Here is a 57,671-nt window from a genome sequence, read left to right on the forward strand (position 1 = left end):
GAACGGCCGCGGCAGGTCCACCTCCGGCAGGCTTTCCAGCCAGCCCATGCGCGGTGCCGCGTCGCGGGTCAACGCCGGCAGCAGGCCCACGCTGAGCGCACGCAGGCGCCCGCGCGCGGCCTGGTCCTGCCACGCGGCGCGCGAACACAGCAACGGCACATCGGGGAAATCGAGCACGCCACCCACATGGTCACCGTGCAGGTGCGAGAGCACCACCAGGCCGATGTCGGCCGCGCCGATGCCACGCTGCTGCAGCTGCGCGCGCACGCTCTGGCCCGGGCCCAGGTGCACCGGCGTGACCCAGCGGTACAGGCGCTCGGGGAAGCGCGCGGTGGCCTGCAGGAAGGCGTCCGAATAACCAGTGTCGAACAGGATGAGGCCGCGCTCCGGATGCCGCAGCAACGCCACCAGCGCCGGGAATTCGCAGCGATGCCAGCTGGCCCCTTGGCGCACGGCACGCTGCGGGTGCACGCAGTGGCCGGCCTCGATCAGGTCCCACTCAAGCCGTGCCATCGTTGCCTCCGTGCTGCTTCCAGTGGGTGGCGAAGGCCTGCAATGCGGCCTGCACGCCGGTGCGCGGGTCATAGCCGAGGTCGCGCCGCGCGGCGCTGATGTCCAGGGTCTGCGAGTACCCCAGCACGCCCACGCCATAGCGGGTGAGGCGCGGCTCGGGGCGGCCCGGGCGCAGGTTGGCCATGGCCTCGGCCACACCGGCCACAGCCAACGCCAACGTTCGCGGCACCGGCCGCAGGCGCACCTGCAGGTCCATCGCTTCGAACAGACCGTTGACCAATGCATGCACGTGCAGCGGGGTGCCAGCGCTGATGTTGTAGGCGCGCCCGCTGCAGCGCCCATCGGCCTGCAGCGCCAGGCTCACCGCCTGCACCGCATCGTCGATGGGGGTGACATCGATCAGCGCGCGGCCGCCATGGATCAGCGGGAAACGGCCGCTGGCCGCCACCGCCAGCAGGCGCGGCAGGATGGCACGGTCGCCCGGCCCGAACACCGCACGCGGGCGCAGCACCACGGTGTGCAGCCCCTGGCGCGCGGCTTCGGCCACGGCCAGTTCCGATTCCCATTTGCTGCGGGCGTAGTCGGTGATCCAGCGCCGTGGCGGCTGGAAGCGTTCATCCAGACCGTACTGGTCGGCGAAGCGGAAGTAGATGCTGGGCGAGCCCAGGTGGACCAGGCGGGCAACGCCAGCCGCCTGCGCGGCCTGCAGCAGGCGCGTGGTGGCCAGCACGTTGGCCCGCTGGAACGCCGCCGCCGTTCCCCAGGGCTGTGACATCGCCGCGCAGTGCACCACCGCGTCGCAGCCCTGCAGCAGCGGCGCCAGGGCATCCTCGGCAAGGTCTGCAGCAACCGTTTCGATGCCCTGCGCAGCCAGCATCTGCAGCCGGAGCGCATCGCGCCCGCTGCCACGCACCTGCCAGCCCTGCGCCGCCAGCGCGCGCGCGGCATGCTGGCCGATGAAGCCGCTGGCGCCGGTGACCAGGACCCTGCGCATCAGTAGCGCAGTACCGCGCCGCCCAGCGCCAGGCCGGCGCCGGTGCCGATCAGCAGGGCCTGGCCGCCACGCGGCAGGCGGCCGTCGACCAGCGCCTGGTGCAGGGCCATCGGCAACGAGGCCGCCAGCTGGTTGCCATGCTCGCGCAGGATGCGCACCAGCCGCTGCGGCGGCAGGCCCAGCACGCGTTGCAGGTGGTCCAGGGCCTGCCCGCTGGCCTGGTGGGGCACGATCACATCGCAGCCGGCCAGGGTGGTGCCGGCGCTGTCCAGCAGATCCTGCAGGAAACCGGGCAGGCGCCGCGCGGCTTCGCGGTACAGGGCCTTGCCCTGCATCTGGAAATGATGGGCGGCCCGGTAGGCATCGATATCGTCGAACAGGCGCATGCCGGTGCCACAGGTCGGCACCTGGCACAGTTCAGCACCGTCGCCATAGGTGCGCAGGCGGGTGGCCAGCAGCGCCGAAGCCTGGCCTGCGGCAGCGCGCTCGACCAGCATTGCCACTGCGCCATCGCCAAACAGCGGTGCGGTGAGCGGGTCATCCGGGTCGAGCCCGGCACTGGGAATGTCGCTGCAGACGATCAGCACGTGCCGGTAGCGGCCCAGCGCCAGCAGGCTGCCGGCCACTTCCAGTGCCACCACGAAGCCCAAGCAGGTGGCGTTGACGTCGAAGGACGGGATGCCGCTGTCGCCCAGCCCCAGGGCGCGCTGCACCAGCACGCCCTGGCAGGGAATGGCCTGCTCCATCACCCCGCAGGCAGAGATGATGCAGTCGATGTCGGCAGGTGCCAGGCCAGCGTGGTGCAGGGCCTGGCGCGCGGCCTGTGCGCCCATCCACGAGGCCCGCTCATCGGCCGAGGCATGGCCGCGGCTGGCCACGCCGCTGTGCCGTTCGACCCAACCGTCCGGTTTGTTCCAGCGCTGGTCGAACTGCTGCGAAGGCACGCGCAGGCGTGGCAAGTAGGCGCCGCTGGCGATGATCCGCAGGGGCAGCGCAGCGGGGGCAGGAAGGCCGGACATCGGCCTCAGCCGTGGCCTGCTGCCACCACCGCCAGGGTCAGCCGCGAGATGCATACCAGCCGGCCCTGCTCGTCTTCGATGCGGATCTCCCACAGCTGGGTGCTGCGGCCCACATGCACGGCGCGGGCGGTGCCGGTGACGGTGCCGCTGCGCACGGCGCGTACGTGGTTGGCGTTGATCTCCAGGCCCACGCAGACCTGCTTGCCGGTATCCACGCAGAGGTTGCCGGCGCTGCTGCCGAGGGTTTCGGCCAGTACCACCGAGGCGCCACCATGCAGGATGCCGTACGGCTGGCGGGTGCGTTCGTCCACCGGCATGGTCGCCTGCAGCCAGTCATCACCGGCGGCGGTGAAGACGATGCCCAGGGTATCGATGGCCGTGCCACGGCTGAGCGTGTTGAGCTGTTCGATGGAAACGGCTTCGCGGAACACCTGGGTCATGCAAGTACCTTCAGAGGATGGGGACGAGGCCGGCGCCGAATGCGGTCAGCATGCGCACCAGCAGCCATTTCGGGCCGACGTTCACTTCGGGGAAGTCACCGACGGGCACATAGCAGCGGTGGAAATCCGGGCTCTGCCGCGGCAGTGGCTGCGGGCAGTCCACGCCGGGCTGGAACTCGTAATCGGTGGCATAGCGCCACGGCCAGAAATCAAGGATGGGCAGGGCTTCAGAGGCCTTGCCCACGCTGTAGTTCAGCCCCGACAGCACCGGCGGCTTGGCGCGCGGCGCCACCGTCCAGGAATTCTGCGGGTGGGTGTCGCGCAGGATGCTCTGCGCCAGCTGCTCGGCGAACACCGGATCGTCGATGATCACCGCGCCTTCGGTGTTGTAGTTCTCGCTGCGCGGATCGAAGTTGTGGGTACCGACCACGCCGATGCGTCGATCGACCACCAGCGACTTGGCATGCAGGCCCATGCGCGCGCCCTTGCGGGTGACCGGCAGCGGCTTGTTGACCGCCTTGCTGCCCAGGAACGAGGGCCGCGTCTCGGTGCGCAGCAGGCGCGTTTCCACTTCGCTGCCGGCGGCACGCCGCCGGGCACGGCTGTTCTCGTAGGCACTGCCCAGGCGCGGATGCTGTACGGCCGGGCGCGTGTCCTGCGCTTCGGCATCGGCAGCTGCCTGCGTTGCCGGCGCATCGTCGCTGCCGCCACCGGCATTGCTGCCCGCCGCGCTGCCGCCGATCAACGGATTGCGCACGCCCGGATCGCCCCCGGCGCTGCCACCGCTGCCCAGCGGGTCGGGCAGCAGGTTGCGGTAATCCACTGGCGCATCCAGCGGGAACGGCTTGTATTCGAAGATGTTGAAGCCCAGTTCGCGCATGTTGCGCCGCTTGTACTTGTAGGACAGCGCATACACGATCGGGTTGTCGGTGGCCGCCAGGCTGTTGCTGGACACCACCACGCGCGGCGGCTCGGGCCGCTTGCGTAGTTCGCGGAAGAGCTTCTGCGCTGGCTTGGACAGCACCAGGTACGGCGTCTGCAGGATTACTTCCTTCTGCGCACCGGAAATGAGCGCATCCAGTTGCGGCTCGGTGACGTGCTGGCCGGCCAGCGGTGCATCGGCACGTTCGCGGCGGTGCTTGCGCGGCAGGTCAGCCACGTAGCGCACCGAATGCACCGGCAGCGCGGTGTCGACGAACGAGCGGGTGACGAAATCGCTGTCGTTGGCTTCCCCGCTGACCCGCTCTACCCGCTCGGGGCGGCGGAACTGCGCCGGCGGCAGGGCCGGCACGCCCTGCTTGAGCAGGGTGCGGCCAACATCATTGAGGCGTTCGGCGGGCACGCTGCGCGGCGCACGCCAGAACGCATCGAAGTTGGCGGCCATCGCCCGCGCTTCCGGGCCGGCGATCAGCACATCGCGGTCGCGGAAGTTGTACTCGCGGTCCCAGTCGTAATAGTCATCCTGGTAATTGCGGCCACCGACCACGCCGATCGCGTCATCAATGACCAGCAGCTTGTTGTGCATGCGCTGGTTGAAGCGGCGGAAGCAGCACAGCACGCTGCCGGCATAGTCGAAGTAGTTCAGCCGCGCCTTGCCGAAGGTGGGGTTGTAGACCCGCAGTTCGAAGTTCTGGTGGGCGCCGGACAGCGCCCCCAGGATCTCCAGGTCGGAAATCGCCGAGAGCTGGTCGATCAGCACCCGCACCTTCACCCCGCGGCGGGAAGCCGCCAGCAGTTCGTCGATGATGAGCCGGGCGCTGTCATCCTTGTCGAAGATGTAGGTCTGCAGGTCGATGCTGCGGGTGGCGCTGCGCAGCAGGTTCAGGCGGGCGACCAGCGCACCCTCGCCCTCGTCGAGCAGGGTGGCGTAGTGCTGCGGCTGCGCCTCGGTGGATTCGCTGAATGCACGCCCCGCCAGGGCCCGCAGCGGCGAATCCTGCGCGCAGCGGTCGGCGCGCTGGCAGTCCACCTCGGCCGAGCGGGCCTGCACGGCGATGGCCTGGGCACGGTCGCGCTCGGCGTTGGACAGCGACGCACAGCCGCTGCCCAGCAACACGGTTGCCAGCGCCAGTACACGCAGCAGGAGGTTCACGGTTTCGGCGCCTCGCTCATGCGGGCTCGTAGTACGAAGGTCACTCGGTCACTCAGGGCAAGCTGCCAGCTGTCCATGCCATACCGGCCTCGCTGCACGGTACCGCGGCTGACGACATCGCAATCATAGCCGGGTCGGGCGCATTCCGCCTTCTCCACCCGCAGGGTCTCCGGGTGGCTGACCCCGCGCAGGGTCAGCCGGCCCTGGATGTCGCCGCCCTGGCTGATGGTGTCGGGCCAGTACGGCAGCGAGTCGAATTCCACCGAGGGGTATCGGCCGGCATCGAAGAATTCCGGCCCGCGCATCCAGCCGGTGTAGCGCTCCTTGCCCGGGATCTCCACCGAACGGGTGAACATCTTCAGATGAACCTGGTGGCGGCCGTCGGACAGGATTTCCACGCGGCCCTCGAAGTGCGGGAACAGGCCTTCGATGCGCTGGCCGAAGCGGGTACGGACCTCGAAGCCGATCTGCGACCGGTGCACGTCCAGGTACAGCACGCGCGGCGACTCGGCCGACGCCAGCGCCACCACCGGTGGCAGCGGCGTGGGGGATGGAGGGGCAGCCCACGCCGGGCTGCAGGCCAGCAGCACCGGCAGCAGGCAGCGGCCGGGCCGTGCCAGGTTCATCGGTTCACGGCCACCAGAAGGCGTTCAGGCTGGCCACGCCGGGCTCGATCACCGCCTCGCGCGGGAACCCGAGCACGGCCACGGCCGCCGGCGGCATGCCGCGGTAGTCGCTGCTGGTGCCCTCGGTCATCAGCGCCACCAGCCGTTCCAGGCCGGGGTTGTGGCCAACGATCAATACCCGGTCCAGGTCGCGGCGCTCGTCCACCAGCGCGGCCAGGGTGCCCGGGGTGGCCTCGTAGATGCGGTCTTCCAGGCGCTTCTCGACGTAGCCGATGGTCGCCAGCACCGCTTCCAGGGTCTCGCGGGTGCGCCGCGACGGCGAGCACAGCACGCAGTCCGGCAGCAGGTTGTTTTCCTTCAGCCACTTGCCGGCCGCCTCGGCTTCGGCAAGACCCACCGGCGACAACGGCCGATCAAGGTCGGCCTGGCCGGGGGTGGCCGGTTCGGCATGGGCATGACGCAGCAGGATCAGTTCACGCATCGCGGGTTTCCATGAAGAGAGGATGCAGCACAGAGAGTGACGCAGGCGTCACAGCTTCAACCAGGCCAGCAGCGGTTCCCAGTCGGCCTGGTGCTCGCGCACCTGGGCCGAGCGGTAGTCGAACAGACTGCGGCCGAGGCCGGTCATGACCACATAGCTCTGGCTGTCACGCAGCTGGGCCACCACCGGGTAAGGCCACTCGCCCAGCATGTGCAGCGCCTGCTGCGATGTCTGGGTCCACGGCTTGGTGCGGTTGAGGACCAGGCCTACCGGTAGCTTGCGGCTGTGCACGCGCGGGTTCTGCGCCAGGCTGTTGAGGAAGCCGACGATGGCTTCGATGTCCAGCGCCGAGGGCAGCACCGGCACCACCACCGCATCGGCGGCGTCGAGGAAATGGGGGATATCGTCGGCCAGTGCGCCGGCCGGTGCATCGATGATGACGGTTTCGGTACCGTCGGGCAGTTTCTGCGCCCACTGCTTCTTCCGGTACACATCGATGGGCAGGACCGCGCTTTCCAGCCCGGCCCGGCGCTGGGCCCAGCGGGTGCTGGAGCCCTGCGGGTCGGCATCGGCGATCACCGTGGCCTTGCCCTGCAACGCCGCGTATGCGGCCAGGTGGGTGGCGACGGTGGTCTTGCCCACCCCGCCCTTGGAACCGGCCACCAGGATCGTCTTCATGCCAGCCTCGCTTCCGGGTACGTGCCCCGAGCGTACACCGCCGATGGTGACGGAAGGTAGAGACGGCCTGAATCAATCGGCATCGGCTTTGCTATCGTGGCGCTCCCGAAGGACCGAACCGGCATGAGCGAACTGCAGGACCTGAGCGCGTTGATCCGCGCCAATACCCCCCTGATCGTGATCGAGACCCAGGACGAGGCTCGCATCGTCGAACTGTTCCGGCAGACGCTGATGCATGTCTGGCGCGCCCTGCACCGCTGGTCGATCACCGAGGGCCTGCGCCGCATCGACCTGGAACGCGAGGACGATGCGATCGGCCCGCCCGATGCCAGCGCCGCCCTGCAGATGATCCGCCAGGCCGAACAGCGCGGCATCTACCTGCTGCTCGATTTCCATCCCTACCTGGGCTACGCCAGCCACCAGCGTGCGCTGCGCGACCTGATCCAGCGCCGCCACAGCCAGCCGCACGTGCTGGTGCTGATCGGCGCCAAGGTCGAGCTGCCGGCCGAACTGGAAGCCCTGGCGGTGCGCTTCAACCCGCGCCTGCCCGATGCCAACGCCCTGCTGAAGATGCTGCGCGAGGAGGCCGACGCCTATGCCCGCGAGCACGGCGGCCGCCGCGTGGAAGTGGACAGCGAGGCGGTCAAGAAGATCCTGAAGAACCTGCAGGGCCTGAGCCTGGTGGACGCCCGGCGCATTGCCCGGCAGCTGATCTACGCCGATGGCGCGCTGCGCGACGACGACCTGCCGCAGCTGGCGCGGCTGAAGTTCGAGCTGCTCAACCGCAGCGGCCACCTGTTCTTCGAACATGACAGCGCGCGCTTCGGCGACGTGGCCGGTGCCAACCGGCTCAAGCGCTGGATCAACCAGCGCCGGGTCGCCTTCATCGCCGGCTCGGCCCCGGCCGGCCTGGACCCGCCGCGCGGCATGCTGCTGCTGGGCGTGCAGGGCTGCGGCAAATCCATGCTGGCCAAGGCCACCGCCGCCGGCTTCGGCGTGCCGCTGCTGCGCCTGGACGTGGGCGCGCTGTACAACAAATACCACGGCGAGACCGAAGCCAACCTGCGCCAGGCCCTGGCGTCGGCCGAGCAGCTGGCACCGTGCGTGCTGTGGATGGACGAGATCGAGAAGGGACTGGCCAGCGGTGGCGAGGACGGCGGCGTCTCACGCCGCGTGCTGGGCTACCTGCTGACCTGGATGGCCGAGCGCAAGGCGCCGGTGTTCATCGTGGCCACCGCCAACCAGGTGCACGAGCTGCCGGCCGAGCTGCTGCGCAAGGGCCGCTTCGATGAGATCTTCTTCGTCGACCTGCCTTCGCCGGATGCACGGGTGGAACTGCTGCGGCTGCACCTGGGCCGCCGCCAGCTCAACGCCGATGATTTCGCGCTGCCGGCGCTGGCAGCGGCGGCGAACGGGTTTTCCGGCGCGGAGATCGAGCAGGCGATCGTGGCGGGGCTGTATTCGGCCCATGCCGAGGGGCGCCCGCTGGATACCGAACTGCTGATGACCGAGATACGCGCGACGCGGCCGTTGTCGGTGCTGATGGCCGAGCAGGTGGCGGCGTTGCGCGAGTGGGCGTCGGGACGGACGGTTTCCGCGGACGACTGAGGGGGTTGTTTTCGGCCAACGGCGAAGCCCCTCGTGGCTGGTGGTTGGTCGCCGAATGCGGGTCATGTGCTTGGCCGGGCGGGTAGGCCGCGCGGGGGACGCCGTGAATCCATCCCTGGAGGCTTGTGAGCGCCATCCATGGCGCTCGCACCCCCGCGCAACCTACCCGCCCGACCCCTGACAGTTTCCGTGTGCGGTCAGCCACGGAGAAGAAAAAAGAAGAGCAAGAGCAACAGCCGATCGCTTCGCTCTGTGTCGACCAAGGTCGACACCTACCAAGAGCAGAGCCGGGATCCGACCCCCTGCCGTTCCGACAGATCGCGGGAACCTGTCGAAGGCGGGGTGGGTCCGGTTGCGGGGGTGTGAGCGGCATGGATGCCGCGACCAAGCCCCCATGGATGGGTTTACGGCGTCCCCCTCAACCGGACCCACCCCGCCATCCCACGGAAAGCCAGCTTTTGAATTTGACGTTGATCTGCAGCGGGTGCAGGGCTGCAAGCCCTGCCGACAACGCTCACCCCAGCACCCACATCCACGCCGGCAGCGTGACCAGCGACAGCACGATGCCATACCCCACCAGCGCCGCCGCCAACCGTGGCGCCAGCCGGTGCGAGATCGCCAGTGCGGCGGCGGTGATCATCGTCGGCATCGCAGACTCAAGAACGTTGGCCTTCAACATCAGCCCCTGCATGCCCAATGCCCACGACAGCGGCAACGCCAGCGCAGGCAGCACCAGCAGCTTCAGCAGCAGGCCCACCGCCAGCGGACGCAGCTCCTCGCGGCGCAGGCGCAGCTGGATCGACAACCCTACCGCCAGCATCACCAGCGGCAGCATCGCGTCGGCCAGCTGCTTCAAGGCCGTGCCGATCCACGCCGGCGGCTGCGCCGGCATCAGCAGCAGCGCGAACAGCAATGCCCACAGCGGTGGAAAGCGGCCTATGCGCCCCAGCACCTGCAGCGCCGTCGGCGGCCGGTCGCCACTGTAGCGGGCCAGCACCAGCAGGCCGAAGGTGGACAGCAGCAGGAAGGTGCCGAACTGGTCGTAGACCACGGCGTAGGGCAGCGCGGCATCGCCCAGCAGTGCGCGCACCATCGGGTAGCCGATGAAGCTGGAATTGGCCAGGGCCACGCAGATCAGCAGCACTGCGTGTACGTCGCGTGCAAAACCGAACACGCGCGTGGCCAGGCTGACCAGCGCCCAGGTGGCCAGCATCAGCAGCCACGGCGTGGCCATCAGCCCCAGCAGGCTGGCGTCCAGCTGCAGGCGGGGTACGTAGGTCAGCACCGCCGCCGGCAGGCAGACGTACAGCACCACCTTGTTGAGTGTTTCGGCGGGATTGTCCGGCAGCGCGCGCAGGCGGGCGAACAGCATGCCCAGCCCGAGCATGGCCAGGATCAGGGCGAAGGCATCAAAGGCCATGGGCGGCTCCCCTTCAGGCAGACGCCTGCGACGCGTTCGATTGTGCGTTGCAGCACCGCAGGCGGCAAGCGCCTGCGGTCATGCCTCACGGCCAGGCCGGTGGCGACGCGGCCCAGGCCTGCTGCACTTCGGCCAGGCTGGCCCGCTCGTCATCGCGCCAGGTCGGCAGCAGCTGTGCATAGCGGCTGCTGTCGTTCCACTGCTCCGGCTCGGTGCGCACGGCGGCGGCATACCACTTCACCGCTTCCTGCTGCTGGCCGGCCCGCCACAGCGCCAGCGCGTAGGTCGGCGGGATCCACGCGGCGTTGCTGCGCAGGTTGTTGGCCACCGACTGCCATTGTTCCAGCGCGGCCAGTGCCTGGCCCTGCCGCAGCAGGTCCCAGCCGTAGTTCCAGCGCACGCTGCGGCCCAGGCTGCTCTGGATGGGCGCTTCGGCCAGTGCCTCGCGGTAGAGCTGGTCGCCCAGTTCCGCACGGCCCTGTGCGATGGCCACGGAGGCCAGCTGCACGGTGGCCTCCAGGCTCTTGCGGCCACGCTCACGCTGCTTCAGCAGCTGCGCCACCAGGTCATCGCCGGTGCCGGGCACCACGATGATCGGCGCGGCGGCTGCATCATTGTCGAAATAGAATTCCTGCGGCGCTGGCAACGCCGGTGCGGCCCACGCGGAGGCCGCGCCCGAGACCAGCAGTACGCCGGCCACGAGCTTTCCTGCAACTGACATCAAAAATCCCCCAGGTTGAAACACCAACCTCCCCTCTCTCACCCCGATCCTAACCCCAGCAAGGCCGCCGATGCGAGTCCCGGGCCTTCCGGGCCCCGCTGTTACAATTTGCGCCTTTCCCGCCGCGTGCCTCACGCGGCCGGTGCCAGCCGATCCTACCGGGCCAGCCATGACCAGTACCGCGCAACTCACTTCGCCCTCCTCCGCCGACCTGATCGACCGTGATTACACGCTCGACCACAAGTACACCCGCAACGAGGGGCGGATCTACCTGAGTGGCGTGCAGGCACTGGTCCGGCTGCCGTTGATGCAGCGCCTGCGCGATGCGCATGAAGGCATTGACAGCGCGGGCTTTGTCAGTGGCTACCGCGGCAGCCCGCTGGGTGGCTTCGACCTGGAACTGTGGCGCGCGCGCAAGCACCTGGAAGCGGCCAAGGTGAAATTCACCCCCGGCCTCAATGAGGACCTGGGCGCCACCATGGTCTGGGGCACGCAGCAGACCAACCTGTTCCCCGGCGCCAACGTGCAGGGCGTGTTCGGCATGTGGTACGGCAAGGGCCCGGGCGTGGACCGCTGCGGCGACGTGTTCAAGCATGCCAACGCCGCCGGCACCTCGCGCCATGGCGGCGTGCTGGCCCTGGCCGCCGATGACCACGCCTGCCGCAGCTCGACCCTGCCGCATGGCAGCGAAGACGAATTCGTCAGCGCGATGATGCCGGTGCTGAACCCGGCCGGCGTGCAGGACATCCTCGACATGGGCCTGCTCGGCTGGGCGATGAGCCGTTACACCGGGCGCTGGGTCGGCTTCAAGACCATCGCCGAGACGGTGGAATCGTCGGCGTCGGTGGAAGTGGACCCGCTGGCCCGCCGCATCGTGCTGCCCGAAGACTTCGACATGCCCAGCGGCGGCCTCAACATCCGCTGGCCGGACCCGCCGCTGGACCAGGAAATGCGCCTGCACCGCTATGCGGTGAAGGCCGCACAGGCGTTTGCCCGCGCCAACGGCATCGACAAGGTGGTGATGGATGCACCGCGTGCACGGCTGGGCATCGTCACCACCGGCAAGAGCTATCTGGACGTGCTGCAGGCGCTGGAATACCTGGGCCTGGATGAAGCCGCCTGCGCCGACATCGGCATCCGCGTGTACAAGGTCGGCATGACCTGGCCGCTGGAGCCGGGAGGCATCGCCCGCTTCGCGCAGGGCCTGGAAGACATCATCGTGGTGGAGGAGAAGCGTGCCTTCATCGAGCGCCAGATGAAGGAGCAGTTCTTCAACTGGCCGGTCAGCTGGGGCCAGCGCCCGTCCATCGTCGGCAAGTACGACGAGAGCGGCGAATGGATCCTGCCGTCCACCGGCGAACTGACCCCGGCCACCATCGCCGGCGTGATCGGCCGCCGCATCCAGAAGTTCTTCAACAACGAATCCATCGAACAGCGCCTGCAGTGGATGCAGGAAAAGGAAGCCGAGCTTGCGCTGCCGCGCGCCAGCTTCCCGCGCGTGCCGCACTACTGCTCCGGCTGCCCGCATAACACCTCCACCCAGGTGCCGGAAGGCTCGCGTGCACTGGCCGGCATCGGTTGCCATTACATGGTGACCTGGATGGACCGCAGCACCGACACCTTCACCCACATGGGCGGCGAAGGCGTGACCTGGGCCGGGCAGGCACCGTTCACCGACACGCCGCACGTGTTCCAGAACCTGGGCGACGGCACCTACTTCCACAGCGGCTCGCTGGCGATCCGCCAGGCGGTCGCGGCCGGCGTCAACATCACCTACAAGATCCTCTACAACGATGCGGTGGCGATGACCGGCGGCCAGCCGGTGGACGGCCCGCTGAGCGTGCCCGACATCGCCAGGCAGATGCGCGCCGAAGGCATCCACACCATCGTGGTGCTGTCGGACAACATCGGCAAGTGGACCGGCCAGCGCGAACATTTCCCCAGCGACGTCGAGTTCCACGACCGCAGTGAACTGGACGCCGTGCAGAAGCGCCTGCGCGAAGTGAAGGGCGTTTCGATCCTGATCTACGAACAGACCTGCGCCACCGAGAAGCGTCGCCGCCGCAAGCGCGGCAAGCTGGAGGACCCGCAGAAGCGCGTGCTGATCAATTCGCTGGTCTGCGAAGGCTGCGGCGACTGCGGCAAGAAGAGCTTCTGCGTATCGGTGCTGCCGAAGGAAACCGAGTTCGGGCGCAAGCGCGAGATCGACCAGTCCAACTGCAACAAGGACTATTCCTGCGTGAATGGTTTCTGCCCGAGCTTCGTCACCGTGCACGGTGGCCAGCCACGCAAGGGCAGCAAGCGCGATGCCTCCACCCTGCTGGACAACCTGCCGGCGCCGGTGGTGCGCGGCACGCTGGAGCAGCCCTGGAACATCCTGATCACCGGCGTTGGCGGTACCGGCGTGGTGACCATCGGCGCGCTGCTGGGCATGGCCGGGCATCTGGAAGGCAAGGGCGCGACCGTGCTCGACCAGACCGGACTGGCGCAGAAGGGTGGCGCGGTGACCACCCACATCCGCATTGCCCGTCGCCCGGATGACATCCACGCCGTGCGCATCGCCGCCGGCGAGGCCGACCTGGTGCTGGGTTGCGACATGGTGGTGGTGAACGATTACTGGGCGCTGTCGAAGGTCCGCGCCGGCCGTTCGCAGGTGGTGCTCAACACCTATGAAGCGATGCCGGGCACCTTCACCACCCGCCCGGACATGCAGTTCCCGGCCGCCGACATCGTGGCCGGCGTGCGCGTGGCGCTGGGCGGCCAGGAGCCGCTGCAGCTCGACGCCACCCAGCTGGCCACCGCGCTGCTGGGCGATGCCATCGCCGCCAACCTGTTCATCCTCGGCTACGCCTGGCAGCACGGCCTGGTGCCGCTGTCGTTCGATTCGCTGATGCGTGCCATTGAACTGAACGGCGCCGCCGTGGCCATGAACCAGCAGGCCTTCGCCTGGGGCCGCCTGGCCGTGGTCGACCCGCAGGCCGTGCAGCAGGCCGCCGGCCTGGTGCGCAACCGCCACACCGATACCGAATCGACCCCGGGCCCGCTGCACCCGCTGCCGCCGGGCGAGTGGGAAGGCAACGAATGGGGCGCCACCGCCGCACCGCGCAATACCGGCGACGAGCGCGAGCTGCGCGGTCTGCCCTCGCACGGCGCCGAGGTAGCCTTCCTGCCGCTGGACGACGCGCGCCTGTCGCGTTCACTGGATGAAATGATCGCGCGCCGCGCTGCGTTCCTGGTCGAGTACCAGGACGCCGCCTACGCCAACCGCTACCGCAGCCTGGTCGAACGCGTGCGCGCGGCCGAGGCCGAGCGCATCGGTGGTTCCACTGCACTGACCGAGACCGTGGCCCGCTACTTGTTCAAGCTGATGGCCTACAAGGACGAGTACGAAGTGGCCCGCCTGTATACCAGCGGCGACTTCCAGCGCCGCCTGCAACAGCAGTTCGAGGGTGACTACCAGCTGCGCTTCCATCTGGCACCGCCGCTGTTCGCGAAGAAGGACGAACAGGGCCGCCTGCTGAAGAAGGAATACGGCCCGTGGATGTTCAAGGCCTTCGGCCTGCTGGCCAGGCTGAAATTCCTGCGCGGCGGCCGCTTCGATGTGTTCGGGCGCACCGAAGAGCGGCGCATGGAGCGCCAGCTGATCGCCGACTACGAAGCCACCGTGCAGCAGCTGCTGGATGGGCTGGAGGATGATCGGCTGTCGCTGGCCGTGGAGATTGCCAGCGTACCCGAGCACATCCGCGGCTTCGGCCACGTCAAGGAAGCGCACTTCGCACAGGCCAAGGCGCGCGAGGCTGCCCTGCTGGCGCAGTGGCGCAACCCGAAGGCGCTGCACATCGTGCAGGTGGTTTGAAGGGAGTGCCGGCCGCTGGCCGGCATCCTTCCAGGCAATCGGTTGCCGGCCAGCGGCCGGCACTACCGGTGGTTCAGCCCAACCGCCACAGCAGCAGGCGGTTGTTGGCCGGCATCGCCACGTCGCGCAGGCGGGTGAAGCCGTTGTCTTCGGCCAGCGCCTGCACGGCTTCCACATCGCGGATGCCGCTGCGCGGGTCACGCGCCTTCAGCCAGCCATCGAACTGCGCGTTGCTGTCGCTGGTGTAGCGGCCGCCGTAGTTGAACGGGCCGTACACCGCCAGCAGCGCACCATGGCGCAGCAGCGGCGGCAGCGCGGCAAACAGCGCCTGCACGTGCTCCCAGCCCATGATGTGCAGGGTATTGGCGGTGAACGCCGCATCGAACGAGCTGCCCTCGGGCAGGGTCAGTCCCGGTGCCGGCGGCAGTTCCACCTGCAGCGCCACGGGCGGCAGCAGGTTGAGCAATGCCGCTTCGGCGCGCCAGGCCTCGATGCCAGGCAGATGGTCTGGATGATCGCTGGGCTGCCAGCGCAGCCACGGCCAGCGCTCGGCGAAGAAGGCCGCATGCTGGCCGGTGCCACTGCCGATCTCCAGCACCCGGTGGCGATCGCCCATCCACGGGTCGAGCGCGGCCGCGATGGGTTCGCGGTTGCGTTCGTAGGCTTCTGAATACGGCTTGCTCGACATCAGGGCGGGATCCAGGCGGAGTCGGCCCATTGTGCACGAGGGGGGATTGTTGGGCAGGGCTTGCAGCCCTGCACCTGCTCAATGCAACAGCAACAGCAACAGCAACAGCAACAGCCTGCATTCCTTGGGTTGGCGGGGTGGGTCCGGTTGAGGGGGACGCTGCAAGTACGTCCATGTAAGCTCGGTCGCCGCTTGCTCGTGCGCGCGGTCCTGCGCACACGGCAAGACCGGGGTTGGGCGTCCTGCCCAACCCGCCCGAGGCATGCCTCGGGCCCATGCGGCTCACGCCCCCTCAACCGGACCCACCCCGCCTTCGACAGTTGAACGCGATCTGTCGGAACGGCACGGGGTCAGATCCCGTTGCTACGCAACGGGATCTGACCCCAGATTTATTTCGATATCTGGCAGAAAAATCGTGCCGACCAAGGTCGACACCTACCAACAGCCGCGCGGACAACCATCTCAGTTCCCAACAGCTGCAGGAATCTGTCAGAGGTGGGGCGGTGTCGGATTGCGGGGTGTCAGCCGCATGGATGCGGCTGCCAAGCCTCCATGGACGGATTCACGGCGTCCCCGCAATCCGACACCGCCCCGCCCACCCACGCAATGCCGCTCTGGCTCTGGCTCTGGCTTTGGCCGTTGCATTGAGCAGGTGCAGGGCTGCAAGCCCCGCCCAAACCCTCCCCACCCATGACTGCAGTCACTTGCCGCCATGCCCCGCGCTGGCGAAAGTCAGGGAGTTGAAGTGATCGGCCTGGCCCGTTGCCAGCCGCACGGAAGTGAGAGAGAGACGCTGTGCAACGACGTGAGTTCCTGGCTTTTTCCGGTCTGGGTCTGGCGGGCCTGGTGCTGCCGCATTCGCGGCTGATCGCGGCCGAGCAGCTGCTGGCGCCGGTTGATACCGCCCAGCGCAGGCGCCTGGCCGAGGTGGCCCTGTCCGCCGCCCGCACCGCCAAGGCCAGCTACTGCGATGTGCGCATCGGCCGCTACCTCAACCAGTCGGTCATCACCCGCGAGCACCAGGTCGGCAACGTGACCAACCGGGAGTCGTCCGGCGTGGGCGTGCGGGTGATCGTCAATGGCGCCTGGGGCTTCGCCGCCACCCACCAGCAGACCGAGGCCGCCGTGCGCGGGGCCGTCGAGCAGGCGGCCGCCATCGCCCGCGCCAACGCGACCATCCAGACCCGCCCCGTGCAACTGGCCCCCACCCCGGCCGTGGGCGACGTGCGCTGGCAGACGCCGGTGCGCAGGAACGCCATGGAGGTGCCGATCCAGGACAAGATCGAACTGCTGCTGGCGCTCAACGGCGCCGCGCTCGATGCCGGCGCGGACTTCATCAATTCCACCCTGTTCCTGGTCAACGAGCAGAAGTACTTCGCCTCCAGCGATGGCTCCTTCATCGACCAGGACATCCACCGCATCTGGCTGCCGTTCACCGCCACCGCCATCGACAAGGCCAGCGGCAGGTTCCGCACCCGTGCCGGGCTGTCCTCGCCGATGGGCATGGGCTATGAATTCCTTGATGGCGATGCGCGCGGCAAGGTGCAGCTGCCCGGCGGCATCACCGCCTACCGCGATTCCTACGACCCGGTCGAGGACGCCATCGCCGCCGCCCGCCATGCGCGCGAGAAGCTGAAGGCGCCCTCGGTGAAGCCCGGCAAATACGACCTGGTGCTGGACCCGTCCAACCTGTTCCTGACCATCCACGAGAACGTCGGCCACCCGCTGGAACTGGACCGCGTGCTGGGCTACGAGGCCAACTACGCCGGCACCAGCTTCGCCACCCTGGACAAGCGCGATGCCGGTTTCCGCTGGGGCAGCGACCTCGTCACCTTCTTCGCCGACAAGACCCAGCCGGGCAGCCTCGGTGCGGTCGGCTACGACGACGAAGGGGTGAAGACCCAGCGCTGGGACCTGGTGCGCGATGGCGTGCTGGTCGATTACCAGGCCACCCGCGATGAGGCCCATATCCTTGGTCGCAAGGCCTCGCATGGCTGCAGCTACGCTGATTCCTGGTCCAGTGTGCAGTTCCAGCGCATGGCCAATGTCTCGCTGGCGCCGGGCAAGGCGCCGCTGAGCGTGGACGACATGATCAAGGACGTCGAGAACGGCATCTGGATCCACGGCCGCGGCTCCTATTCCATCGACCAGCAGCGCTACAACGCGCAGTTTGGTGGCCAGCTGTACTACCAGATCAAGAACGGAAAGATCACCGGCATGGTCGAGGACACGGCCTACCAGATCCGCACGCCGGAGTTCTGGAATGCCTGCACCGCCATCTGCGATGAACGCGATTTCCGCCTGGGCGGTTCGTTCTTCGATGGCAAGGGCCAGCCCGGCCAGGTCTCGGCGGTCTCGCACGGATCGTCCACCACCCGCTTCAACGGCATCAACATCATCAACACCGCGCGCAGTCTCGGCGCCTGAGTCTTCCCATCCTTCGACGTGGAGAGCAGCCTTGCAAAGACGTGACTTCCTGGCCCTGACCGGGCTTACCGCGGGCGGCCTGATCGTGCCCTCGTTCTTCGGCAAGGCCCTTGCCGCCGAGCAGCTGCAGTCCAGCCTCGACCTGGGGCTGAAGAAGCGCCTGGCCGATGCCGCGCTGCAGGCCGCGCGCAGTGCCGGCGCCACCTACTGCGACGTGCGCATCGGCCGCTACCTGCGGCAGTTCGTGATCACCCGCGAAGACAAGGTGCAGAACGTGGTGAACACCGAGTCCACCGGCGTGGGCATCCGCGTGATCGTCAACGGTGCCTGGGGCTTTGCCGCCACCAATGCGCTGGGCACCGCCGACGTGGCCCGCGCCGCGCAGCAGGCCGCCGCGATTGCCAAAGCCAACGCCGGCGTGCAGACCGCACCGGTGCAGCTGGCCAAGGCCCCGGGCGTGGGTGAAGTGAGCTGGCGCACGCCGATCCGCAAGAACGCGATGGACGTGCCGATCAAGGAAAAGGTCGACCTGCTGCTGGACGTCAACGCGGCCGCGATGGGCGCCGGTGCCAGCTTCGTCAACTCGATGCTGTTCCTGGTCAACGAGCAGAAGTACTTTGCCTCCACCGATGGTTCCTACATCGACCAGGACGTGCACCGCATCTGGGCACCGATGACGGTCACCGCCATCGACAAGGCCAGCGGCAAGTTCCGCACCCGCGAAGGCCTGTCCGCGCCGATGGGCCTGGGCTACGAGTACCTGGACGGCGCCGCCGCCGGCAAGGTGCTCACCCCCAATGGCGTGGTGAACTACGGCTCCTCCTACGACATGAAGGAAGACGCCATCGCGGCGGCGAAGCAGGCGCAGGAAAAGCTGAAGGCACCGTCGGTGAAGCCGGGCAAGTACGACCTGATCCTCGATCCGTCGCATACCTGGCTGACCATCCACGAATCGATCGGCCACCCGCTCGAACTGGACCGTGTGCTCGGTTACGAAGCCAACTACGCCGGCACCAGCTTCGCCACCCTGGACAAGCGCGAGCAGCATTTCCAGTACGGCAGCGAGCACGTCAACATCTTCGCCGACAAAACCCAGCCGGGCAGCCTCGGCGCGGTCGCGTACGACGATGAAGGCGTGAAGTGCAAGCGCTGGGACCTGATCAGCAACGGCAAGCTGGTGGACTACCAGACCATCCGCGACCAGGCCCACATCCTCGGCAAAACCGAATCGGACGGCTGCTGCTACGCCGATTCCTGGTCCAGCGTGCAGTTCCAGCGCATGGCCAACGTGTCGATGGCACCGGGCAAAACCCCGCTCAGCGTGGCCGACATGATCAAGGACGTGGAAAACGGCATCTACATCATCGGCGACGGCTCGTTCTCCATCGACCAGCAGCGCTACAACGCGCAGTTCGGTGGCCAGCTGTTCTACGAGATCAAGAACGGAAAGATCACCCGCATGCTGGAAGACGTGGCCTATCAGATCCGCACGCCGGAGTTCTGGAACGCCTGCACCGCCGTGGCCGACGAGCGCGACTACCGCCTGGGCGGTTCGTTCTTCGACGGCAAGGGCCAGCCGGGCCAGGTTTCGGCGGTCTCGCACGGTTCGTCCACCGCGCGCTTCAACGGCATCAACGTCATCAACACCGCACGCAGCCTCGGCTGACCGGTCAGGAGCCCTTACACCATGAGTATCTTCACCGAAACCCAGGCCAAGGCCATCCTCGACAAGGTCATCGCCCTGTCCAAGGCCGATGAGTGCACCGCCGTGCTGGCCGGTTCGATCAACGGCAACATCCGTTTCGCCCTGAACAACGTGTCCACCAGTGGCATCGTGGACAACACCGAACTGGCCGTCACCGTGGCCTTCGGCAAACGCGTGGGCACCGCGTCCATCAACGAGTTCGACGATGCCGCGTTGGAACGCGTGGTCCGCCGCGCCGAGGACCTGGCCCGCCTGGCCCCGGAAAACCCGGAGTTCATGCCGGCCATCGGCAAGCAGACCTACCGCGCCAGCCCCACCTTCAGCGAATCCACCGCCGCCATCGATCCGGCGTTCCGGGCCAAGGTGGCAGCCGATTCCATCGCGCCGTGCCGTGGCAACGGCCTGATCGCCGCCGGCTTCCTGGAAGATGGCCAGGGCTTCTATGCCACCGCCAACAGCAACGGCAACTTCGGCTACCAGCGCAGCACCAGCTTCGATTACACCTGCACCGTGCGCACCGAAGACGGCCGCGGGTCGGGCTGGGTCGGCCGCAGCCTGAAGGATGCAGCGGACTTCAAGGCCGACCAGGACATCCGCATCGCCATGCGCAAGGCCACCGAATCGTCGGAAGCCAAAGCGCTGGAACCGGGCAAGTACACGGTCATCCTCGAACCGGCCGCCGCTGCAGGCCTGATCAGCTTCATGATGAACTTCTTCAGCGCACGCTCGGCCGATGAAGGTCGCAGCTTCCTGTCCAAGAAGGGCGGCGGCAACAAGCTGGGCGAGCAGGTCTACGACCCGCGCGTGAGCATGTACGCCGACCCGTGGCATGCCGATGCACCGGTGCTGCCGTGGGACGGCGAGGGCATGCCGCGCGAGCGCATGGCCATCATCGAGAACGGCAAGGTGGCCAACCTGGACTACTCGCGCTTCTGGGCACAGAAGCAGGGCAAGACCGCCAAGGCCACGCCGGGCAACCTGCTGATGAGCGGTGGCGACAAGAGCACCGCCGATCTGGTGCGCGGCACCCAGAAGGGCATCCTGGTCACCCGCACCTGGTACATCCGCATGGTCGATCCGCAGACCGTGCTGCTGACCGGCCTGACCCGCGATGGCACCTTCTACATCGAGAACGGCCAGATCAAGCATCCGGTGAAGAATTTCCGCTTCAACGAATCGCCGGTGATCATGCTCAACAACATCGAAGAGCTGGGCAAGCCGGTGCGCGTGGCCGGAGATGAATCCAGCTACGTGATGATGATCCCGCCGATGAAGCTGCGCGATTTCACCTTCACCTCGCTGTCCGACGCGGTCTGATGGATCGGCGGGCCTGCCTGCGCTGGTTGGCCGCTGCCGCTTCGGCGGCGGCGCTGCCGGCCTTCGCGCAGGCAGGCCCGCGCAGTTCGCGTTACGACTTCTGGTTCACCCGCCTGCAGTACGACTCCGGCGACTGGGACGTGGACGCGCGCATGCCGTCCAACCTGATCACCTCGCTGATCGACTACACCTCGTTGCGCGTGGACCCGCAGGAACACGTGGTGGCCCTGGCCGACCCGCGCATGCTCGAAGCGCCGTTCTGCTACCTGGCCGGGCACACGCTGGTGGAGTTCAACGCCGCCGAGCAGCAGAACTTCGTGCGCTACGTGCGCAACGGCGGCTTCGTCTTCGTCGACGACTGCAACCATGACATCGACGGCCTGTTCGCCACCTCGTTCGAGGCGCAGATGGGCCGGCTGTTCGGGCCCAGGGCCCTGCAGAAGCTGCCCAACAGCCATGCGCTGTACCGCAGCTTCTTCCGCTTCCCCGACGGCCCGCCCGCCACCGGCTTCGAACTCAATGGCTGGGGCGATGACCTGGTGCACGATTACCTGAAGGGCATCGAGGTCGATGGCCGCCTGGGCCTGCTCTACAGCAACAAGGATTACGGTTGCGAGTGGGACTACGACTGGCGCAACAAGCGCTTCCTGGCCGAAGACAACACCCGTTTCGGCGTCAACATCGTGATGTACGCGTTGAACAATTGAACGGACCACCGCCATGACCTCCCTCGATCTCGATTCCCTGCTGCCGCGCCTGGATGGGCTGCGCAGCGCCCTGGCCCGCGCCGTGGTCGGCCAGCACACGGTGGTCGAGCAGCTGCTGATCGGCCTGCTGGCCGGCGGCCACTGCCTGCTGGAAGGTGCGCCCGGCCTGGGCAAGACCCTGCTGGTGCGTTCGCTGGGGCAGGCACTGGAGCTGCAGTTCCGGCGCGTGCAGTTCACCCCCGACCTGATGCCCAGCGACATCCTCGGCACCGAACTGCTGGAAGAAGACCACGGCACCGGCCATCGTCATTTCCGCTTCCAGCAGGGACCGATCTTCACGAATCTGCTGCTGGCCGACGAACTCAACCGCACCCCGCCCAAGACCCAGGCGGCGCTGCTGGAAGCCATGCAGGAACGCACGGTCAGCTACGCGGGAACGACCTATGCACTGCCCGCGCCGTTCTTCGTGCTGGCCACGCAGAACCCGATCGAGCAGGCCGGCACCTACCCGCTGCCGGAAGCACAGCTGGACCGCTTCCTGCTGCACGTGCTGGTGGACTACCCCAGCGAGGACGAAGAGCGCCGCATCATCGAACAGACCACCGGCGGTGCCACCGAAGCGGTGCCGAAGGTGATGGACGCCGAGGCGGTGATCGCGCTGCAGGCCGCCGTGCGCCAGGTGCATGTCAGCCCCGATGTGCTGGCCTGGATCACCCGTCTGGTACGCGCCAGCCGCCCCGGCGACGGCGCACCGGCCGCGATCAACCAGTGGGTGAAGTGGGGCGCTGGCCCGCGTGCCGGGCAGTCGCTGGTACTGGCCGCCAAGGCCCGTGCGCTGCTGCAGGGCCGCTTCGCCGCGACCCGCGAGGATGTGCAGGCGCTGGCTGCACCGGTGATGCGCCATCGCCTGCTGCTGTCCTTCGCCGCCGAAGCCGAACAGAAGCGCGCCGACGACGTGGTCGCGGCGCTGCTGCAGGCCGTGCCCTTCCCGGGTTGAAGCAGGCGTGAGCACCGGCACACCGCTGACCCTGCCACCGGAACTGCGTGCGCGCCTGCGCACGTTGCGGCTGCGGCCGCGCCTGGCCAGTGGTAACAACGGCATCGGCCAGCACGCCAGCCGCAGCCGCGGCGCCGGCCTGGAGTTCGCCCAGTACCGCGCCTACGAACCCGGCGACGAACTGCGCCAGATCGACTGGAAGTTGTACGCGCGCTCGGATCGCTTCTTCGTGCGCGAATCCGAACGCGAAAGCCCGATCACCGTCTGGCTGCTGCTCGATGCCACTGCTTCGGCCAGCCAGGCCGACCGCGCAGCGCCGCAGCGCACGCGCCTGGACCACATGCGCGGGCTGGCAGCCTGCCTGGTCGAGCTGGCCCTGCAGCAGGACGATCGTTTCGGCCTGCTGGCGATCAACGGCGATGGCCTGCAGCTGGTACCGGCCGGCAACGGCGCGCGCCAGCGCGACCGCGTGCACCTGCAGCTGCACACGCTGCAGGCGCATGGCAGCTGGCCAACCGCCGACCGCCTGCGCCCGCTGTGGGAGCGCGTGCGCCCCGGCGATCTGCTGCTGGCCATCGGCGATGGCTTCGATGAAGCCAGCATCGTGCTGCTGGAACACCTGGCCAGCGCGCGCCGCGAGGTGATGCTGCTGCAGGTGCTGACCGCCGACGAGCGCGATTTCCCCTTCGATGCCGGCCATCGCTTCCGCGATCCGGAGACCGGCGAGGAACTGCTGGGCGATGGCGCGGCCATCCGTACCGACTACCTGCAGCGCTTCGCTGCCGCACGCAGCGCCCTGCAGGCACGCCTGCAGGCCAGCGCCATCGCTAGCGCCACCGGCTGGCTCGACCAGCCGCTGGACCAGCCGCTGCAGGCGCTGTTCGGCCGCAGGGGCGGCGCATGAACCTGCTGTTCCCGCTGGGCCTGGGCGCACTGGCCGCGTGGCTGCTGCCCCTGCTTATCCACCTGGCGCGGCGCCATCCGTACACGCCGCTGGATTTCGCCGCACTGCGCTGGCTGCGCGCACAGATGCGCCCGCGCCAGCGCATCCGCTTCGATGATTGGCCGCTGCTGCTCGTACGCCTGCTGTTGCTGGCCGCACTGGCGCTGCTGCTGGCGCGCCCGGCCCTGACCGGCAGCGCAGCACCGCCCAGCGCCTGGACCGTGGTCGCGCCCGGGCTGGATGCTGGCGCACTGCGTGGCACCGGCGAAGAGGGTAACTGGCATTGGCTGGCGCCCGGCTTTCCGTCCGTCGAGCAGCCGGCGCCGGCGACACCTGCACCGCTACCGAGCCTGCTGCGCGAACTCGACGCGCAGCTGCCCGCTGGCACCGCGCTGACCGTGCATGTGCCCGACCCGCTGCCTGGTCTCGATGGCGCACGCCTGCAGCTGTCGCGTCCCGTGCAGTGGCAGGCGCATGCCGTGCCCGTTGCCAGCACGCAGGCAACATGGCCCCCGCCACGCCTGCGCGTGCATGCCGAGGCACCGGCCAGCGCGCGGCACTGGATCGGCGCCCTGCAGCGTGCGTGGAGCACCCCGCCTGCCGCCGCCGAGCTGCCTGCCGATACGCTCCCCGCACGCGGCGAGATCGCGGTGTGGGGCCGTTCCGATGCACTGCCGGCAGCCTGGCAGGCCTGGCTGCGCGACGGTGGCAGCGTGATGACCGGGGCCAGGCCTGATGCTGCCGCCAGTGTGGTGCTGCGAAGTGCCGAGGGCGAACCGCTGCTGTGGCAGCAGCGCGTCGGCCAGGGCCGCCTGCTGTCGCTGCCCGGCGAATGGGATGCCGCCCACAACGGTGCGCTGCGTGATGCCCGCTTGCCGCAGGCCCTGCTGCTGGCCCTGCAACCGCCAGCGCCACCGCGCGTGGGCGATGCGCACGATCAGGCACCGCAGCAGGCGGTACTGCCTGCAACCGCCGCCGCACCACGCGAGCCGACACCGTGGCTGCTGCTGGCCATCGTGCTGCTGTTCGCGCTGGAGCGCGGGATGGCCAGCCGCGCAGCGCGGAGGCCGGCATGAACGTATTGCAGCGCCACTGGCAGCGCGCACGTCGCCGCCGCGTCGGCATCACCGTGCTGCTTGGCCTGCCGTGGGCGCTGGCCGCCACCGCGCTGGCCCTGCGCCTGGCCGGCTTCGATGCCGCCTGCGTGGTCGGCACGCTGGCCCTGCTTGCCTGCGCCGGTGTGGCCGTCGCGCGGGCGCGGCAGTTGGACCGGCGCTGGCTGCAGCGGCAGCTCGATGGCAGCGGCCGCAGCGAGGACAGCGCCGACCTGCTGTTTGCCGACGTCGCCCGCCTCAACCCGTTGCAGCAGCGCCAGCGCGCGCATGTGCTGGCCACGCTGGAACGCACGATGCCGGACCTGCGCCCGCGCTGGCCGCGCGCCGCACTGGCGCTGTGCTGGGCCGGAGGGCTGGCCATCGCCCTGCTCGCGCTGGGCTGGCCACGCAGCGCGGGCGTCTCCGCAGGCATCGGTGCTGCGACAACGGCGCCCATGCCAGTGGCCGGTCCGCTGCAGCTGCAGTCCACCCGCCTGCAGATCGATGCACCGGCGTACACCGGCCAGGCCACGCTCACCCAGAACGCACTGGACGCCAAGGTGGCCGCGGACAGCCGGCTGTCGTGGTCGCTGCGTTTCGACCGCGCGCCCAGCAAGGCATGGCTGCAGTTCCACGACGGGCGACAGCTGCCGCTGCGCGAGCACGATGGCCAATGGCAGGCGCAGGACGTGGCCCGCGCGCCGGTGCTGTACCGCGTGGTCAGCGAGCCCGCCCTGGCCAGCACCCGCCTGTACCGGCTGGACGTGGTGGCCGACCGCGCGCCCAGCGTGCGCGTGCTGGAACCGGCTGCCAGCCTGGTGCTGGGCACGCCAGGGCAGCGGCAGTGGGCGCTGCGCTTCGAAGCCAGCGATGACTACGGCGTGGCCGCGCAGGCAACGCTGTCGATCACCACCACCCAGGGCAGTGGCGAAAACATCACCTTCGTGCAGCGCAGCGTCACCCTTGCCGGCAGCGGCGAACCCACCGCGCGGCGCTTCGCCCACACCCTCGATCTGGCAGCACTCGGCGCGCAGCCCGGCAACGATGTCATCGCCCAGCTGGAAGTACGCGACAACCATGCACCCACCGCGCAGACCGGGCGCAGCAGCAGCGTGATCCTGCGCCTGCCGACCACCGAAGTCGCGCTCGGTGCCGAACTGGAAGGCCGCATCAAGAAGACCCTGCCCGCCTACTTCCGCAGCCAGCGGCAGATCATCATCGATGCCGAGGCGCTGATCCGCCAACGCCGCAGCCTGGCCGCCGATGACTTCATCAAGCGCAGCGATGCCATCGGCGTCGACCAGCGCATCCTGCGCCTGCGCTATGGCCAGTTCCTCGGCGAGGAAAGCGAAGGCGGCGCGAAGCCGCCGCCGACCAGCGACCTGCCCACCAGCGATGCACCCACGGCGGACGCGCACGATCACGACGACGACCACGGACATGCGCAGGCCGGCGCGCATGACGACCACGATCATGACCACGGCGGTACCGCCGGCAACGCCGACACGCCACCGGTGTTCGGCAGCGCCACCGACGTGCTGTCCGAGTATGGCCACACCCACGACCACGCCGAGGCCGCCACCCTGCTCGACCCGCAGACCCGCGCCACGCTGAAGGCCGCGCTGGACCAGATGTGGTCGTCCGAGGGCGAGCTGCGTCAGGGCCGCCCGGAGCAGGCGCTGCCGTTCGCCTACAAGGCGCTGGCCTTCATCAAGCAGGTGCAGCAGGCCGAGCGCATCTACCTGGCCCGCGTCGGCCCGGAACTGCCGCCGATCGACGAAGGCCGACGGCTGGGCGGCGACCGCGCAGGACTGGCCAGCCGCGAGCTGCCGCTGGCCGCGCGCACGCCGCCGGACCCGGCCATCGTCGAGGCCTGGCAGCGGCTGGGCGACGGTGATGGCACGCCTGACCTGGACGCTTTGGCCACGTGGCAGCAGCGCAACGCCGCCTTCCTGCCCGATGCTCTCGACCTTGCCGCCGCCATTGAACAGCTGCGCATCGAACCAGACTGCAGCGACTGCCGCCAGCGCCTGCGCGCACAGCTGTGGCGCGCCCTGCAGCGGCCGCTGCCGCAGGTGATGCGGCGCACGGCCACCGATGCAATGGGCCAGCGTTACCTCGATGCGCTGGAGGTACAGCCATGAATGCCACTGCCTTGAACCTGTGGCTGGCCGTGGCCCTGGCGCTCATCGTCATCCTCGCCAGCGTCCTGCAGCTGCGTGCGCCCACCGCCCATCGCGGCCGGCGCGCGGCACGGCTGGTGCTGCAGGCCATCGCCGCCGTGCTGCTGTACTTCTGCCTGCTGCCGCCCAGCCAGCAGCTGCCGGCGGACGGCCTGGTGGTGCTCACTGCCGATGCGGCTGCTGCCGGCGCGTTGCCGGCCAGCGACGGCCCCCCGCTGCTGTTGCCGGAGGCGGCAGATGTGCCGGGCGGCCGGCGCGTGCCTGATCTGGCCACGGCGCTGCGCCAGTACCCGGCCTCCACGTTGACCCTGGTCGGCGCCGGCCTGGCCGCGCGTGACCGCGACGCTGTGCTGCCGGCGAACCTGCGCTGGCAGGCCTCGCCTGCGCCGCGTGGCTGGATCGCGCTGCAACCACCGGCCGACGCCGCACCCGGTGCGCGCTTCGAGGTGCACGCGCAGGCACACGGTGTCACCGCTGGCCGGGCCGAGCTGCTGGACCCGGCCGACACCGTGGTTGATCGCGTGGACGTGGCCGCCGATGGCCGCGTGCAGCTCAGCGGCATTGCCCGCGCGCCCGGCCGCAGCGTGTTCCATCTGCGCCTGCTGGATGCGCAGGCCCATGTGCTGGACAGCGTGCCGGTGCCGCAGCAGACACTGGCGGCCGCACCGCTGCGCCTGCTGGTGCGTGCCAGCGCACCCGGCCCGGAACTGAAGTACCTGCGCCGCTGGGCCACCGATGCCGGCCTGCGCGTGCAGGTGCAGGCCGATACCGGTGCCGGGCTCAGCGTGGGCGATGGCACGGTGGCGGTGGATGCGGCCGCACTGGCGCGCAGCGATCTTCTGCTGCTGGACGAGCGCAGCCTGGCGGCGTTGAGCGCGGGGCAAGTGGCGGCGGTGCACCAGGCGCTACGTGATGGTCTTGGCGTACTGGTCCGCAGTGGCGGTGCACCCTCGGCCAGCGCGCGCCAGCGCCTGCGCGATCTCGGTCTGCCGCTGCAGGGCGATGGCAGCAGCCACGCCGTCGAGCTGCCGGGTGATGGCGAGAGCGCGATGCTCGCCGCACGTCGCGGCCCCATGGACTCGGCCACCCTGCCCACCGCCGACGGCGAAGCGGCCGACCGCAGTTCGCACAGTGCGGCGCTGCCTTCGCTGGAAGCCTTGGATCTGCAGGCGACCGATAGCGCCGCCCTGCTGCACGACCGCGCAGGACAGGCACTCGGTGGCTGGCGCAGCGTCGGCAAAGGCCGCATCGGCCTGCTGCCGATCACCGACAGCTGGCGTTGGGTGCTGGCCGGTCGCGATGATCGCCACGGCGAACTGTGGAGCGGTGTGATGGCGACGATGGTCCGCGCGCAGCCCGGCACGGACGCGCTGTGGTCACCGCAGGCGCAGGCGTGGGCCGGCGAGCGTGTCGCCCTGTGCGCCGTGCTGGCACCGCTGCAGGCGTTCGACGCGAAGGGCGCGGGCGTGCCACTGGTGGTCGATGGCACTACCTCGTCGATGCGCTGCGCCGGCTGGTGGCCGCGCACGGCAGGCTGGCATCGCCTGCAGCACGGTGACGCGACCCTCTGGCGCTATGTGTTCGACCCGAAGGCTGCGACCGTCCTGCACCGGCAGTCGATGATGGACGCAACGACGCAGGCACTGGCAACGGCCGCACCCGCCAGCAGCGCAGCGATGCAGCCGATGCCCGGCTCACGCTGGCCGTGGTGGCTGGCCTTCGTGCTGTGCGCATCGCTGCTGTGGTGGTTGGAGCGGCGCAGATGAAAACCGGGGTCAGATCCCGTTCGCCCGCGAAAGGGCTCTGACCCTGCCGCATGCATCGCCGACAGCATCCACGCATGGCGTGGATCTACTTGCGCCGGTACACGCCGTTGAAGCGGACATTCATGCCGCCACATTCGCTGTTGTCCGACACCACCAGCACATCGCCCAGCAACTGCGCGTGCACGGTGCAGCTGTCCTCGACGAAGTCCACCTGGCTGCCACGCGGCGTCGCCTGCGCTTCCACCTGGCCCAGGTTCGGACCATACGGGCGCTGTTCCGGGGTGGGGTTGGCCGAGGGCCAGTAGGCATCGCCTTCGACATGAAGCTGACCGCCGCCCACGGAGATGCTCAGGCCGTTGTCGCCATCCTTCCAGTCGCCGGCCCAGTCTTTCAGCGATGGCGTCGCCACCGGCAGCGGCTGCAGCTTGCTGCGGTCCACCCAGCCGGCACTGCCGCCCACCTTGTTCGGAAAGAACGCGCAGCGATAGGGGCCGAGGTCGCGGCCGGTCACCAGCGTATCGCCGCTGACCACATAGCTGCGCTGGCGGCAGGCGGGCTCGCCCTTGGCCGGGCAGCCGTCCATGTCGCCCAGCAGGTACAGGCGCGACGTGCCCACCACCTTGGCAACGGCGAAATCCGATTGTGCGGACGGAAAGGCGCCGTTACGGCATGAGCCGTCGTCAGCCAGGTCGCTGGCTGCAGCGGCCAGCGGGCTCAGCGTGGCAAGCAGAAAGAAGGAGCGCAGCAGCATCCAGGCAGCCTCGGGGCGAAAGACAGCAGGATACCGCCTACTTTCCCGCCGACGCACCGCAGCCATCCTGCTGCTCGCAGAACTGCAGCGCACGCCGCTGCTGCTCGGCACTCAGCTCCGGCGGCGGCCGGGCGATGGCGGCCTGGATCTGGTCCGGTCCACCGGTAAGTTTGTTCAGGCCCTTGCCAGCGGCGGTCAGGCCTTTCACCACGCCCATCATGATGTAGCCGCCACTCAAGCTCACCTGCTCGGGCGAGGGCGGCTCGCTCCAGTCACGGCTGAAGCGGTTGTCGCCGAACTTCACCGGATTCTTGAAGCGGTACAGGTCCAGCGGCTCGTCATCGTCAGGCTTGATGGCACGCACTTCGCCCAGGGTGGTCACCGCCCCCTGTGACGGCGCGGCGGCATCGGCGGCCGGTACTTCGATTGCCGGCGCCGGCTCGGGCGGCGGTGCGGCCTGCTGCGCGTGCGCGGTGACAGCCAGCATCATGCCGGCCAGAAGTGCTCCCTGCAGTTCCCGTCGTGCCACAGCCATTGCCCTGTCTGTTGCGTCCAATACACGAGGATACGCACCGCGGCTTCAGATTTCGTTTGCCCGGGTTCGGCCGTTCAGCCCGCGATGGCCACTACCGTGCAGTGCGCCAGCAGGCCAGCGTACTGAATGGTTTACTGCATCCCGGCACGTTGTCTCACACCCTGAGACCCATCTGTGGTGCCATGTGACCCCTCGCAATCCGTCCTGGCTCCCTCTTCCATGGCCTACGAACTCGCCAAGCGCACCGCCGACGCCGAGCAGAAGCTCGCCACCCGCGATGGTCTGCCCGCGCGCGACGGTGCCCTGCTCAGTGCGCGCCTGCAGCGCCGCTACCACGACCGCATCACCGGCAGCTTCGCCATTCCGGGCCGCGAAGGCCGCTACGCGCCCATTCCCGAGTCGGTGCCGCCGGCGCTGGCCGCCGCACTGAAGGCACGCGGCATCGAGCAGCTGTACAGCCACCAGGCCGAGGCATGGGACGCCAGCCAGCGCGGCGAACACGTGGCCATCGTCACCCCCACCGCCAGCGGCAAGTCGCTGTGCTACACCCTGCCAGTGGTCAGTGCAGCCATGCAGGACAAGGCCAAGGCGCTGTACCTGTTCCCGACCAAGGCGCTGGCCCAGGACCAGGTGGCCGAACTGCTGGAACTCAACCGTGCCGGCGACCTCGGCGTGAAGGCCTTCACCTTCGACGGCGACACCCCCGGCGATGCGCGCCAGGCCATCCGCCTGCACGGTGACATCGTGGTGTCCAACCCGGACATGCTGCACCAGGCCATCCTGCCGCACCACACCAAGTGGGCGCAGTTCTTCGAGAACCTGCGCTACATCGTCATCGACGAAGTGCACACCTACCGCGGCGTGTTCGGCAGCCACGTCACCAACGTGCTGCGCCGCCTCAAACGCATCTGCGCGTTCTATGGCGTGCAACCGCAGTTCATCCTGTGCTCGGCCACCATCGGCAACCCGCAGGCGCACGCCGAAGCGCTGATCGAAGCCCCGGTCACCGCCATCACCGAATCCGGCGCGCCCAGCGGGCCCAAGCAGGTGCTGCTGTGGAATCCGCCGGTGATCAACCCGGACCTGGGCCTGCGTGCCTCGGCACGTTCGCAGAGCAACCGCATCGCGCGCATCGCGATCAAATCCGGGCTGAAGACCCTGGTGTTCGCGCAGACACGCCTGATGGTGGAAGTGCTGACCAAGTACCTGAAGGACATCTTCGACCACGACCCGCGCAAGCCAGCGCGCATCCGCGCCTACCGCGGTGGCTACCTGCCCACCGAACGCCGCGAGACCGAGCGTGCGATGCGCGCGGGCAACATCGACGGCATCGTCAGCACCTCGGCGCTGGAGCTGGGCGTGGATATCGGCAGCCTCGACGTGGTCATCCTCAACGGCTATCCGGGCAGCGTTGCCGCCACTTGGCAGCGCTTCGGCCGTGCCGGTCGCCGCCAGCAACCCGCGCTGGGGGTGATGGTGGCCAGCTCGCAGCCGCTGGACCAGTACGTGGTGCGGCATCCGGATTTCTTCGCCGAGGCTTCGCCCGAACACGCGCGCATCGCCCCGGACCAGCCGCTGATCCTGTTCGACCACATCCGCTGTGCCGCCTTCGAACTGCCGTTCCGGGTCGGCGATGGCTTCGGCCCGATCGATCCGGACGTGTTCCTGGAAGCGCTGGCCGAAACCGAAGTCATCCACCGCGAAGGCGAGCGCTGGGAATGGATCGCCGACAGTTATCCGGCCAACGCGGTCAGCCTGCGCGCGGTGGCCGATGGCAACTTCGTGGTGGTCGACCGCAGCGATGGCCGCCAGCAGATCATCGCCGAAGTGGATTACTCCGCCGCCGCGCTCACGCTCTACGAAGGTGCCATCCACATGGTGCAGTCCACCCCGTACCAGGTGGAAACGCTGGACTGGGAAGGCCGCAAGGCCTACGTCACGCGCACGCATGTGGACTACTACACAGACAGCATCGACTTCACCAAGCTCAAGGTGCTGGACCGCTTCGATGGTGGCGTGGCCGGGCGGGGCGATTCGCACCACGGCGAAGTGCACGTGGTGCGCCGCGTGGCCGGCTACAAGAAGATCCGCTACTACACGCACGAGAACATCGGCTACGGCCCGGTCAACCTGCCCGACCAGGAGCTGCACACCACCGCCGTGTGGTGGCAGCTGCCGCAGACGCTGCTGCTGCGCGCGTTTGCCAGCAAGCAGGATGCGCTGGATGGCTTCCTCGGTGCCGCGTACGCGCTGCACATCGTCGCCACCGTGGCGGTGATGGCCGATGCGCGTGACCTGCAGAAGTCGGTCGGCAACGGCGATGGTTCCTGGTTCGCGGTCGCCGACCAGACCGGTCGTGGCCAGCTGCGCGGCGGCGAAGGTGATCCCGGCATCGTCGAGCTGCTGCAGGAATTCGTGCCGACGGTGTACCTGTACGACAACTTCCCCGGTGGCGTCGGCCTCAGCGAACCGCTGTGGCAGCGTCAGGCCGAACTGGTGCAGCGCGCGCGCGAGCTGGTGCAGCGCTGCGACTGCAAGGCCGGCTGCCCCGCCTGCGTCGGCCCGGTGCTGGCCGCGCAGGAAGAGGATGACACCTCGCCGCGCGCGTTGGCGCTGCGCGTGCTCGACCTATTTGACGCCGAAGCCTGCCAGCACGTGCACGACGTGGTGGTGACCCCGCGCGACCCGATGGAGCTGCTGGCACCGTGAGCCTGAGCCTGGACAAGCTGCGCCTGCTGCGGAAGCAGGCCGGCGACCCGAAGGCGAGCACGCCGTCCGTGCCCGAGCCGCTACCCGCAGCGCCGGCCCCGGTGGCCGCCAACGATGCGCGGCAGCCTGCGGCCGAGCGTTCGGTGTTTGCCTGGGTGGAGCAGGAGATCCGCCACAAGCCGACCGGTGCGGCGGCACCTGCCTCGGCGCCGGCCGCGCTGCGCCGGCCTGAAGTGGGCGGCCTGCACCGCCTGCTCGGCCTGCGCACACGCGGTGGTGCTGCGCCAGCACGGGCCAGCGCGCAGGACCGGCAACTGCCCGGCGAGGAAATCGCGCCCGGCCTGTTCCTGATCGAATCGCTGCAGCCCCAGGCGATTCCCCCGCAGCCGTTGTCGTTGGATTTCGCCCGCCGCGACGGCGAGCACGTGGCCGCACGCGACCTGCTGTTCTTCGATACCGAAACCACGGGCCTGGCCGGTGGCACCGGTACCCGCGCCTTCATGATCGGTGCCGCCGACTGGCATGCCTGCCCACAGCGCGGCGAAGGCCTGCGCATCCGTCAGCTGCTGATGTCCACCATGGCTGCCGAGGACGCGATGCTGGCCACCTTTGCCAGCTGGCTGCGGCCGTCCACCGTGTTCTGCAGCTACAACGGCCGCAGCTACGATGCGCCGCTGCTGAAGGCCCGCTACCGGCTGGCCCGGCAGCGCGATCCGATCACCGCACTGGACCATGTGGACCTGCTCTACCCCACGCGCCGCCGTTATCGCGGCAGCTGGGAGAACTGCAAGCTGTCCACCATCGAACGGCAGCTGCTGCGTGTGGTGCGCGAGGATGACCTGCCCGGTTCGGAAGCCCCCGCTGCGTGGCTGCGTTACCTGCGCGGCGGCGATGCAGTGAACCTGCGCCGCGTGGCCGACCACAACCACCAGGACGTGGTGACCCTGGCCCTGCTGCTGCAGCGGCTGATCCGCGAGGAACAGCGCGAGCGCGAAACGCTGGCGCTGGTGCAGCGCTAGCCAGGCGCGGGTTCAGGCGGCGTTGACACCACTGACACGCGCAGCGGCGACACTGCCCGCTGTCCCCTCACCGGAGCCGTGCCCATGCGCCCTACAACCCTGTTGCTGCTGGCCAGCATCCTGCCGCTGGCGGCCTGCAGCCATGCCGGTACCAACAGCACCGCCGACACAGCCCCCCTGCCGCCCAAGGGCGCCGAGGGCACGCATGAGTGCCGTCCCGAGGCGCTGGAAGCCTTCACCGGCAAGCCCGCTGATGAGGCCACGATCAAGAAGCTGGTGGCTGACAGCGGCGCCCGCAACGCGCGGATGGTGAAGCCCGGCATGGCGGTGACGATGGATTTCCGCCAGGACCGGGTGACCGTGCACGTGGACGAACAGAATAGGATCGAACGCGCCAGCTGCGGTTGATGGTGCCGGCCAGCGGCTGGCACTACCCCATCTACTGGTAGTGCCGGCCGCTGGCCGGCAAGCCGTATCAGAGCTGCTGGGCCTTGCCACTGGCCATCGCGCGGGCGATCACCTGCTTCACCTGTGCAGAGGCCTGCGCCTGCACACGGGCCTGCTGTTCGCCCAACGCCGCCTGCTGGTTGCCCAGCGCCGCCTGGCGCAGGCCCAGCTGGGCCTGCTGGTCGGCCAGCTCGCTGATGTCCTTGCTGTGCGCGTCCTGCACGGCCTGCGCTTCGCGCATGGCCAGGCGCGCTTCGGCAGCCGCCTGGCGGGCAATCGCGGCGTCATCCATCGAGCCGCTTACCGCCCTGGCCGCTTCGGCCGCGGCCTGGCGGTTGATGTCGGTTTCGCGCAGGGCCTTGCTGGCGGCCTGCGTTGCTGCGCGGCTGATTTCCCGGGCGTGCACGGCCTGCCTGCGGCCCAGTTCACCCTGCTGGCGACCCAGTGCACCCTGCTCACGGCCAAGCTGGCCCTGCTGGCGACCCAGTTCGGCCGACTGCGCATAGACGCGCTGCAGCGGTTCGATCAGCGCGAGGTCACGTACGGCGTAGCGCTTGTTGCCTTCGCGGAACCACAGCACCGGGCCATCGCGGCCGACATCATGGCGAGCCTGCTTGATGTCATCGATGGTGGCGTTGGCATAGCTGCGGCCGTGGTCGATGAGGACGTGGCCACGCTCCAGATCGTTGCTGAGGTGGAGCTGGCCCACGGTGGTATAGCTGTCGTCGCCCTCATCGTCGTCGAGGTCGGGAGCCGGGGGAGCCGGAGGTGCTGGCGGCGCAGCAGGGGCGGCCGGCGGCGTTGGCATCACCACGTGGGTGGCGGTAGCAGGCACGGCGGGTGCCGCCGGTGCGGCCGGAGGCGGCGGTGGTGTGGGTGGCGTCGGCGGAATCGGAGCAGCGACCAGACGCATCGGCGCCACACCCACCGCCAGCACCAGGGCGGTCAGTCCCATGGCCAACAGGCGCGGGCAGGCACGACGCGGCTGCAGGCTCAGCAGGCGACGCTTCAGGCTGGTGGTGCTCGGCGCGGCACTGGCCACGCCCAGGTGCGGCTGCGGCGCCACACCCAGCTGCAGCAGCAGGCGGCCATAGGCATGGCGGCTGGCACCGTGCTGACCAACCACTGCCGCATCCACCGCTTCCTCGCGGGCCTGTGCATATTCGCGCACGGCCAGGCGCAGCAGCGGGTGGAAGAAGAACAGGTGCTGGGCCAGCGCAGGCAGCAGGCCCCACTGCAGGTCACGGCGCTGCATGTGCTGCAGCTCGTGGGTCAGTGCCAGATCCAGCGCATCGCCCTGCAGGGCATTGGCACCGGCCGGCAGCAGCAGCACCGGGCGCAGCGGACCCACCAGCTGCGGCGCGTCCACCTGTTCGCTCATCCACAGGCGCGGGGCGCGGCGCAGGCCGTGGGCATCCGCGGCCAGCTGCAGCGCCTGCACCAGTGCGGCATCTTCGCAGGGATGGGAGGCCGCCAGCAGCGCGCGGCACTGGCGCCACTCGCCGAAGGTACGCCAGGCCATCAGCAGCACGCCGGACAGCCACAGCGCGGCCAGCGCCATCGCCCACCAGGCCATCGGCGATACGCCGCTGCCCATCGACGCGGCAATGTCAGGGGCCTGGTTGATCGGCGCGGTGGCCAGCAGATTCGCCGAGAGTTCCGGCGCCACCGGATGGATCGCATCGGCGGCCAGATCGGTGGCGCTCATCGCCACGGCCTGCGGCGCCGGCAGCCAGGCGAGCTGCAGCGGCTGGCTCCAGAACAGGCCCAGCACCGCCTGCAGCGACACCAGCCACCACAGGCGGCAGCGGGTGCTGGCCGACAGCGAGGGCAAGGCGCGGCAGAGGCCGTACACCAGAGCCACCAGCAGCACGGTCTGCAGGCTGGTCCAACCCAGGCGTTCCAACAGCGGAATCAGCATCGTGGTGTCCATGGCTCAGCCCTCGTGGCGACGCGATTGAAGTTGGGCGACCAGTGCTTCCAGTTCGGCCAACTCGTTGTCACTGACTTCCTGACGCTGCGACAGGTAGGCCACGAACGGCGACACCGAGCCCTGCAGGGTGTTGTCGACGAACTGGGCCACAGCACCCTGCAGCACGCTTTCCGGGCCGCGCGTGGCCTGGTAGCGGTAGACGCCGTCCTGCTGCTCGCGCTGAAGATACCCCTTGGCACGCAGCCGCTCCATCATCGTCAGCACGGTGGAACGGGCCAGCCCGCGGGCCTCGCCGTAGCCACTGGCGACCTCGCCGACACTGGCCGGCGCATGTTCATCGATGTACTGCAGCAGGGCCAGTTCCTGGTCCCCGATGGTCTTGCCACGCATGACACCACTCCATTGACTACACGTGTAGCTACTGTCGATGTGACGACACGTGTAGTCAACCCCCCGGAAGTCATGGGCCGACGAACGGTAGGGGCCCAGGCGCCCCAGAAATCTGCGACGGGCGAACTTTGGACGGTGGAAACATCAACCAGACGCCGTTCACGGCCGCTCGGCGTTGGCACTGTCAAGCATCGCCTGATAGGGGCCCAGTGCCATCTGCAGGCGACGCTTGTCCAAGCCTTCAATATCGGACGTTGGCAGCAGCACGTACTTGCCGTTCTGGAGGGTCATCTGTGTGCCGTAGCGTTGCGGCTCGCCGGCAGCCAATGACACACGATCAGCCAACATGGCGTACTGACGACGCGACATCCCGCGTGACGTCATCAAGGGCGTGGCCAGTTCCAGCGCCCGCTTCTGGAACGCTGGATCCTCATCCGCGTGCTGGACCAGGAGGAAGGCCGTGGAGACACCATCAATGCCCACCATGTCCCGCGTCGGAAAGCCTACGTCTTCGAATACCTGCTTGATCCTTCGCAGGCCTTCTCGATCGGAGGCAGCGATCGCTTCCTTGAGCAGCTCGACCTGTGCTGAATCACCTTTGCTGCGCGCAGCGCTAAGGGCTGTGCGCAAGGACTGATCGGGCTGGATCAGCTCACCGAGCAGCGTCCGGATGTCGGGCCGGGTGTACGTCGCCGGTGGCTGTGACAAAGTCGCTTCGTAGTCGATGCCGCCCGAGGCCAGTTCCTCCTCCAGGCTGGGAAGACCATAGAAGTCACGGAAGAACAGCAGAGCGCCCAACGAGGCTACTGGCGGATCAACCGTAGACACATCATCGATCCGCTGCTGCAGGGTTCCGTACAGTTGGCTGGAATCGTGGGAAGCGTAGATGCGATCCGCAAGTCGTGCATAGATTGCAGGACGGATGTCGTCGCCGACCTGTTGATCCAGAACGCGGAGCATGTACTTCTGGAACTCAAAATCCAGGCCAGAGCGCTCCAGCAGCTTGCCGGCCGCATCAATCAGGGCCGGGCCCGAGGTGGGATAGGTGGGCCAGCCCTGCTCGACCAGCACCGCCTTGAATGCATCCAGTTCATCGCGATGCAGCATTCGGCCATCAGAGTTTCTCTCGAGCTCCAGTACCTGGTCGCGTGAATGCTCCGGGTAAGAGCTTTTTCCATCAAGGCCGATGTCAAACGTGCCTGCTGCCGTGCAGAAGGGTGCGAAAGCCAGCAGCAGCGCGAGGAGGCTGGTCAAACGGCTGGAGGGTCTGCCGAGGTTGATCATCGTGCAGCGCCTGCAATGGGAGCCACCGCTTCCAGCCTGACTGGACCTTGGGAGAACTTTCTCTTTCCGTTCAATTCCATTGAATGCGAGCTCCGTTGTGATCTTCCATGTAGCGTTTCCGTCAGGTGGGCCGAGTATGCAGCTCCTGCGTGCCAACCCGCAGCGGTTCGTTCCGCGCATCGCCGATCTTTATGCGCCTGCTGCAACAGCGCCCTAAACATCTGCAAGCACGCGCGCCCGGTCGGCCACCCCAGCAACATGCAACACCAGAGTGTGCGGCAGCTCCAGCGCAGGGTGCTGGGCAATGGCGCAGAACGCGAACACCTCCGCCAGGGTGTCATGATCATGCCAAGTGGTCATCACGAAGTCGGCGCCCTCGCCCTCCAGCGATGCCATGTCCACCGCATCATCCCAACCGCTGCAGTTGATGCCCCAGGCCATCATGTAGCGGCATCCGCTGCGCACCAGCCAGTCGCTCACCCGCGCCTGCCAGTCCGCCTCCACGGCGACTTCGGCAGCAACAATGGCGCGGTAAGGGATGCAGGCCCGCTCGGGCGGTATCGCGCCCGGCGGCAACCACAGGTATTCAACGGTGCCGTCCATGCCCCCACCCTCTGTTCGCGTGCGCCGAGGATAGCTGCCGGGCAGCGGCCGGCACCACCGCCGCGTCAGCCGCGCGGCCCGCCCATCACCGGCAGGATCGCGCCGCTGATGTAGCTGGCGCACGCGGGCGAGGCCAGAAACACATAGGCCGGCGACAATTCTTCCGGCTGTGCGGGCCGGCCCATGTCGCTGTCCTTGCCGAATTCGGCCACGTCCTGCGCCTGCTTGTCGGCGGGGTTCAGCGGCGTCCATACCGGGCCCGGCGCCACGCAGTTCACCCGGATACCGCGTGGCAGCAGTTGGCTGGCCAACGCCTTGGTGAAGGCATGGATCGCGCCCTTGGTGGCCGAATAGTCGATCAAGGCCTTGCTGCCGAAGATGCCCGTTTCCGAGCCGGTGTTGATGATGCTGGCGCCTTCGCCCAGGTGCGGCAGCACCGCGCGCGCCATCTGGATGTAACCGCCGATGTTGGTCTGCAGGGTTTCCTGCAGGTGGGCGTCTTCCAGGTCTTCCAGACGCTGGCAATGCAGCTGGAACGCGGCGTTGTTGACCAGGATGTCGATGCCACCAAAGGCCTTGGCCACCTGCTTCACCGCCTTGTTGCAGAAACGCGGGTCGCGCACGTCGCCGGCGATCACCACGCAGCGACCGCCTTCGCGTTCCACATGCTGGCGGGTGATGTCCGCATCCTCGGCCTCGTCTAGATGCAACACCGCCACATCGGCGCCCTCGCGGGCGAACAGCACCGCCACCGCGCGACCGATGCCGGAATCACCACCGGTGATGATCGCGCGCATGCCCTGCAGTTTGCCGCTGCCCACGTAGTCCGGGGCGAGGAAGCGCGGCGCGAGTTCGAGTGCATGTTCGTGACCGGGCTTGGCCAGGTGCTGGGCCGGCATCGTTTCCGGTTGCTTGCGCGGACCCGCCTGGGTCGCAGTCTTCTTCGTCGCCTTCCTGGTGGCGCGCGCATCCTTGGCTTTTTCCTGGTCCTGCAGTCGCCGCTGCCGGGACGCCACGCGCGACGCGCGCGGGTCGCTGGCGGCAGCCTTGCGGGTGGCGGTCTTCACCACACGGGGGCGGTCGGCTTCGGCGACGGTCTTTGCCGTGGTGCTGCCTTTGCGCACCTTGGGTGAGGCCTTGCGGCGGGCGGGGGTCTTCTTGGTGGTGGCCATGCGGGTCTCCTCGGGAGGGAAAGGGGCTGCCGGCCAGCGGCCGGCACTACCGGGGGCGGCGTGCGCCGCTCGTGCAGTCTCTCCATCTCGCCTGTCAGCGGCAGTGAGCGCACCGTGTCCATGGCGTGCACGGCTTCATTCCGCCACCACGTGTGTCGTCGCACTCTTCAGGCCACGACACGAGGAACGCCCAGATGAAACATGCCATTGCCACCGCCGCCGTCTGCTTCGCCCTGGCCGCCTGCAGCAGCAGCCCGGTCGCCCAGATCCAGCCCATCGACGGCGTGATTTCCGGCCAGTGCCACACCGACATGGTGCGCGGCGCGGTCGGGCTGGCTGCCTCTGACATGACCGTCGAACGCGCCCGTGTGGACAGCGACAGCCTGAACGTGCAGGTCACCCGTGGCAGCCGCGAGCACAGCGGCAACACCGCCAGCGGCACGGCCGATCCTGCGGCGGGTGCGGCGCAGGAAGGCGGAGATCGCCTGACGATTGAAACCGGTCGCACCAATAACATCACTGCCATTTATTGCGGGTAACAGCCGTCGAGCAAGCTCGACGCTACGGGGCCGTTGCCCCACGGCGCTTTGCCAATCGCCGCGCCCGGCGCAGCACCTTCAGCGTGGCCTGCTCCCACTGGCGCGGGCCGCGCAGGCCCGCCAACGCCGCCAGCTCGCCGCGCTCCCAGCCGGCAAACACGCACGGGTCGATGTAGGCCTTGCGGCACACGGCCGGCGTGTTGCCCAGCCGGGCCGCCACCTGGCACACCACCTCGCGCTGCGCCTTGGCCAGCGCCCGCTGGCTGGCTGGTTCCGGCAGCTCGGTGGCAGCAAAGGTCTGCACCGCCGCCAGGGTGCCACCCCAGGTGCGGAAATCCTTGGCGGTGAAGTCTTCGCCCATCACCTCACGCAGGTAGTCATTCACCGCGCCGGAATCCACCGGCTGCACGACACCGTCGTCGTCACGGTACTGGAACAGCGCCTGCCCCGGCAGCTGCTGCACGCCGCGCACCAGCGTGCCCAAGCGGCGGTCGCCTACGGTCACCTCGTGCAGCTGCCCGGATTTGCCACGGAAGCGCATGCGCACGCGGCCACCGCGCAGCAGGTCCAGGTGGCGGTTGCGCAGCGTGGTCAGGCCATAGGACTTGTTCTCTTTGGCATAGGTTTCATTGCCCACCCGCACCAGGGTGTCGGCCAACAGCGCGACCACCACCGCCAGTACTTTGTCCCGCGGAAAGCCGCGTTGCTTGAGATCGCGGCTGAGCCTGCGCCGCAGCCCTGGCAGCGCTTCGCCGAAGGAGATGGTGCGGTCGAACTTGCCCGAATCGCGCACCGCCGCCCAGTCGGCGTGGTAGCGGTACTGCTTGCGCCCGCGCGCATCGCGGCCGGTTGCCTGCAGGTGGCCGTTGCTGTGGGCGCAGATCCACACGGCGGTATAGGCCGGGGGGATGGCCAGCGCGCGGATGCGCTGCAGGGTGGCGGCATCGCGCACGGCATGGCCATCGGCATCGCGGTAGGCAAAGCCTTTGCCTGCGCGACGCCGGCTGATGCCGGGCTGGGTGTCATCGACATAGCGCAGGCCCGCCGCGCGTGCGGCCTGTCGTTCGGGGGTGGGGGCAGAGGGCATGCCGCCAGTGTGGCGCTCGCCACGGCGTGGCCACGTCAATAACGCAAGACAAACACGTGAGGGGCCACGGGCGGCTATGCTGAGGCCTTCACAGTCCCTTCCGTTCCGGAGTCATGATGCCGTTCCAGATTCGCGCCCGTTCCCTCTCCGCCCTGCTGCTGCCGGCCGTGCTGGCGTTGTCCGCCTGCCAGGCGCCAGCGCTGGATGAGCAGGATGCGGCCACCGCCCACGCCCAGCAGGCCGCCGAAGCCGCCAAGGCCCCGGCCGATGAAGCCGGCAAGGCCACCGAAGCGCCGCCGGCCGGCAACTGCGATGCCAGCCAGGTGCAGAGCCTGGTCGGCCAGACCTACACCGATGCGCTGGGCAAGCAGGCCCAGGAAGATGCCGCCGCCAGCCAGGTGCGTGTGCTCAAGCCCAACGACGTGACCACGATGGAGTTCCTCGGCGATCGCCTGAACATCGAAGTGGATGAAAAGGGCCTGGTCAGCGGGGCTCGCTGCGGCTGACGGAAAGCCAACGCCGGCAAGGGTTTGCCGGCGTTTTGGTTGCACGCGCAACCGTGTATTGCGGCGTTGCAACAACTGTGATCTAGTCGAGGCATCCGGTGGCCTCATGATGCGCTCCAGGGAATGAGCGGGCACGAGTGTCCCTGCTCATTTCATTTCGCATCGAGGTAGAGATGGCCCCCCGCAACCGCCAAGGGCTTTACGACCCGCGCTCAGAGCGCGATGCCTGTGGCTTCGGCATGGTCGCCCAGCTTGACGACCAGCCCTCACGCCTGCTGGTCGACACCGCCATTGCCGCGCTTTCGCGCATGACCCACCGCGGTGGCGTTGCCGCCGACGGGCTGACCGGCGATGGCTGCGGCCTGCTGCTGCGCCGCCCCGATGCCTTCCTGAAACTGCTGGCAAGCGAAGCCGGCATCACGGTCTCGGCGCGCTTTGCCGCCGGTCTGGTGTTCCTGCCGCATGACGCCGACGCGGCCCAGGCCTGCCGCACGCAGTTGCAGGCCCAGGTGGAAGCGGTGGGTTGCAGGGTGGCCGGCTGGCGCGAGGTGCCGACCGATGACAGCGTCTGCGGCCAACTGGCCCGCGATACGCTGCCACGCATCGAGCAGGTGTTCGTCGATGCCGGTGTCGGCCAGGATGACGGCGGCTTCGCGCTGGCACTGTTCCTGGCCCGCCGCCGCAGCGAACAGCAGCTGCGCGAACACGCCGATTTCTACGTCACCACCCTCAGCCCCAACGCGATCAGCTACAAGGGCATGGTGCTGCCGGACAAGCTGAGCCGCTTCTTCCTGGACCTGCAGCGCCGCGAACTGGCCTCCAGTGCCATCGTGTTCCACCAGCGCTTCTCCACCAACACGCTGCCGCGCTGGCCGCTGGCGCACCCGTTCCGCATGCTCGCCCACAACGGCGAGATCAACACCATCGAAGGCAACCGCCGCTGGGCGCAGGCGCGCAGCAAGGTGTGGAAGACCCCGCGCTTCGACATCGCCGAATTCGATCCGGTCATCTCCATGCACGGCTCCGATTCGCAGAGCCTGGACAACATGCTGGAACTGATGGTGTCCGGTGGCATGGAACTGATCCAGGCGCTGCGCATCCTGGTGCCGCCGGCCACCCAGTCGCTGGAGTTCAAGGATCCCGACCTGGCGGCGTTCTACGAATTCCATGGCCTGAACAGCGAGCCGTGGGACGGCCCGGCCGGCATCGTCGCCTGCGACAGCCGCTACGCGGTGTGTACCCTGGACCGCAACGGCCTGCGTCCGGCGCGCTGGATGCTGACCGCCGATCGCCACTTCCTGGTTGCCTCCGAAGCCGGCGTGTGGGAAGTGCCGACCGAGCGCGTGGTGCGCAAGGGCAAGCTCGGCCCGGGCGAGATGATCGCCATCGACCTCAAGCGCGGCGACCTGCTCGATTCGGAAGCCATCGACCGCATCAACCGTGGCCGCGCGCCGTACAAGCAGTGGCTGCAGCAGGGCGTCACCTACCTGCAGACCGAACTGATCGACCCCTCGCTGGTGGAAGAGCCCTTCGACGAAGGCACACTGCGCAGCTACCACAAGCTGTACCAGCTCAGCAGCGAGGAAGTGGAGCAGGTGCTGCGGCCGCTGGCCGAGACCGAACAGGAAGCCACCGGTTCGATGGGCGATGACACGCCGATGGCGGTGCTGAGCCAGCGCAGCCGTCCGCTGTACGACTACTTCCGCCAGGCGTTCGCGCAGGTCACCAACCCGCCCATCGATCCGCTGCGCGAAGACTGCGCGATGTCCCTGTCCACCCAGCTCGGCAAGGAGACCAACATCTTCCATGCCGGCCCGGAGACGGTGAACCACGTCATCCTCAACTCGCCGGTGCTGAGCCAGCGCAAGCTGCGCCAGCTGCTGAAGATGGACCAGTACGTGCAGGCCAACCGCCTGCTCGACCTGTCCTACAGTGAGGACGAAGGCCTGCGCGCCGGCATCGAGCGCATCTGTGCCGAGGCCGAACAGGCCGCCCGCGAGGGCATGGTGATGCTGCTGCTGTCCGACCGCTACCCGGTGGCCGGGCGGCCGATGGTGCACGCCCTGCTGGCCACCAGCGCCATCCACCACCACCTCTCGCACCTGGGCCTGCGCTGCGACGTCAATCTCATCGTCGAAACCGGCACCGCACGCGATCCGCACCACATGGCCTGCCTGCTCGGCTTTGGCGCCACCGCGGTGTACCCGTACCTGGCCTACCAGACCCTGTTCGATCTGGGCCGCCGCGGCATCCTCAAGCTCAGCAAGGGTGGTGAGCAGTCGCAGATCGGCCGCCGCTACCGCAAGGGCGTCTACAAGGGCCTGTCGAAGATCATCTCGAAGATGGGCATCTGTACCGTGGCCAGCTACCGCGGCGCGCAGCTGTTCGAGATCATCGGCCTGGAACCGGAAGTGGTCGACCTGTGCTTCCCCGATACCGCCTCGCGCATCGGTGGCGCCGGCTTCGCCCGCCTGGATGCCGATGCACGCGAACTGTGCGCGCAGGCCTGGGATGCCCAGCAGGGCGTGGATGTCGGCGGCCTGCTGAAGTACGTGCACGGCGGCGAGTACCACATGTACAACCCGGACGTCGTGACCACCCTGCAGCGCGCGGCGCGCAGCGGTGACCCGCGTGCCTGGCAGCAGTACTGCGATGCCGTGCATGCACGGCCGCCGTCGGCGCTGCGCGACCTGCTGGAACTGGTGCCGGCCGCTGCGCCGACGCCGCTGGAAGAAGTCGCCCCGGCCAGTGAACTGTTCCCGCGCTTCGACACCGCGGCCATCAGCCTCGGCGCCCTGTCGCCGGAAGCGCATGAAGCACTGGCCATCGCGATGAACCGCCTCGGCGGCCGCAGCAATTCCGGCGAAGGTGGCGAAGACCCGGCACGCTACGGCACGCAGCGCCGCAGCAAGATCAAGCAGGTGGCCTCGGGCCGTTTCGGCGTCACCGCCGAATATCTGGTCAATGCCGAAGTGCTGCAGATCAAGGTCGCGCAGGGCGCCAAGCCCGGCGAAGGCGGCCAGCTGCCCGGCCACAAGGTCAACGAACTGATCGCACGGCTGCGCTATGCCAAGCCAGGTATCGGCCTGATCTCGCCGCCGCCGCACCATGACATCTATTCCATCGAAGACCTTGCCCAGCTGATCTACGACCTCAAGCAGGTCAACCCGACCGCGCTGGTGTCGGTGAAGCTGGTCAGCCATGCCGGCGTCGGCACGATTGCGGCGGGCGTGGTCAAGGCCGGTGCGGACCTGATCACCATTTCCGGCCATGACGGCGGTACTGGCGCTTCGCCGGTCAGCTCGATCCGCTATGCCGGCGTGCCGTGGGAACTGGGCGTGGCCGAAGCGCACCAGGCATTGCTGGCCAACGACCTGCGCGGGCGCACCCTGCTGCAGACCGACGGCGGCCTGAAGACCGGCCTGGACGTGGTCAAGGCCGCACTGCTGGGTGCGGACAGCTTCGGCTTCGGCACCGCGCCGATGATCGTGCTGGGCTGCAAGTACCTGCGCATCTGTCACCTCAACAACTGCGCCACCGGCGTGGCCACCCAGGATGACCGCCTGCGCGAGAACCACTTCACCGGCCAGCCCGAGCGCGTGGAAAACTTCTTCCGCCTGCTGGCCGAGGAAGTGCGTGGCTGGTTGTCCTACCTGGGCGCGCGTTCGCTGGAAGAGATTGTCGGCCGTACCGACCTGCTGCGGCAGATCGAGGCCGCGCCGCGCGAGGGTGTGCGCGTGGACCTGTCGCGCCTGCTGGCCGATGCCCGTTACGAAGGCAGCCACTGCGCCGCACAGCGCCTGTACGAATCGCCGGACAGCCTGGCCACGCAGATGGACGGCCTGCTGGCCCAGGCCATCGAGGAGAAGCGCGGCGGCGAACACCGCTTCCTGATCCACAACACCGACCGCAGCATCGGCACCCGCCTGGCCGGTGCCGTGGCCCGCGCGCACGGCAACCAGGGCATGGCCGAGGCACCGCTGGAACTGCGCTTCCGCGGCAGTGCCGGGCAGAGCTTCGGTGCGTTCAATGTGGGTGGCCTGCACCTGGAAGTGGAAGGCGAAGCCAACGACTACGTCGGCAAGGGCATGGCCGGCGGCCGCCTGGTGGTGCGTCCGCCGCGTGGCGCGCGCTTCGAGGCGCGCAGCACCGCCATCATCGGCAACACCTGCCTGTACGGCGCCACCGGTGGCGAGCTGTTTGCCGCTGGCCGCGCGGGCGAACGCTTCGCGGTGCGCAATTCCGGCGCGCTGGCAGTGGTGGAAGGCGCCGGTGACCACTGCTGCGAATACATGACCGACGGCGTGGTGCTGGTGCTGGGCAAGGTCGGCCTGAACTTCGGTGCCGGCTTCACCGGTGGCCTGGCCTACGTGCTGGACGTCGACCGCGATTTCGTCGACCGCTACAACCACGAGCTGATCGACATCCACCGCGTATCGGCCGAAGGTTTCGAGAACTACCGCCAGCACCTGCACCGCCTGATCGGCCGCCACCGCGAGCTGACCGGCAGTATCTGGGCGCAGCAGATCATGGACGAGTTCCGCGACTACATCGGCAAGTTCTGGCTGGTCAAACCCAAGGCCGCCAGCATCGAGTCGCTGACTGAAACCCTGCGACGCGCCGCGTAACGGTCGTGCCGGCCGCTGGCCGGCAACCCAGGATCACGTAGTGCCGGCCGCTGGCCGGCAACCGCAAAAAACCACAGAGCCAGCCATGAGCCGCAAGCAAGCATTCCAGTTCCTCGATCTGCCCCGGACCATGCCGCAGCGCATTCCGGTCGAACTGCGCACCTCCGGCGACTGGGGTGAGCTGTACGGCAAGTTCGGCAAGGAAGACGCCCAGTACCAGGCCGGCCGCTGCCTGGATTGCGGCAATCCGTACTGCAGCTGGAAGTGCCCGGTGCACAACGCCATTCCGCAGTGGCTGCAGCTGGTGCAGGAAAACCGCATCCACGAAGCCGCCACCCTGTGCCACAGCACCAACCCGCTGCCGGAAGTGTGCGGCCGCGTCTGCCCGCAGGACCGCCTGTGCGAAGGCAGCTGCACGCTGGAGGAATTCGGTGCGGTGACCATCGGTGCGGTGGAGAAGTACATCGTCGATACCGCGCTGGCCAGCGGCTGGCGCCCCGACCTGGACGCGGTGCAGCCCACCGGCCAGAGCGTGGCGGTGATCGGTGCCGGCCCGGCCGGCCTGGCCTGCGCGGACCGCCTGGCGCGCGCAGGCATCACCGCCGTGGTCTACGACCGCTACGAACAGATCGGCGGCCTGCTGCAGTTCGGCATTCCCAGCTTCAAGCTGGACAAGGACGTGATCCACCGCCGCCGCGAGGTGCTGGAGGGCATGGGCGTGCAGTTCCGCCTGGGCGTGGAGATCGGCCGCGATGTCAGCGTGCAGCAACTGCTGGACAGCCACGATGCGGTGTTCGTCGGCACCGGTGCCTACCGCTACACCGATGGTGGCCTGGACGGCCAGGACCTGAAGGGCGTGCTGCCGGCGCTGCCGTTCCTGGTGCAGAACAGCCGCATCGTCAGCGGCGATGATCCGAAGGGCCGGCCGATTGCCGGCTGGGAAGACACCATCGCCCTGCCCGATCTCAACGGCAAGCGCGTGGTCGTGCTCGGCGGCGGCGACACCGGCATGGACTGCGTGCGCAGCGCCGTGCGCCTGGGTGCGGCCAAGGTGACCTGCGCCTACCGCCGCGACGAGGCCAACATGCCCGGCAGCGCACGCGAAGTGGCCAACGCGCGCGAGGAGGGCGTGCGCTTCCTGTTCAACCGCCAGCCGCTGTCGATCGAAGCCGGTGCCGATGACGAAGTGATCGGCGTGACCGTGGTCGAGACCCGCCTGGGCGAACCCGATGCCAATGGCCGCCAGAACGCGGTGCCGATCGAGGGCAGCGAATCGCTGCTGGAAGCGGATGTGGTGATCATCGCGTTCGGCTTCTCGCCGACGCTGCCGGCATGGCTGTCCGAGCACGGCGTGGAAGGCCAGTCCAATGGCCGCATCGTCGCCGGTGGCAAGGACCGCCTGCCGTACCAGACCGCCCATCCGCGCCTGTTCGCCGGTGGCGATGCGGTGCGCGGCGCGGATCTGGTGGTGACCGCCGTGGCCGAGGGCCGCGACGCCGCCGCCAGCATCGTGCGCCTACTGGCCCACTGAGCCAGCCTCCGCCGGGGCCTGTGCGGCCTGCGCAGCCGACGCTGGAGGGGCGTCGCACGCGGGCAGGTGCAGTTCCAGGCTGACGGTGGTGCCCTTGCCGGGGATGCTGTGCAGATGCAGTTCGCCGCCCAGCGCATCTGCCAGCTCGCGGCAGATGGCCAGGCCCAGGCCGCTGCCACCGAAGCGGCGGGTGGTCGAGGCCTCGGCCTGGGTGTAAGGCGCGAACACCGCGCGCTGCCGCGTCGGGCTGATGCCCACGCCGGTGTCGGCCACCTGCAGCCGCAGATGCTGCCCGCTGGCGGTCTGCCGCTGCACCTGCAGGCGCAGTTCCACCCCGCCGTGCGCGGTGAACTTGAGGGCGTTGCCGGCAAGGTTGAACAGGATCTGCCGCAGGCGCAGGCCATCGACCCGCACCACCGGCTGCAGTGCCGGGTCCAGGACGCAGTGCAGATACAGGGCCTTGCTCGCGGCCAGCGGTGCCAGCAGGCGCTGCACACCGGCCAGCAGCGCGGCAAGATCGGTCGGCTCGGCCCGGGAGGGCATGCCGCCGTCCTGCCGCTGCGGGTGCAGCACCTCATCGAGGATCTGCTGCAGCATGATGGCGGCTTCCTCCAGGGTGGCCAGCAGCTGCCGCTGGTGTGCATCCAGCGCGGTCCCGCCCAGGTCTTCGAGACTGCCTACCAGGGTCTGCATCGGTGCGCCGATCTCCTGGCTCATGCTGGCCAGGAAGTGCGCCTTGGCCACCACGGCCTGCTCGGCGTCGCGCCGCGCGGCATTCAGGTCGCGCGCGTGCCGCTGTATCTCGGTCACGTCCATCCAGTAGCCGCTCCATTCAACACCGCTGGCATCGCCATCACTGCAGGCCACCGGGCGGCCATGCGAGCGCACCCAGCGCCACCCCATCCGCCCACGGCAGCGGAAGGTGACATCGATCGGACCACGTACCAGTGCGGCGGCATCCACGTGGGCCATCACCGGCCTGCGGTCGTCCGGATGCACGGCAGCCAGCAGCACGCGTTGATCGATCCGCGCGGTGTCCACGCTCATGCCGAACAACGCATGCACGTCGCCGGCGATGTAGGGCACGCTGTACTCACCGCTGCTGCTGCGCCGCGCGCGGTAGACCACCGCCGGCAGGCCGGCGCTGACCTCGTGCAGGCGCTGCTGCAGGCCACGGCGGCGCTGTGCTTCCCGATGCAGGCGCCAGTAGCCCAGGGCGTGCACCAGTCCCAGCCCGAGCACGGCCAGCAGCGCCGCAGCCAGGCCGCGCAGCCACAGGCGCGCCGAGGCGCTGGCCAGGGGATCACCCGCGCGGCCCGGGGCCACGGGCGGGATGGTCAGGGCGGCCAGGTGCAGGTCGAGCACGGCCAGCCAGCGCTGGCAGGCCGGGGCCGTGGCCAGCACCAGGGTATCGCTGAAGCCGGCGGGCGCTGCGACCTGCAGCGCATCGCCATGCGCCTGCTGCAGCAGGCGGTCGACGTCGACCAGGTTGGCCACCACGGCGTCCACCTGCGAGGCCGCCAGCAGGCGCAGGGCATTGTCCAGTGGCATCGGCGGCATCAGCAGTGCGCCCGGTGCCTGGCGTTCCAGCAGACGCGCCAGCGGGGCTGGATCAGGGCTGGCCACACTCAACCCGCGCAGCCCGCCAAGGTCGAGGATGGGCCGGGCATCGCGACGGCGCACGATCACCTGTGGCACCTCCAGATAGGTGGCACTGGCCGGCCACTGCGCGGGCAGCTGCTCACGCGACCAGCCCAGCACAGCCTGGGTACCGGCTGGCAGCCGGCCGCCGGCAAGGACATCCGCGTCGACCGGCTGGACCTGCAACGGCGGCTTCAGGGACTTCAGTGCGGCCAGCGCGGCGGCAATGCCGCCATGCGATGGCCCCGCCGCGCGGTCAGCGTTCGCCGACGGCGTATCGGCATGGACCAGCCGCAGCGGGCCGGCGCATTCCTCAGCGCGCACCGGCAGGGCCACGAGCAGGGCAAGCAGGACGCCTCCAACACGCCAGCGGCGGCTCGCAGCGACAGCAGCGGGATAACCAGCGACACTCACGATGTATTCCTCACGCCGCAGGCCGGACACACGACCGCACCAGGCAGCGGTCACCCGCCAACGCTAGCCGCGCGGGCCGCTACGGCAATGAGGAAAATTGCAAATCGCTCTGGTGATACTAATTGCGACATACACTGCCGCTTCTAACACTCAGGGAGTCCACGATGCGCATCGGCCTGGCTGCCAATCGCCTGCACCACCATGATCCGCGTGCGGCGCTGTTCCGCTGGCTGCGCGCCGGCGAACCGGGCCTGCGCGAGCTGGGCGTATCCCTGCATGCCGTCGGCCGTACCCACGACGCGATCGAACGGCACGGTTTTCTCGCCGGCTATGCGGGCCTGCAGCGCTATCCCTACGGACGCCAGGGCGGCCTGATGAAGCTGGTGGCCGAAGTGGTCGGCATGGGGCCGGAGCGCACTCTGGATGGCGCGATCTACCTGATCGATCCGGTCGATCCGTCGTCGGTGTTTCCCGAGGCGACAGCACTGAAGCGGCAATGTGTGATCCACGGCAAGCCGTTCATTTCGACCGTGGCCACCGCCCGCGACTGGGTCGAGATCGAACGCATCCATGCCGGGCTGGGCGCCGACGCCGGTGCCGACGACCTGCATGCCTTCGAAGGCCAGACCCTGGCGCTGATCGCCCACGACGCGATGAAGCCGGCGATGCTGGCCTTCGCTGACGAGCACTTTGACGTACTGGCCCGCTTTGCCGAGCGCGTGGCGACCGGCACCACCGGCCAGCGCCTGAACGAGTTGGCCTGGAGCCGCGGCTGGCCCAGCGACACACCGTGGGTGACGCGCTACCAGAGCGGCCCGATGGGCGGCGATGCGCAGATTGCCGACCGGGTACTGGAGGGCCACTGCCAGCGCGCGATCTTCTTCGAGGATCCGCATGTGGCGCGGCAGCACGAGGCCGACATCCAGCTGCTGGAGCGGGCGGTGACGACGGTGACCGACCAGGCGGTGTGCATTACCGCACCGCGGGTCGCGGCACGCTGGGCGGCAGCGGCGGCGCTGCGCGCGGGTTGATGGGGGTATCGGCCAACGGCCGAGCCCCTCGTGGTGGTGCGCCGGGTTGCTGGGCTTGGCCGGGTGGGGTGGGCTGCGCAGGACACGCCGTAAACCCATTGGGGGCTCGTAGGCGCCATCCATGGCGCCTGCGGTCCTGCGCAACCCACCCCACCCGGCCACGGACAGTTTCCGGTGTGTCCACCACGGAAGAAAGAAAGAAGAGCAAAAGCGGGTCGCGCGCGGCGCGCGCTCCTGTAGAGCCGAGCCATGCTCGACTGCTTTTCGTCGGACTGACTGAAAACCCCGCGCTACGCGCGTCAGCCGAGTGTGGGCTCGGCTCTACGCAGTGCGTTCGGCGGCGCGGCGTGATGTCGCGATTCGCACGTTTGCGGGCGGGTTCATTCATGGGCAGCAGCCCGCGAAGATCTGCAAGCATTTCGAACTTTCCAACTTTTCTCATTGGCCACGCAGGCGCTGCGTGCAAATCATGTCGAGCCACCGACAACGGGTGGCACGGGACTCCAATCCCGTTCTGATCTGAAGGTTGTTTACGCTTGTCAGCTGGCGTCGCTCATTGACCATGGGCGACGCCGGCTGGCAATCCGTCTGCGTTTCCATGGCGGGCGGTGCGTGGAGGGCTTCGGCCCGCCGGATTTCTTCAGATCACCGGTATTGGAGCCACGCATCGTCCGCCACCTCCGCAGCTGCGAGGTGGCTCTCTCTCCAACATGCACAGGAGACCGCCATGAGCGCGCATCGCTATCCCTACCTGTTCGCCACGCTGGGCGGGGCTGCCAACCAGCTGCCCGATGAGATCGCCCAGCCGCTGGAAACCACCCTTTCGGCCAGTACGGCCACCGACAGCATCACGCTGCTGGACAGCCTGCAGCGCATCGGCCACAGCGAAGGCGCGGATGGCCAGCCATTGCAGCGCACGGGGCGGACGCCGGGGCAATGCGTGGCTTTGTCCCGCATCCAGCGTGCCAATGCAGGGCTGACCTTCCTGCTGGAGCTGGTACATGCCATCGAGCGTGTCCGCGTGGATGGCGATATCAGCCAGCACCTGGGTGACGACGCGAGGGACAGGCTGCTGCTGGCCTGCCGGGGGCTGTCGGAATACGTGGATATGCAGGTGGATGCCGCCTGACGCTGCCAGCCAATAGGCTTCCGCCCGCTGTAGACCCGAACCACGATCGGGCGCGCGCTCTTTGTAGAGCCGAGCCATGCTCGGCTGCTTCTCGTCGCGATGGCTGAAAACCCCGCGCTGCGCGCGGTAGTCGAGCAAGCTCGACTCTACAGAAGCTGGCGGAGCATGGCCTTCAGGCGCCGGCCTTCCAGCTGGAAGTAGTCGCGCTGCTCGCGCCAGGCCGGGAAGCGTTGTTCCACTTCGTTCCAGAACGCGGGCGAGTGGTTGGGCTGGATCAGGTGGCAGAGTTCGTGCACCAGCACGTATTCGAACGCATCGGGGCTGCCCAGCACCAGGGCCAGGTCCAGCGCCATGCTGCCGTCGGGGGCCAGCGAGCCCCACTGCGATGACATCACCTTCAGCCGCACGCGGCTGGGTGCGCGCGGCAGGCCGGGCAGGTACTTCGGCAGCCAGCGGCCGACATCGGCACGGGTCTGCGCTTCGTAGAACTCACGCAGCAGGCGGCGCAGGGTGGCATCGCCGGCACGGGTCGGCCACTGCACGCAGGCACCGTGGTCGTCGATCTCCAGCCGTGCGAAGCGGCCTTCCTGCCAGCGCACCGGCAGCAGCTCGCCACGCAGCGGCAGCAGGCCCGCCTCGCCCGGCTGCAACGGTGCCGGCAGGCCGTTGTCCTGGTAGACGCGCAGCTGCAGCGCCAGCCAGTCGCGATGCTGTTCGAGGAAACGCTCGCCCATCACCAGGCTGGCACGCGGCGGCAGGGTCAGCCGCGCGCCGCGTTCGTCCACGCTCAGCTTGATGCGCCGCGCGCGCGGATCGCGCACGCGCAGCACCTCGATCTCGGCATCGTCCAGGCGCAGGCGGACGGTGTCGCGCTGCACGGTGGCGGGCGGGGTCGGGCTGATCAGGCGGCGCAGCAGGCGGCTCATGTGCCCAGCATAGCGCTGCGCGGGGCCGCTGGATGACCGGCGGCCCGCGCAGTGCCTGTTCAGTCAGCCTTGCTGAGCTTGAAGGCTTCTTCCAGCAGCAGGAACAGCCGACGGATCTCGGCGCTCTGCAGGGCGAAGCGGGCGTCGAACTCGGCGCGGCGGCCGTCTTCGTCGGCATGCTCCAGCTGGTCCAGGGCGCCGTCGAGGAACTTCAGCTTGCGCACGATCAGGTCATCGCCGATCACGAAGGACAGGTTGTCCTCGAAGATCAGCGCCAGCTTGGTCACCTGCTTGCCGGCGTCCAGGTGCTTGTCGATCTCGTCGCAGCGCAGTTCCTGGTGCTGGCACTTGACCACCGCACCGCCCTCCACCGGGTCCTTCATCTCGCACTCTTCGCCCAGGCTCAGGCCGGTCGGCAGCGGCTCGCCGGCGATCCAGCCGGTCAGGATCGAGCGCGGTGCGACTTCGGCGTTCAGCGGCATGGCCGGGAAGCTGCCGAGCAGGCCGCGGATGTCGGACATGAAGTACTCGCCGGTCTTGCGGCTGGAGGTGTCCACCGCAACGTAGCCGTGCTGCAGGTCGATGAAGGCGTCGTTGCGCGAGGACTTCACAAAGGCGCGCGGCAGCAGCTCATGCAGCAGGTCGTCCTTCATGCGCTTGCGCTCGCGGCCACCGGGGCGGCGGCCTTCCTTCTCCTCGATCTCCTCCAGCTTGCGCTCGAGCAGGTCGTTGACCACCGCCGCCGGCAGGATCTTGTCCTCGCCGCCCACAGTCAGCCACAGGTGTTCGGCGATGCGGTGCGACAGCAGTTCCTTCTCCTCGCGGCCGAAGGGCGAGATGAAGCCACGCGAATTCATTTCCAGCGCACCGACCGGCTTGAGCAGGGCGTGCGGCAGCAGGGTGTCCACTTCGGAGAAATCGGTGGTGGTCGGGAAACGGAAGAACGTCAGGTTGCGAAAGAACATGGAATTCCGGATGGCGAAGAGGAAGGGCGTCCCACCTTAAAGGGCGGGCGTCTCGGGTGCTGCGTCGGCATCGGCCGGCGAACCGGCCAGCCAGGCATGGGCATCGGACAAGGGTGCCTCGTCGCGACGGCCCAGCGCCATGAAATCGAACAGACTGGCATCAGCCAGCTGCGAAGGATGGATCTGGCCCATGGCCCGGGCGATCTGGTCGATGCGGCCGGGATGGTCCTTTTCCCACTGCTGGAGCATCAGCCCGACCTGGCGGCGTTGCAGGTTTTCCTGGCTGCCACACAGGTTGCACGGGATGATCGGGAAATCACGTGCCTGGGCGTACTCGACGATGTCGCGCTCGCGTACGTAGGCCAGTGGACGGATGACCACGTGGCGGCCGTCGTCGCTGCGCAGTTTCGGCGGCATGCCCGACAGCTTGGCGTGGTGGAACAGGTTCATGAAGAAGGTGGCCACCATGTCGTCGCGGTGGTGGCCCAGCGCGATGCGGGTGAAGCCGTGCTTTTCGGCATGGTTGTACAGCGCGCCGCGGCGCAGGCGCGAGCACAGCGAACACATCGTGCGGCCTTCCGGGATGACCCGGCTGACCACCGAATAGGTGTCCTGCTCGATGATCTGGTACGCCACGCCCAGGCTGGCCAGGTACTGCGGCAGCACGTGTTCGGGGAAGCCGGGCTGCTTCTGGTCCAGGTTCACCGCCACCAGCTCGAACGGCACCGGGGCCTTCTTCTGCAGCTGCAGCAGGATGTCCAGCAGGGTGTAGCTGTCCTTGCCACCGGACAGGCAGACCATCACCTTGTCGCCGGCCTCGATCATGCCGTAATCGGCAATGGCCTGGCCGACCTGGCGGCGCAGGCGCCTGGCCAGCGGCTGCTCCGCCCGCGACTGTTCCCCACGCGCACCAGCGCGTGGCGCGACCGACGCACGCGGCAGGGGATCGGGCAGGGAAATCACGGCGCTCATGGGCTCCATTCTACCGGCTTGGGGCCGGCGCCGGCCGCTGCGCGCGGCCCCCTCTCCCAGTGGTCATCGCCGCTGTGTATGCTCGGAGGCTGTGGATACCTACAGCCCCGCCGAGATCGTCGAACGCCTCGTCGCCCTGCGCGCCGAGCACCGCGTGCTGGATGAACAGATCACCCGGATGGCCGCCAATGGCGAGGACGAGCTGGAAGCGAAACGGCTGAAGCGTCGCAAGCTGCAGCTGAAGGACTGCATCGCCAAGCTGGAAAGCCTGCAGATTCCGGACGAACCGGCGTAATGGGCCGTTCGGGTAGGTGCCAACCTCGGTTGGCACGGGTGGAAGATGTGCGGACCAAGGTCCGCACCTACCCATTCCCGCCTGCCTTGGTAGGTGCCAACCTTGGTTGGCACGGGTGGAAGATGTGCGGACCAAGGTCCGCACCTACCCACAAGGTTCCCATTCGCCGGGCATGGCCCGGCGCTACCCTCATGCCTGCGGCGTCGGCTCGTCGGGGCGCGCCGCTTCCGGGCTGACGCGCTCGATGGTGTGGCGCAGTTCGCGGCCGAGGATGAACTTGGCATCCTTGGCCCAGCTGTCCAGGCGGTCGTCGAACACCAGCTTGCTGTTTTCGTCCGGCCACACCAGGCGCAGCTCGCGCAGCTTCTGGATGAAGCCACGGAACAGCGACTTGTCGAAGAACTCCGGCGCAGCCGGCGCGTACAGCAGGCTCAGGCGCTGCGCGGCCTGCTGGCACAGGCTTTCCAGTTCAGCCGCGCCCAGCGTGCCCGGGCCGTTCTTCACCAGCACCGAAATGGCGATGTAGTACCGCTCGAACGCCTGCTGCAGCGAATGGCCGATGGCGCGCAGGCGGAACACTTCGTCGGTCTGCCCGGTGTTGCGGGTCAGCATGCCGCCGTCATCGTCGTTGACCTGCTGCAGCAGGCCTTCGCGGATGAACACATCAATGGTCTGCTCGATGCGCTGGGCGAACTCGTCCTCGTTCCATGGCAGGAACAGCTCGGCCTGCAGGAACGGGTACACGGTGCGGCCCAGGCGGACCAGACCGGTACGGCTCATGCGGCGGTTGTTCTGGAAGCAGCAGGCCACCCACGACGACGCGGTGAACAGGTGCACCACGTTGTTGCGGAAGTAGCTGAGCAGCACCGCGGTATCGCCACTGACGCTGAGCACATCGCCCAGCGGGTGCTTGATGCGGGTGAGGACGTTGATTTCCTCGGCGTGGGCGATGATCCGCTCCGGCGAGTGCGGGGTCACGGTTACCCGGCCCGAATACGGCATCTCTTCCAGCAGGGTCTTGCACAGCTCGATCTGCGCGATCAGGTCGGCCTCGCCCATCGCATGCTTGGGCGTGGACAGCAGCGCCAGCGCCAGCAGGTTGATCGGGTTGACGTCGGCGGCGCCATTGATGCGCACCTGGATGCGGTCGGCCAGGGTATCGACGGTGGTCGACAGCCACGACGGCTTCTCATCCTCCGGCACGGCCTCACCCTTCCACTCCGGTGCCTTTTCGGCCAGCACGTCGTTGAGGGCGATGGGTTCGCCGAAGTTCACCACCACCTGGCCGTAGTTCTGCTTGAGCACCTTGGGGATGCCCCACAGCAGCTGCCAGATCGATTCCTTCTCCTTGGGCCGCCCGGACAGTTCGTCCAGATAGCTGCCGCCTTCCATCAGCTTCTCGTAGCCGATGTAGATGGGCTGGAACAGCACCGGCTTGCGCGGCTGGCGCAGGAACGCGCGCAGGGTCATCGAGATCATGCCGCCCTTGGGCTGCAGCAGGCGCCCGGTGCGCGAACGGCCACCTTCGACGAAGTACTCGATGGAATAGCCACCGGCCACCAGCTGCGCGACGTATTCGCTGAGCACGGCCGAGTACAGCGCGTTGCCGCGGATCGAGCGGCGTATGAAGAACGCGCCGCCCTTGCGCAGCAGGGTGCCGACCACCGGCAGGTTCAGGTTGATGCCAGCCACGATGTGCGGCGGCACGATGCCACGGTCGTACAGCAGGTAGGACAGCAGCAGGTAGTCCATGTGGCTGCGGTGGCTGGGCACGTACACCACTTCGTGGCCCGGCGCGGCGGCCTTGAACTTGTCCAGGTGGTGCACCAGCACGCCGGCGTAGATGCGGTTCCACACGTGGCTGAGCATGAAGCTGGCCGAGCGCACTACCGGGCTGGAATAGTCGGCGGCGATTTCCCAGGCGTAGGCGTGGGCCTTCTTCCAGGCATCGGACGGCTTGGAGTTGTCGCGTTTGGCCTGGGCGGCAATCGCCTCGCGCACCGGTTCGGCGGCCAGCACCTGGTCCACCAGCAGGCGGCGGGTGGACAGGTCGGGGCCGATGACCGATTCACGGATGCGGCGGAAATGGGTACGCAGCACGCGCTGCAGCTTGCGCACGGTGCGCTCGGGCTCCAGGCCCTCGTCCACGGTGCTGCGCAGCGAGATCGGCGGGGCGAAGCGCACGATGGTGCTGCGCCCGTTCAGCAGCAGGCCCAACAAGCGGCGGAAGCGGCCGACCAGCGCCCAGTTTTCCGAGAACAGCACGGCGAACCAGCCGCTCTGCTTGTCCGGCGCGCGGCCGACGAAGATCGACACCGGCACCAGGTGCACATCCAGGTCATCGCGCACGCGGTGCGCCTGCAGGACCTTGGCCAGCGAATCGGAGTGGGTCTTGGCGCCGCGCTGCTCGGGGATGAGCGAGTTGCTGGAGCTGCGCCGCGACAGCGCCAGGTAGGCGCGCTTGCGGCCGGTCGGGTCACCGGCCAGCGGCACCAACGGCGAGGGCAGGCCGGCCTGGCGGCAGGCCTTGTCCAGGATCAGCGCGTTGGACAGGCCGTAGTCTTCCAGCACGTACACGACCGGGCGGCCGTCGTTGTACTGGCCCGGGTCTTCCGGCTCGATCTTCAGGGCCAGCCACGGCTCGACCAGGCGGCCCAGCAGGCGCGCCCACAGGGGGCGGCGGCCGGCGGGACGGGCGTGCACGGGCGGCGGCACCGGGTTGGGGCCGGTGCCGGTCGAGGGAGACGCCGCGGCCGGATCGGCGGGCGTCTGCTGGGGTTCTTCGCCGGGGAACGGCAGCGGGTTCTGTTTCGACATCGGCGCCATTATGGCTTAGGCGGCGTGGTTGCCGCTTCCCCGCCGGTGGCGGAGGTCTCTTCGGGCTCCGGC

The 57,671-nt window shown here is 68.5% G+C and carries 46 protein-coding genes (2 of these 46 only partly in view); 21 read left to right on the forward strand and 25 right to left on the reverse strand.

All coding sequences use genetic code 11. The features are described from left to right. The 8 genes in view from VER16_RS05210 to VER16_RS05245 are tightly spaced (at most 48 nt apart) and all read right to left on the reverse strand, a layout consistent with a single transcriptional unit that may run on beyond the window. On the reverse strand, positions 1-513 hold the 5' portion of the coding sequence (locus VER16_RS05210) for an MBL fold metallo-hydrolase (protein ID WP_324805977.1). The gene continues 321 nt to the left of window position 1, outside the view; only the first 513 of its 834 coding nucleotides appear in the window; its start codon is at positions 511-513; the stop codon falls past the left edge of the window. Continuing rightward, a complete protein-coding gene (locus VER16_RS05215) occupies positions 500-1,507 on the reverse strand; it encodes an NAD-dependent epimerase/dehydratase family protein (RefSeq protein WP_324805979.1) in 1,008 nt (335 codons plus the stop codon). The genes VER16_RS05210 and VER16_RS05215 overlap by 14 nt, the downstream gene beginning before the upstream one ends. Further along, complete coding sequence (locus VER16_RS05220; RefSeq protein ID WP_324805981.1) at positions 1,507-2,526, reverse strand: 3-oxoacyl-[acyl-carrier-protein] synthase III C-terminal domain-containing protein; 1,020 nt, start codon at positions 2,524-2,526, stop codon at positions 1,507-1,509. The genes VER16_RS05215 and VER16_RS05220 overlap by 1 nt, the downstream gene beginning before the upstream one ends. A gap of 5 nt (positions 2,527-2,531) precedes the next feature. Then, positions 2,532-2,966 carry a hotdog fold thioesterase gene (locus VER16_RS05225; protein ID WP_324805983.1) on the reverse strand — a complete coding sequence of 145 codons (435 nt, stop codon included), beginning with the start codon at positions 2,964-2,966 and terminating at the stop codon, positions 2,532-2,534. A gap of 10 nt (positions 2,967-2,976) precedes the next feature. Next, complete coding sequence (locus VER16_RS05230) at positions 2,977-5,058, reverse strand: phospholipase D family protein (RefSeq protein ID WP_324805985.1); 2,082 nt, start codon at positions 5,056-5,058, stop codon at positions 2,977-2,979. Beyond that, positions 5,055-5,684: a YceI family protein gene (locus VER16_RS05235; RefSeq protein ID WP_324805986.1), complete on the reverse strand. Its 630-nt coding sequence runs from the start codon at positions 5,682-5,684 to the stop codon at positions 5,055-5,057. Before VER16_RS05235 ends, VER16_RS05230 begins: the two co-directional genes overlap by 4 nt. A gap of 4 nt (positions 5,685-5,688) precedes the next feature. Next, a complete protein-coding gene (locus VER16_RS05240; RefSeq protein WP_324805988.1) occupies positions 5,689-6,165 on the reverse strand; it encodes a histidine phosphatase family protein in 477 nt (158 codons plus the stop codon). 48 nt (positions 6,166-6,213) lie between these two features. Beyond that, positions 6,214-6,843 carry a ParA family protein gene (locus VER16_RS05245; protein WP_324805990.1) on the reverse strand — a complete coding sequence of 210 codons (630 nt, stop codon included), beginning with the start codon at positions 6,841-6,843 and terminating at the stop codon, positions 6,214-6,216. 123 nt (positions 6,844-6,966) lie between these two features. Between VER16_RS05245 and VER16_RS05250 the strand changes: the two genes are divergently transcribed. Continuing rightward, positions 6,967-8,451 (forward strand): AAA family ATPase, encoded by a 1,485-nt coding sequence (locus tag VER16_RS05250; protein ID WP_324805992.1) that lies wholly within the window; start codon positions 6,967-6,969, stop codon positions 8,449-8,451. Between the two features lie 514 nt (positions 8,452-8,965). On the opposite strand, the gene VER16_RS05255 is transcribed toward VER16_RS05250, so the two are convergent. Both VER16_RS05255 and VER16_RS05260 read right to left on the reverse strand, forming a co-directional pair. After that, positions 8,966-9,871 carry an AEC family transporter gene (locus tag VER16_RS05255; protein ID WP_324805993.1) on the reverse strand — a complete coding sequence of 302 codons (906 nt, stop codon included), beginning with the start codon at positions 9,869-9,871 and terminating at the stop codon, positions 8,966-8,968. Between the two features lie 85 nt (positions 9,872-9,956). Further along, the gene (locus VER16_RS05260; protein ID WP_324805995.1) at positions 9,957-10,592 is read right to left on the reverse strand and encodes a tetratricopeptide repeat protein; all 636 of its coding nucleotides are present in this window, start codon (positions 10,590-10,592) and stop codon (positions 9,957-9,959) included. Between the two features lie 169 nt (positions 10,593-10,761). On the opposite strand from VER16_RS05260, the gene VER16_RS05265 reads away from it, so the two are divergent. Continuing rightward, positions 10,762-14,448: an indolepyruvate ferredoxin oxidoreductase family protein gene (locus VER16_RS05265; RefSeq protein ID WP_324805997.1), complete on the forward strand. Its 3,687-nt coding sequence runs from the start codon at positions 10,762-10,764 to the stop codon at positions 14,446-14,448. Positions 14,449-14,521: 73 nt separating this feature from the next. On the opposite strand, the gene VER16_RS05270 is transcribed toward VER16_RS05265, so the two are convergent. Beyond that, a complete protein-coding gene (locus tag VER16_RS05270) occupies positions 14,522-15,136 on the reverse strand; it encodes a DUF938 domain-containing protein (RefSeq protein ID WP_324805999.1) in 615 nt (204 codons plus the stop codon). Between the two features lie 795 nt (positions 15,137-15,931). On the opposite strand from VER16_RS05270, the gene VER16_RS05275 reads away from it, so the two are divergent. Genes VER16_RS05275 through VER16_RS05315 form a run of 9 tightly spaced genes read left to right on the forward strand, consistent with a single transcriptional unit; the run spans position 15,932 to position 28,275 of the window. Then, a complete protein-coding gene (locus tag VER16_RS05275; RefSeq protein ID WP_324806001.1) occupies positions 15,932-17,563 on the forward strand; it encodes a TldD/PmbA family protein in 1,632 nt (543 codons plus the stop codon). 31 nt (positions 17,564-17,594) lie between these two features. Further along, a complete protein-coding gene (locus VER16_RS05280) occupies positions 17,595-19,229 on the forward strand; it encodes a TldD/PmbA family protein (protein ID WP_324806003.1) in 1,635 nt (544 codons plus the stop codon). A gap of 21 nt (positions 19,230-19,250) precedes the next feature. Then, a complete protein-coding gene (locus tag VER16_RS05285; protein ID WP_324806005.1) occupies positions 19,251-20,585 on the forward strand; it encodes a TldD/PmbA family protein in 1,335 nt (444 codons plus the stop codon). Then, positions 20,585-21,292, forward strand: coding sequence for a DUF4159 domain-containing protein (locus tag VER16_RS05290; RefSeq protein WP_324806007.1), 708 nt, complete (start codon positions 20,585-20,587; stop codon positions 21,290-21,292). Before VER16_RS05285 ends, VER16_RS05290 begins: the two co-directional genes overlap by 1 nt. Positions 21,293-21,305: 13 nt before the next feature. Continuing rightward, the gene (locus tag VER16_RS05295) at positions 21,306-22,289 is read left to right on the forward strand and encodes a MoxR family ATPase (RefSeq protein ID WP_324806009.1); all 984 of its coding nucleotides are present in this window, start codon (positions 21,306-21,308) and stop codon (positions 22,287-22,289) included. 7 nt (positions 22,290-22,296) lie between these two features. After that, a complete protein-coding gene (locus VER16_RS05300) occupies positions 22,297-23,193 on the forward strand; it encodes a DUF58 domain-containing protein (protein WP_324806011.1) in 897 nt (298 codons plus the stop codon). Beyond that, on the forward strand, positions 23,190-24,308 hold the full coding sequence (locus tag VER16_RS05305) for a BatA domain-containing protein (RefSeq protein ID WP_324806013.1): 1,119 nt from the start codon (positions 23,190-23,192) through the stop codon (positions 24,306-24,308). Before VER16_RS05300 ends, VER16_RS05305 begins: the two co-directional genes overlap by 4 nt. After that, positions 24,305-26,470 (forward strand): hypothetical protein, encoded by a 2,166-nt coding sequence (locus VER16_RS05310; protein WP_324806015.1) that lies wholly within the window; start codon positions 24,305-24,307, stop codon positions 26,468-26,470. Before VER16_RS05305 ends, VER16_RS05310 begins: the two co-directional genes overlap by 4 nt. Further along, positions 26,467-28,275 carry a hypothetical protein gene (locus VER16_RS05315; protein WP_324806017.1) on the forward strand — a complete coding sequence of 603 codons (1,809 nt, stop codon included), beginning with the start codon at positions 26,467-26,469 and terminating at the stop codon, positions 28,273-28,275. Before VER16_RS05310 ends, VER16_RS05315 begins: the two co-directional genes overlap by 4 nt. 85 nt (positions 28,276-28,360) lie before the next feature. Here the strand turns inward: VER16_RS05315 and VER16_RS05320 are convergent, their stop codons facing one another. Together VER16_RS05320 and VER16_RS05325 are read right to left on the reverse strand one after the other, a co-directional pair. Next, a complete protein-coding gene (locus tag VER16_RS05320; RefSeq protein WP_324806018.1) occupies positions 28,361-29,026 on the reverse strand; it encodes a hypothetical protein in 666 nt (221 codons plus the stop codon). A 37-nt stretch (positions 29,027-29,063) separates the two neighbouring features. After that, positions 29,064-29,561 carry a hypothetical protein gene (locus VER16_RS05325; protein ID WP_324806019.1) on the reverse strand — a complete coding sequence of 166 codons (498 nt, stop codon included), beginning with the start codon at positions 29,559-29,561 and terminating at the stop codon, positions 29,064-29,066. Positions 29,562-29,780: 219 nt separating this feature from the next. Between VER16_RS05325 and VER16_RS05330 the strand changes: the two genes are divergently transcribed. The 3 genes from VER16_RS05330 (at position 29,781) to VER16_RS05340 (ending at position 33,697) form a co-directional block, all read left to right on the forward strand. Beyond that, positions 29,781-32,270 carry a DEAD/DEAH box helicase gene (locus VER16_RS05330; RefSeq protein WP_324806021.1) on the forward strand — a complete coding sequence of 830 codons (2,490 nt, stop codon included), beginning with the start codon at positions 29,781-29,783 and terminating at the stop codon, positions 32,268-32,270. Continuing rightward, a complete protein-coding gene (locus VER16_RS05335) occupies positions 32,267-33,289 on the forward strand; it encodes a ribonuclease H-like domain-containing protein (protein ID WP_324806023.1) in 1,023 nt (340 codons plus the stop codon). Before VER16_RS05330 ends, VER16_RS05335 begins: the two co-directional genes overlap by 4 nt. An 84-nt stretch (positions 33,290-33,373) precedes the next feature. Continuing rightward, positions 33,374-33,697, forward strand: a complete 324-nt coding sequence (locus tag VER16_RS05340) for an I78 family peptidase inhibitor (protein ID WP_324806025.1) — start codon at positions 33,374-33,376, stop codon at positions 33,695-33,697. Positions 33,698-33,764: 67 nt separating this feature from the next. Here the strand turns inward: VER16_RS05340 and VER16_RS05345 are convergent, their stop codons facing one another. The 5 genes from VER16_RS05345 to VER16_RS05365 all read right to left on the reverse strand — a co-directional run bounded on the left by VER16_RS05345 (position 33,765) and on the right by VER16_RS05365 (position 39,118). After that, positions 33,765-35,669, reverse strand: coding sequence for a M56 family metallopeptidase (locus VER16_RS05345; RefSeq protein ID WP_324806027.1), 1,905 nt, complete (start codon positions 35,667-35,669; stop codon positions 33,765-33,767). Between the two features lie 3 nt (positions 35,670-35,672). Next, a complete protein-coding gene (locus VER16_RS05350; protein ID WP_324806029.1) occupies positions 35,673-36,059 on the reverse strand; it encodes a BlaI/MecI/CopY family transcriptional regulator in 387 nt (128 codons plus the stop codon). 159 nt (positions 36,060-36,218) lie between these two features. Beyond that, entirely contained in the window at positions 36,219-37,343 is a 1,125-nt protein-coding gene (locus VER16_RS05355) for a DUF6624 domain-containing protein (protein WP_324806031.1), read from the reverse strand. A gap of 213 nt (positions 37,344-37,556) precedes the next feature. After that, positions 37,557-37,946, reverse strand: a complete 390-nt coding sequence (locus VER16_RS05360; protein WP_324806033.1) for a DUF7684 family protein — start codon at positions 37,944-37,946, stop codon at positions 37,557-37,559. A 65-nt stretch (positions 37,947-38,011) separates the two neighbouring features. Continuing rightward, positions 38,012-39,118 (reverse strand): SDR family oxidoreductase, encoded by a 1,107-nt coding sequence (locus VER16_RS05365; RefSeq protein ID WP_324806034.1) that lies wholly within the window; start codon positions 39,116-39,118, stop codon positions 38,012-38,014. A gap of 194 nt (positions 39,119-39,312) precedes the next feature. On the opposite strand from VER16_RS05365, the gene VER16_RS05370 reads away from it, so the two are divergent. Next, positions 39,313-39,657, forward strand: a complete 345-nt coding sequence (locus VER16_RS05370; protein ID WP_324806035.1) for a hypothetical protein — start codon at positions 39,313-39,315, stop codon at positions 39,655-39,657. Positions 39,658-39,679: 22 nt separating this feature from the next. On the opposite strand, the gene VER16_RS05375 is transcribed toward VER16_RS05370, so the two are convergent. After that, positions 39,680-40,744: a DNA topoisomerase IB gene (locus VER16_RS05375; RefSeq protein WP_324806037.1), complete on the reverse strand. Its 1,065-nt coding sequence runs from the start codon at positions 40,742-40,744 to the stop codon at positions 39,680-39,682. Between the two features lie 116 nt (positions 40,745-40,860). Between VER16_RS05375 and VER16_RS05380 the strand changes: the two genes are divergently transcribed. From VER16_RS05380 to VER16_RS05390, 3 genes are all read left to right on the forward strand, one after another. After that, on the forward strand, positions 40,861-41,250 hold the full coding sequence (locus VER16_RS05380; protein ID WP_324806039.1) for an I78 family peptidase inhibitor: 390 nt from the start codon (positions 40,861-40,863) through the stop codon (positions 41,248-41,250). Between the two features lie 173 nt (positions 41,251-41,423). Next, the gene (gene gltB / locus VER16_RS05385; RefSeq protein WP_324806041.1) at positions 41,424-45,878 is read left to right on the forward strand and encodes a glutamate synthase large subunit; all 4,455 of its coding nucleotides are present in this window, start codon (positions 41,424-41,426) and stop codon (positions 45,876-45,878) included. An 85-nt stretch (positions 45,879-45,963) separates the two neighbouring features. Beyond that, on the forward strand, positions 45,964-47,409 hold the full coding sequence (locus VER16_RS05390; RefSeq protein WP_324806043.1) for an FAD-dependent oxidoreductase: 1,446 nt from the start codon (positions 45,964-45,966) through the stop codon (positions 47,407-47,409). Here the strand turns inward: VER16_RS05390 and VER16_RS05395 are convergent. Beyond that, entirely contained in the window at positions 47,395-49,464 is a 2,070-nt protein-coding gene (locus VER16_RS05395; protein WP_324806045.1) for an ATP-binding protein, read from the reverse strand. The genes VER16_RS05390 and VER16_RS05395 overlap by 15 nt on opposite strands. A gap of 164 nt (positions 49,465-49,628) precedes the next feature. On the opposite strand from VER16_RS05395, the gene VER16_RS05400 reads away from it, so the two are divergent. Both VER16_RS05400 and VER16_RS05405 read left to right on the forward strand, forming a co-directional pair. Continuing rightward, positions 49,629-50,495 carry a methylglyoxal synthase gene (locus VER16_RS05400; RefSeq protein ID WP_324806047.1) on the forward strand — a complete coding sequence of 289 codons (867 nt, stop codon included), beginning with the start codon at positions 49,629-49,631 and terminating at the stop codon, positions 50,493-50,495. A gap of 727 nt (positions 50,496-51,222) precedes the next feature. Beyond that, positions 51,223-51,624, forward strand: coding sequence for a hypothetical protein (locus VER16_RS05405; RefSeq protein ID WP_324806049.1), 402 nt, complete (start codon positions 51,223-51,225; stop codon positions 51,622-51,624). 146 nt (positions 51,625-51,770) lie between these two features. Here the strand turns inward: VER16_RS05405 and VER16_RS05410 are convergent, their stop codons facing one another. From VER16_RS05410 to ttcA, 3 genes are read right to left on the reverse strand one after another with little or no spacing between them, the layout of a single operon-like run. Continuing rightward, positions 51,771-52,550, reverse strand: a complete 780-nt coding sequence (locus VER16_RS05410) for a SprT family zinc-dependent metalloprotease (RefSeq protein ID WP_324806051.1) — start codon at positions 52,548-52,550, stop codon at positions 51,771-51,773. Positions 52,551-52,609: 59 nt separating this feature from the next. Beyond that, entirely contained in the window at positions 52,610-53,515 is a 906-nt protein-coding gene (locus VER16_RS05415; RefSeq protein ID WP_005411825.1) for a recombination-associated protein RdgC, read from the reverse strand. Between the two features lie 36 nt (positions 53,516-53,551). Further along, entirely contained in the window at positions 53,552-54,496 is a 945-nt protein-coding gene (ttcA, locus tag VER16_RS05420; RefSeq protein ID WP_414716023.1) for a tRNA 2-thiocytidine(32) synthetase TtcA, read from the reverse strand. A gap of 82 nt (positions 54,497-54,578) precedes the next feature. Here ttcA and VER16_RS05425 point away from each other — a divergent pair, with 82 nt between their 5' ends. After that, positions 54,579-54,782, forward strand: coding sequence for a YdcH family protein (locus tag VER16_RS05425; protein ID WP_108763578.1), 204 nt, complete (start codon positions 54,579-54,581; stop codon positions 54,780-54,782). A gap of 189 nt (positions 54,783-54,971) precedes the next feature. On the opposite strand, the gene plsB is transcribed toward VER16_RS05425, so the two are convergent. Both plsB and VER16_RS05435 read right to left on the reverse strand, forming a co-directional pair. Next, positions 54,972-57,608 (reverse strand): glycerol-3-phosphate 1-O-acyltransferase PlsB, encoded by a 2,637-nt coding sequence (gene plsB, locus VER16_RS05430; RefSeq protein WP_324806056.1) that lies wholly within the window; start codon positions 57,606-57,608, stop codon positions 54,972-54,974. Continuing rightward, positions 57,608-57,671, reverse strand: partial view of a hypothetical protein gene (locus VER16_RS05435; protein WP_324806058.1) — the final stretch only. It continues 890 nt past the right edge of the window; the window shows 64 of its 954 coding nt (coding positions 891-954); its start codon lies off the right edge, out of view; it ends in the stop codon at positions 57,608-57,610. Before VER16_RS05435 ends, plsB begins: the two co-directional genes overlap by 1 nt.

It is taken from the genome of Stenotrophomonas sp. (genome assembly GCF_035634915.1).
In the GTDB taxonomy this organism is placed as follows: domain Bacteria; phylum Pseudomonadota; class Gammaproteobacteria; order Xanthomonadales; family Xanthomonadaceae; genus Stenotrophomonas.

What these genes read in the sequence shown, in the direction of transcription:
- VER16_RS05215 (WP_324805979.1), bottom strand. Translation starts at nt 1,507, where the DNA reads ATGCGCAGGGTCCTGGTCACCGGCGCCAGCGGCTTCATCGGCCAGCAT.
- VER16_RS05220 (WP_324805981.1), bottom strand. Translation starts at nt 2,526, where the DNA reads ATGTCCGGCCTTCCTGCCCCCGCTGCGCTGCCCCTGCGGATCATCGCC.
- VER16_RS05225 (WP_324805983.1), bottom strand. Translation starts at nt 2,966, where the DNA reads ATGACCCAGGTGTTCCGCGAAGCCGTTTCCATCGAACAGCTCAACACG.
- VER16_RS05235 (WP_324805986.1), bottom strand. Translation starts at nt 5,684, where the DNA reads ATGAACCTGGCACGGCCCGGCCGCTGCCTGCTGCCGGTGCTGCTGGCC.
- VER16_RS05240 (WP_324805988.1), bottom strand. Translation starts at nt 6,165, where the DNA reads ATGCGTGAACTGATCCTGCTGCGTCATGCCCATGCCGAACCGGCCACC.
- VER16_RS05245 (WP_324805990.1), bottom strand. Translation starts at nt 6,843, where the DNA reads ATGAAGACGATCCTGGTGGCCGGTTCCAAGGGCGGGGTGGGCAAGACC.
- VER16_RS05250 (WP_324805992.1), top strand. Translation starts at nt 6,967, where the DNA reads ATGAGCGAACTGCAGGACCTGAGCGCGTTGATCCGCGCCAATACCCCC.
- VER16_RS05255 (WP_324805993.1), bottom strand. Translation starts at nt 9,871, where the DNA reads ATGGCCTTTGATGCCTTCGCCCTGATCCTGGCCATGCTCGGGCTGGGC.
- VER16_RS05260 (WP_324805995.1), bottom strand. Translation starts at nt 10,592, where the DNA reads ATGTCAGTTGCAGGAAAGCTCGTGGCCGGCGTACTGCTGGTCTCGGGC.
- VER16_RS05265 (WP_324805997.1), top strand. Translation starts at nt 10,762, where the DNA reads ATGACCAGTACCGCGCAACTCACTTCGCCCTCCTCCGCCGACCTGATC.
- VER16_RS05270 (WP_324805999.1), bottom strand. Translation starts at nt 15,136, where the DNA reads ATGTCGAGCAAGCCGTATTCAGAAGCCTACGAACGCAACCGCGAACCC.
- VER16_RS05285 (WP_324806005.1), top strand. Translation starts at nt 19,251, where the DNA reads ATGAGTATCTTCACCGAAACCCAGGCCAAGGCCATCCTCGACAAGGTC.
- VER16_RS05290 (WP_324806007.1), top strand. Translation starts at nt 20,585, where the DNA reads ATGGATCGGCGGGCCTGCCTGCGCTGGTTGGCCGCTGCCGCTTCGGCG.
- VER16_RS05295 (WP_324806009.1), top strand. Translation starts at nt 21,306, where the DNA reads ATGACCTCCCTCGATCTCGATTCCCTGCTGCCGCGCCTGGATGGGCTG.
- VER16_RS05305 (WP_324806013.1), top strand. Translation starts at nt 23,190, where the DNA reads ATGAACCTGCTGTTCCCGCTGGGCCTGGGCGCACTGGCCGCGTGGCTG.
- VER16_RS05310 (WP_324806015.1), top strand. Translation starts at nt 24,305, where the DNA reads ATGAACGTATTGCAGCGCCACTGGCAGCGCGCACGTCGCCGCCGCGTC.
- VER16_RS05315 (WP_324806017.1), top strand. Translation starts at nt 26,467, where the DNA reads ATGAATGCCACTGCCTTGAACCTGTGGCTGGCCGTGGCCCTGGCGCTC.
- VER16_RS05320 (WP_324806018.1), bottom strand. Translation starts at nt 29,026, where the DNA reads ATGCTGCTGCGCTCCTTCTTTCTGCTTGCCACGCTGAGCCCGCTGGCC.
- VER16_RS05325 (WP_324806019.1), bottom strand. Translation starts at nt 29,561, where the DNA reads ATGGCTGTGGCACGACGGGAACTGCAGGGAGCACTTCTGGCCGGCATG.
- VER16_RS05330 (WP_324806021.1), top strand. Translation starts at nt 29,781, where the DNA reads ATGGCCTACGAACTCGCCAAGCGCACCGCCGACGCCGAGCAGAAGCTC.
- VER16_RS05340 (WP_324806025.1), top strand. Translation starts at nt 33,374, where the DNA reads ATGCGCCCTACAACCCTGTTGCTGCTGGCCAGCATCCTGCCGCTGGCG.
- VER16_RS05345 (WP_324806027.1), bottom strand. Translation starts at nt 35,669, where the DNA reads ATGGACACCACGATGCTGATTCCGCTGTTGGAACGCCTGGGTTGGACC.
- VER16_RS05350 (WP_324806029.1), bottom strand. Translation starts at nt 36,059, where the DNA reads ATGCGTGGCAAGACCATCGGGGACCAGGAACTGGCCCTGCTGCAGTAC.
- VER16_RS05355 (WP_324806031.1), bottom strand. Translation starts at nt 37,343, where the DNA reads ATGATCAACCTCGGCAGACCCTCCAGCCGTTTGACCAGCCTCCTCGCG.
- VER16_RS05360 (WP_324806033.1), bottom strand. Translation starts at nt 37,946, where the DNA reads ATGGACGGCACCGTTGAATACCTGTGGTTGCCGCCGGGCGCGATACCG.
- VER16_RS05365 (WP_324806034.1), bottom strand. Translation starts at nt 39,118, where the DNA reads ATGGCCACCACCAAGAAGACCCCCGCCCGCCGCAAGGCCTCACCCAAG.
- VER16_RS05370 (WP_324806035.1), top strand. Translation starts at nt 39,313, where the DNA reads ATGAAACATGCCATTGCCACCGCCGCCGTCTGCTTCGCCCTGGCCGCC.
- VER16_RS05375 (WP_324806037.1), bottom strand. Translation starts at nt 40,744, where the DNA reads ATGCCCTCTGCCCCCACCCCCGAACGACAGGCCGCACGCGCGGCGGGC.
- VER16_RS05380 (WP_324806039.1), top strand. Translation starts at nt 40,861, where the DNA reads ATGCCGTTCCAGATTCGCGCCCGTTCCCTCTCCGCCCTGCTGCTGCCG.
- gltB (WP_324806041.1), top strand. Translation starts at nt 41,424, where the DNA reads ATGGCCCCCCGCAACCGCCAAGGGCTTTACGACCCGCGCTCAGAGCGC.
- VER16_RS05390 (WP_324806043.1), top strand. Translation starts at nt 45,964, where the DNA reads ATGAGCCGCAAGCAAGCATTCCAGTTCCTCGATCTGCCCCGGACCATG.
- VER16_RS05400 (WP_324806047.1), top strand. Translation starts at nt 49,629, where the DNA reads ATGCGCATCGGCCTGGCTGCCAATCGCCTGCACCACCATGATCCGCGT.
- VER16_RS05405 (WP_324806049.1), top strand. Translation starts at nt 51,223, where the DNA reads ATGAGCGCGCATCGCTATCCCTACCTGTTCGCCACGCTGGGCGGGGCT.
- VER16_RS05410 (WP_324806051.1), bottom strand. Translation starts at nt 52,550, where the DNA reads ATGAGCCGCCTGCTGCGCCGCCTGATCAGCCCGACCCCGCCCGCCACC.
- VER16_RS05415 (WP_005411825.1), bottom strand. Translation starts at nt 53,515, where the DNA reads ATGTTCTTTCGCAACCTGACGTTCTTCCGTTTCCCGACCACCACCGAT.
- ttcA (WP_414716023.1), bottom strand. Translation starts at nt 54,496, where the DNA reads ATGGAGCCCATGAGCGCCGTGATTTCCCTGCCCGATCCCCTGCCGCGT.
- plsB (WP_324806056.1), bottom strand. Translation starts at nt 57,608, where the DNA reads ATGGCGCCGATGTCGAAACAGAACCCGCTGCCGTTCCCCGGCGAAGAA.